The following is a 57,254-nucleotide window of genomic DNA, read 5'->3' as shown; positions in this document are numbered from 1 at the left end:
CCCGGGCGCGCGGGCGCTGGACCTGCCCGTGTTCGGCGACGAGGTCCGTGCCGCCTTCGACCTGGTCTCCTTCGATCCGCGCGGGGTCGGCGGCAGCGGGGGCTTCGCCTGCGGAGACCGGTACGCCCTGGACGACGCACGCCAGCGTGTGGCGGGCACCGACCCAGGCGATCTGGACGCCGTCGAGCTGCAACCCCTGGAGGACGCCGCCCGTAGGTACGCCCAGGCCTGTCGGAAGACGGCGGGGGAGGAGTTCCTGGCCAACATCGGCACCGTCAACGTCGCCCGCGACCTCGACATCGTCCGCAACGCCCTGGGTGACGAACGGCTGAACTTCGTCGGTTACTCCTACGGCACCCATATCGGTGCCCTGTACGCCCACATGTACCCCGGCAACACCCGGGCGCTGGTCCTGGACGGCGCCGTGGCGATCGGGAAGTCCAACGCGGAGACCGCCGTGGACCAGGTCGCGGCGTTCCAGAACACCTGGGACCTGTTCGTGGCCGACTGCGCCGCCGAGGACGACGCGTGCCCGTTCGCCGGCCGCGCCGACGGTTCCGGGGGAGCGGGGAGCACCAGCGAGGCCGACGCGCGTATGGCGGACATCCTCAGGGAACTGGACCGGGACCCGGCGGAGGTCGAGGGGATCCCCGTGGACGGTCGGACGCTGCTCACCATGATCAGCATGGAGCTGTACCACGAGGCCAGCTGGGACTACCTCGCCGATCTGCTCACCGCCCTGGCCGCCGGCGACGCCGGTGCGGCCGAGCCCCATCTGGAGCAGCTGTACGACAACACGTTCGGCGGATACGGGAGGGCGGACTCCGGGGACGTCGTTCCCGGAACGGACCACCAGGACGCCAGCGCCGTGTTCACCGCGGTGAACTGCGCCGACCGGGACGATCCGGAGCACGTGGAGGCCTATCGGGACGCCGCCGACGAGGCGGCCGACATCTCGCTGCTCTTCGGCCCCGACCCGGTGTGGGACCACCTGCCGTGCGCCTACTGGCCCGAGACAGAGGAGGCTCCCGCCGACCTCGCGGTCTCGGACGCGCCTCCGGTCGTGGTCATCGGCACGCTGGCCGACCCCGCCACCCCCTACTTCTGGGCGAAGGACCTGGCCGACCGCCTGGAGGGCGCCGTCCTGGTCACCTACGAAGGCGCTGGGCACACCGTCTACGGCGACGGCCGCAGCGACTGCGTGGACCGGCCCGTGGACGACTACCTGCTCACCGGGAGGCCTCCCGAGCAGGGCCTGGTCTGCCCGCCCGCCGACACATGAGGCCGCCCCCTTCCCGTCTCCGCGTGTTCGGAGCGGTACATCGGTCGCGACCGCTCTCACCCGGAAGAGCGACACGGCTCCCTCCCACAGGGGAGGCACGCGCGCTCCGCTCCCGGAAGGCTGGTGGTACGCACCAGGAACGGCAGGGGGAGGATCATGGCCACGAGAAGGACGGACACCATCGCACACGGGTCGGAGCCCACCGCGCGGCCCCGGCGGCTCGGATACGCGGCCGCGGCGGCGTCACTCGTGCTGGCCACCGCGCACGTCGTCGTCACCACGGGGATGGTGGTTCTCGGGCGCGCGGACCCCACCCCGCCGTTCCTGGTGTGGATCACCGCCCCGGCCCTGGCGTGCGTGGGATCCGCGGCAGTGGCCGTGGGGCTCGCGCGCCGCCCGTCGCCGTCGCGCACGCTCCTCGTGCTCAGCGGGCTCACGGCTGTGCTGGCCTGGTTCCTCGCCGTGGTGGGGCTGCTGCCGGCCGCCCTGGCCGAGCCCGCTCCCGAGCGCCTCCTGTCCCTCTTCGCCGGCCCCGGCCCCTACGCCCTGCCCGCGGCACTGCTGTACACCGCACTCACCCGACGGGCCGTGCGCTCACACCGGGGGCGTTCGCCTTCCGGTACCGCACGGGGGAGACCCCGAACCCGCGCCTGAACGCCTTGGCGAAGGCGGACCGTGACGAGTACCTCCCGGGTCGCGGCCGCCTTGACCGGGGCGTCGCGCTCCCGAAGGAGGGGACCGGACCGCTCACCCGGCTCCGCGGCCGTGGGCCTCCCCGGATCGCGACCGGGTGCGTACACTCGGGTCATGGCCGATACGCGCGCGGTGGAGCAGAGTCCGTTCCGGACCGCTCTCGTCCTGTGCCCGGCCACCGCGGGATCCTCGACCGTCAGCCGATCGACCTCCGTTCTTCCGGAGGCTCCCCGCACCGGCCTCACGGCCCTGCACGGCCACGGTTAGCGACCTTTCCGCGTATTTTCCGGCCGCGCCCCGCGCCGAGCCCACACCGGGTTTCCCATCCAGTCCCGCACCACTCTCCCCGCCAGCCGGCTTCGTCGGCTGCGCCCACCGGTGCGGCCGTGCCTACGGCGTCGGCCGCGCCACTCTCGAAGGGACCCCTCGTGAAGTTGAGCGAGCTGTTGTACGGCCACGACCACCAGGTACTGCACGGAGACCAGGACGTCCCGATCACCTCGGGGCCGTGTCTGGACGTCGACCGCGTGACCCCCGGTTCGCTCTACATCGCTCTGCCAGGGCACCGCGAGGGCGGCCCCGAGGCCACCGGTGAGGCGGTCGGCCGCGGGGCCGTCGCCGTTCTCGTCGAAGGACCGGCTCCGGCCGAGGCCGGGCCGCCGGGCACCGGCGCGTGCGTGGTCCGGGTACCGAACGCGCGGATCGCGGCGGCGCTCGTCTCGGTGCGCTACCACGGAGAGCCGGGGCGCGCCATGGAAGTGGTCGCCGTCACCGGCACCAACGGCAAGACGTCGGTGTCGTCCATGTACGAGTCGTTGCTGAGGATCGCCGAGGGCGCCCGGGTGGGGGTCATCGGTACCTCCGGCGCCCGGGCCGACGGCGATCCGATCCCCATGCCGAGGTCGGTGCTGAGCACGCCGGAGTCACCGGACCTCCAGTACCTGCTGGCGTGCATGCGCAGCCGGGACAGCGACAGTGTCGTGCTGGAAGCGACGTCGATGGGGCTGCTGAACCACAGGGTGGACGGCTCCTTCGTCGACGTCGGGATCTTCACCAACCTGACCCAGGACCACCTGGACGACCACGGCACGATGGAGAACTACAGGGAGGCGAAGATGCTCCTGTTCGGGGGCATGTGCCAACGCGCCGTGGTCAACGCCGACGACCCCGTGGGCGCCACGGTCCCGGCCATGATGCCTGGTGCCGTGACCACCTACGCCATCGAGGCGGAGGCGGACTACCGGGCGACCGACCTGGTCGTCGACGCCTCGGGCACACGGTTCGTCCTGCACCACGACGGTCGCAAGTACCCGGCCGCGATCCCCGTCCCGGGACGCTTCTCGGTATCCAACGCGCTGGCCGCGTTGGCGGCCTGCCACCTCCTGGGGCACGGGCTGGAAGGTCTGGTGGACGCCCTTGACCGGATGCCGCAGATCCCGGGCCGGTTCGAGCACTTCGGCACACGCGACGGGGTCTCCGTCATCGTGGACTACGCCCACTCGCCCGACTCGCTGGACAAGGTCCTGTGCACGATCCGCGGTTTCGCCCCGCACCGGGTACTCACCGTCTTCGGCTGCGGCGGCGATCGGGACACCACCAAGCGCGCCCGGATGGGCGAGATCGCGGGTACCTACTCCGACCTGTGCGTGCTCACTTCGGACAACCCCCGGTACGAGGACCCGGAGGCGATCATGGACCAGGTCGCGCCGGGGATCGAGGCGGCCGGCACGCCCTTCGAACGGGTCGGGGACCGACGCGGCGCCATCGCCCTCGCGCTGTCCTCGGCACGCCCGGGGGACGTCGTCCTGGTCGCGGGCAAGGGCAGCGAGTCGTACCAGAGCGTCGGAGACGACCTCATCCCCTTCGACGACATGACGACCGTGCGCGAGCTCGTCCACCCCTGAGGCCGCTCCTCTCCCATGTAAGGGACCGCGGCTCGGCGGGGAACGGCCACCGCGCACACGACCGCCCCGGCCGGGTCCGGCCGAGGCGGTCGGTCACCCTAGAGCTTGGCGGCGGCCGCCTCGTCCAGCCAGAACACGGTCCGCTCCGCGCCGCGCGCACCGGCCACGGGAGCCTCGTCCACGCTGCCTCCCGCGAGCCCCAGACGCACGGCATCGGCCTTGCCCTCGCCCGAGGCCAGCACCCACACCTCGCGGGCGGCCCGGATCGAGGACAGGGTCAGGGAGATCCGCTGCGGCGGCGGTTTGGGCGCGTCGTGCACCGCGGCCACCGATGCCTCCTCCTCACGTACCTCGGACAGGCCCGGGAACAGCGAGGCCACGTGCGCGTCCGGCCCCACCCCCAGCAAGCACACGTCGAAGGCGGGCACGGGCCCCCGGCCACGCGCCGCCACCGCCATCTCCCGGCCGTACCGGGTGGCCGCGTGCTTGACGTGGTCGCCGTCCATCCCGTCGGACGCGGGCATCGGGTGCACGTTGTGCGCCGGGATCGGGACCGCGTTGATCAGCGCGTCGCACGCCTGGGTCTCGTTGCGCTCGGGGTCCTTGTCCGGCAGGAACCGCTCGTCGCCCCACCACAGGTGCACGTGCGACCAACTGATCCCGGCCTCGTTGGCGTGGTCGCGCACCGCTTCCAGCGCACGGATGCCGATCCCGCCTCCGGTCAGCACCAGGTTGAAGTCGCGCTTGTCCGACTCGGCCTGGACGATCATGTTCACCAGCTTCAACGCGACGCTGTCGGCCAGCGCCCCAGCGTCGGAGTGGCGGACGATCTCCGGTTCGCTCATCCTCATGCTCCGCTCTCAGTGAGCAGCAGCCCCAGGTTGCGGGCCGCGCCCTCGTAGGTCTCGTCGGGGTCCAGGCGGCGCAGTTCCTCGGTCAGGGCCCCGGCGGCGCCGCGCCGCGCCAACGCCACCGTCTGGTCAGGCTGTCCGAACCGCGACAGCGTGGCCACCCGGCCGTCCACCCGGGAGATCACGATGTCCCCCTGATCGGTGGTCAGCCGGACCTCGGTCAGACCGGGGCCGTCCGAGGTGCCGCGCTCCACCGGCACCTCCAACCGGTCCGACAGCCACGCCGCCATCAGCTCCGCGCTCGGGTAATGCGGCTCGGCGGTCACCCCGGCCGAGGTCACCCACCCGCACGGCTGGTCCATGGCGCTGGCCAGCAGCGAGCGCCACGGCGTCAGCCGGGTCCAGGTCAGGTCCGTGTCACCCGGACGGTAGTTGGCCACCCGCTCCACCAGGTCACTCAAAGGGTCCGGGGCGCGCAGGGCGTCGGTGATCCGACGCTGGGCCAGGCGTCCCACCGGGTCCGCGGCCGGGTTGGCCGGGCCCACACCAGGCCACCACGTCACCACCGGCGCGTCGGGCACCAGCAGCGGGGTGACCACCGAGTCGGCGTGCTCGCCCAGCGGACCGTACAGCCGCAGCAGCACCGCCTCGCCGGGGCCCGCGGTGCCCGGGCGACGGATCTCGGCGTCGATGGCCGGTTCGGCCCCCTGGTCGCGTCGGATCAGTGCCACCACGCGCGAGGGGTGCTCGCGGCCCGCCTCGGTGGCGGCGCGCACGGCGTCGTAGTGATCGGCCTCGTCGGTGACGATGACCAGGGTCAGCACCATGTTCATGGCGCCGCTACCCACGCTGAGCCGCTCGGCCATGAGCGCCTCGGTGATCTGTGCGGTCGTGGTACGCGGCAGGTAGAGCGTCATCGGTTCCTCCCGGCGGTCTCGTGACTGGTCACGGGCGCCGCCACTGGCGGCCGTCCCTGGCGAGCAGGTTCTCGGCCGACTCCGGGCCCCAGGTGCCCGAACCGTACTGTTCGGGGCGGCCCGACTTGGCCCAGTACTCCTCGACCGGGTCCAGGATCTGCCAGGACAGCTCAACCTCCTCCTGGCGCGGGAACAGCGGCGGGTCGCCGATGAGCACGTCCAGGATGAGCCGCTCGTAGGCCTCGGGACTGGCCTCGGTGAAGGACTGCCCGTAGGCGAAGTCCATACTCACCTCGCGGACCTCCATACTGGCCCCCGGCACCTTGGAGCCCAAACGCAGCGTCACGCCCTCGTCCGGCTGGATGCGCAGGACCAGGGCGTTCTGCCCCAGTTCGCTGAGGTCGGAGCGGGAGAACAGCTGCTGGGGCGCGGCCTGGAACACCAGCGCGACCTCCGTCACCCGGCGGCCCAGCCGCTTGCCGGTGCGCAGGTAGAACGGAACGCCCGACCAGCGCCGGGTGTCCACCGACAGCTTCAGCGCCGCGTAGGTCTCGGTCACCGAGTCGGAGGGGATGCCCTCCTCCTCCAAGTAGCCGCGCACCGACGCGCCGCCCTGCCAGCCCGCCGCGTACTGGCCGCGTGCGGTACCCGTCTCCAGGTCCTCGGGCAGTGACACCGACGCCAGCACCTTCTCCTTCTCCGCGCGGATCGCGTCCGCGTTGTAGGAGATGGGCTCCTCCATGGCCACGAGCGCCAGCAGTTGCAGCAGGTGGTTCTGGATGACGTCGCGGGCCGCGCCGATGCCGTCGTAGTAGCCCGCGCGGCCGCCCACGCCGATGTCCTCGGCCATGGTGATCTGCACGTGGTCCACGAGACTGCGGTTCCACAGGGGTTCGAACAGGGTGTTGGCGAAGCGCAGCGCCAGGATGTTCTGGACCGTCTCCTTGCCCAGGTAGTGGTCGATGCGAAACACCGACGACGGCGGGAACACCTCGTCCACCACCGAGTTGAGCTCCTGCGCGCTCGCCAGGTCGTGCCCGAACGGCTTCTCGATCACGACCCGTCGCCACGGCCGCACCCCGTGCGTGGCCTCGTCCTCCCCGGCCTCGGCCAGACCGCACCGGTTGAGCTGCCTGACCACGGTCGGGAACAGCTTGGGAGGCAGGGACAGGTAGAACGCGTAGTTGCCGCCGGTGCCACGGGCGGAGTCCAGCTCGTGCACGCAGTGGGCCAGGCGGTCGAAGGCGTCGTCGTCGTTCAGCTCGCCCTGTACGAACCGGACCCCCTCACTCAGCTGGCGCCACACGTCCTCGCGGAAGGGGGTGCGAGCGTGTTCACGCACCGCCTGGTAGGCCTGATCGGCGAAGTCCTGGTCCTCCCAGTCGCGGCGGGCGAACCCCACCAGGCCGAAGCCGGGCGGCAGCATCCCCCGGTTGGCGAGGTCGTAGATGGCGGGCAGGAGCTTCTTGCGGGCCAGGTCGCCCGTGATGCCGAACAGCACCAGCACGCTGGGTCCGGCGATGCGGGGCAGTCTGCGGTCCAGGGCGTTGCGGAGCGGGTTGGGCACCGCTCCGGGCATCACCGGTTCTTTCACGTGGTCTCGTCTTCCTGTCGAGAGTGGCCGGTGGGATGGCTGGGCCGTGCCCGCCCTCCGAGGAGGATGACGGGCACGGACCCGTTCACAGGGAGCGGAGGACCGTCCCGGGACGTCGGCTCAGGCGAGCTTTTCGAGCTTGGCCGCCAGTGCGCTCAGCAGGCTCTCCCAGGACTTGACGAACTTGTCCACGCCCTCGTCCTCCAGCACGGCGAACACGTCGGTCAGGTTCACCCCGGCGTTCTCCAGGGCCGCGAAGTCGGCCTGGGCCTGCTCGTAGGTGCCGAGCACGGTGTTGCCGGTGATCTCGCCGTGGTCGGCGGTGGCGTCCAGGGTGGCCTGCGGCATCGTGTTCACGGTGTCCCGGGCCACTAGCTGGCTGACGTAGAGGGTGTCGTCCAAGGAGGGGTCCTTCACTCCGGTGGACGCCCACAGCGGCCGCTGCGGCTTGGCTCCGTGCTCCTCCAGGGCCTTCCACTCGGAGGAGGCGAACACCTCCTCGTGGGCCTGGTAGGCCAGACGGGCGTTGGCCAGGGCGGCACGGCCCCGCAGGGACAGTGCCTCCTCGGTGCCGATCTCATTCAGGCGCTTGTCCACCTCGGTGTCCACGCGGCTGACGAAGAACGAGGCCACCGAGTGGATGCGGGACAGGTCGTGGCCGTTGGTACGGGCCAGCTCCATCCCCTCCATGAACGCGTCCATCACCTGGCGGTAGCGCTCCAGGGAGAAGATCAGCGTGACGTTGACGCTGATGCCCTGCCCCAGCGCCTGGGTGATCGCGGGCAGGCCGGCGGCCGTCGCCGGGATCTTGACCATCATGTTGGGCCGGTCCACCAGCCACCACAGGGCCTTGGCCTCGGCGACCGTGCGCTCGGTCTCGTTGGCCAGGCGCGGGTCCACCTCCAGGGAGACCCGTCCGTCCACGCGGTCGGTGGACTCGTAGACCGGGCGCAGGGTGTCCGCGGCCCAGCGGATGTCGTAGGCGGTGATCATGCGGACCGCCTCCTCCACCGACACGCCCCGCACGGCCAGCTCGTGGACCTGCTGGTCGTAGGCGTCGCCCTCGGCGAGGGCCTTGTCGAAGATGGTGGGATTGGAGGTGACACCGACCAGATGGTGGGTCGACATCAGCTCGGCCAGGTTGCCGGAGCGCAGCCGCTCCCGGCTGAGGTCGTCCAGCCAGATGGACACACCCGCCTCGGAGAGGTCTCGTAGTGCGTTGCTCATGGGTTCTCTCGCCTTCCTAGGGGCGAAAGGTGCCGCCCCTGGTCGCACACGTCAAAAGGAGGGCGGGCCCGCCGGAAGTGTGCCCGGCGGGCCCGCCGGGGTCAGCTTCCGGCCTTGGCGAGGCTCTTGTGGGCGGCCTCGACGACGGCCTCGGAGGTGAACCCGAACTTCTCGTACAGAACCTGGTACGAGGCGGAGGCGCCGTAGTGCTCCAGGCTGACCGACTCGCCGGCGTCGCCGACGTACTCGCGCCAGCCCATGGCGATCCCGGCCTCCACCGACACGCGGGCGCGCACCGAGGACGGCAGCACCTGCTCGCGGTACTCCTCGCTCTGGCGCTGGAACCACTCCACGCACGTCATGGACACCACGCGGGTGGGCGTACCGGCCTCCTGTAGGGCCTTACGGGCCTCCAGGGCGATCTGCACCTCGCTACCGGTGGCCATGATGATCACCTTGGGAGCGTCCCCGTCGGCCTCGGCCAGCACGTAGCCGCCCTTGACCGCGTTCTCGGCCGGGGCGTACTCCTCGCGGTCCAGGACGGGCACGTTCTGCCGGGTCAGTGCCAGCGCGGACGGGCGGTCACCCTTCTCGATGACGGACCGCCACACCACGGCGGTCTCGTTGGCGTCGGCCGGACGGATCACGTCCAGACCGTAGATGGCGCGCAGCGCCCACAGGTGCTCGACCGGCTGGTGGGTGGGGCCGTCCTCGCCCAGGCCGATGGAGTCGTGCGTCCACACGTAGGTGACCGGCAGCTGCATGATCGCGGCCAGCCGGACGGCGGGGCGCATGTAGTCGCTGAAGACCAGGAACGTGCCGCCGTAGGGGCGGGTGGGGCCGTGCAGGGCGATGCCGTTGAGGATCGTGCCCATGCCGTGCTCGCGCACACCGAAGTGCAGCACGCGCCCGTAGGGGCTGCCCGGGAACATCTCGCTGGCGCGGTCGAAGGGCAGGAAGGAGGGCTCGCCCTTGGGCGTGGTGTTGTTGGACCCGGCCAGGTCGGCCGAACCGCCCCACAGCTCGGGCAGCAGCGGCGCGACGGCCGAGAGCACCTCGCCGCTGGCCTTGCGGGTGGCCATGCCCTTCTCGTTGGCGTCGAAGGAGGGCACCTCCTTCTCCCAGCCCTCGGGCAGCCTGCCCTCGACCAGGCGGTCGAACAGCTCGGCGCTCTCCCCGGCGCTCTCGTGCCAGGCCTTGAACTCGACCTCCCAGGCGGAGTGCGCCTCACGGCCCCGGTCCACGGCACGGCGGGTGTGTTCGAGGACCGAGTCCTCGACGGCGAAGGGCTCGTCGGGCAGGCCCAGGATCTGCTTGGTGGCGGAGACCTCCGCCTCGCCGATGGCCGCACCGTGGATGGCGCCGCTGTTCTGCTTGTTGGGCGCGGGCCAGCCGATGACGGTGCGCAGGCGGATGAAGGTCGGGCGCTCGGTCTCGGCCTGGCCGCGCAGGATCGCCTGGTGCAGGGCGTCGATGTCCTCGACGTACTCGCCGGTGGCGGTCCAGTCGACCTCCTCGACGTGCCAGCCGTAGGCGCGGTAGCGCTCGGCGACGTCCTCGGAGTGGGCGACGCGGGTGTCGTCCTCGATGGAGATCCGGTTGTCATCCCAGATCATGATGAGGTTGCCCAGTTTCTGGGTCCCCGCCAGGGCGCTGGCCTCGTGGCTCACGCCCTCCTGGACGTCGCCGTCGGAGCAGAACGCGTAGATGTGGTGGTCGAAGGGGCTGGCGCCGGGACCGGCCTCGGGATTGAACAGGCCGCGCTCACGGCGGGCGGCCATGGCCATGCCGACCGCGTTGCCGACGCCCTGGCCGAGCGGACCGGTGGTGGTCTCCACCCCGGGGGTGTGGCTGAACTCCGGGTGGCCGGGTGTGCGGCTGTCCCACTGGCGCAGGTTCTTGAGGTCCTCCAGCTCCAGCCCGTATCCGGCGAGGTAGAGCTGGATGTACAGGGTGAGGCTGGAGTGGCCGATCGACAGCACGAAGCGGTCCCGGCCCGTCCACTCTGGGTCCGACGGGTCGTGTCGCATGATCTTCTGGAAGAGCAGGTACGCGGCGGGCGCCAGGCTCATAGCGGTGCCAGGGTGCCCGCTACCCGTCTTCTCGACCGCGTCCATCGCCAGCGCCCGAACCGTGTCGACGGCGCGGAGGTCGAGGTCCGACCACTCCAGGGTTTGCGGGGTGTGGGCGTTCACGGACTTTCGTTCTCCTTCTCGGGCCACCCTCGCGTCCGGCGGCCGGTGCGCGTGGGTGTGTCGGTTGCGTTGGTCTTCGAACCGCCGCCGGGCACCCCGATGCGGCCCGCCGCGGGGGCGGGGCCGTGGGGAGCGTGGGAGGGGCGAGCCCGCGCATGGCTGTGCAGGGCGCGGACGTGTCACCCCCGTCGTCCCCCGAACGACGGCCGTCGCGGCCTGAAAACCACGACAGGTTCGGCCAATATCGAGCCTATCGTCCGGACCCGGGGATGTCGCTGCCCGACACCTCATCATTGGCGGCGGTCGACGAGGGAGCGCCCACGCCTTCCGATGCTATGCGTGTCGAATGGGTTGCCCGGAGTGAAAAACGGGGGTCCGTGGCTACCCTGAGGCGGCGCGTGGCAGGCTGGAAGCGCGTCGGGACGTGCGCGGCCCTGCTGGACGTTCGGGGCCCAGCGCGGCCTCCAATCCTGAGGGGTGGGGATTTTCCCAGTGAGGGGGCTGGTCCCCGGTCCCCGCGAGGAAGTACTACAGTATGTCGTTGACGGGGTTTCGGCCGATCCTGACACGTTGTCGGTCCGCTCGACCCCGCGTGGCGAGCAGTGTCGAAATCCCTAGAGTTGTCGAGGTATCCGCGTGTCTGAAACCGAGCCGGTGCCCCCCGTTGGGACGCGAGCGAGCCGTCCGGCCGTAAGGACGCGGTACTGATGGCCCTGACCAATCGCGCCTCGCGAACGAATCCGGACGGTGCCGAGCCCCAGGCCTCCCGCAGGGCCTCCCCGGGCGAGTACGTCCGCGCCTACGTCGCGCTTTCCAAGCCCCGTGTCATCGAGCTGTTGCTCATCACCACCATCCCCGTGATGTTCGTCGCCGCGGGGGGAGTGCCGCCGCTGGGGACCGCGGTGGCCACCCTGCTCTTCGGCACCATGTCGGCGGCCAGCGCGAACGCGATGAACTGCTACATCGACCGTGACATCGACCGTGAGATGCGTCGCACCCGTCAGCGCCCCGGCGCGATGGACCTGGTGACTCCACGAGGGGCGCTCGTCTACGGGCTGGTGCTGGCCGTGGGCTCCACCGCCGGGTTCGCCCTGCTGGTGAACACGCTTTCGGCCGTGCTGTCGGCCTTCGCGATCCTGTTCTACATCTTCGTCTACACGATGCTGCTCAAGCGGCGCACCGCACAGAACGTGGTGTGGGGCGGGATCGCCGGGTGCATGCCGGTGCTCATCGGCTGGGCGGCCGTGACCGAGAGCCTGGACTGGGCGCCGTTCGTGCTGTTCCTGGTGGTCTTCTTCTGGACGCCGCCGCACACGTGGACGCTGGCCATGCGCTACAGGGAGGACTACGCGCAGGCCAAGGTGCCGATGCTGCCCGTGGTCGCCAGCGACCGGCGGGTGCTGCTGGAGTGCGTGCTCTACAGCTGGGCCACCGCGGCCGTGTCGATCGTCTTCTGGCCGGTGGCGGGCACCACCTGGTTCTACGGCGCGGTCGCCGTCGTCCTGGGCGCGCTGCTGGTGTTCCAGGCGCACCGCCTGCTCAACCGCTCCCGTGCCGGTGTGACCGGGGCCCGCCTCAAGACCATGGGCTTCTTCCACCTGTCCAACGCCTACCTGGCGCTGTTGTTCGTGGCGGTCACCGTCGACCCGCTGATCGCGAACATGCTGGCCTGACAGGCCCCCGAACCCTCTTGTGGCGGCGTCCCTCCCGGGGCGCCGCCACCGTTCTTAGGCGATGTGGCGGGACGTGTCGTAGGACACCGGTACACACGCACCATGTCGACTTCCGCTCCACATACGGAGTCAGCTTGGATTGACGGCCCCGACGGGTACTCCCTCGCTCTCGACGGCACGGCGCTGGTGTGCCGCAACGCCAAGGGCCGCACGCTCAAGTCGGTGCCGAAGAAGGTGCGCGGGTCGGCCGAGGCCGAACGCCTCTCCCACGTGTCCCAGTGGCTGGAGCGCCACGAACGCGAGTGCGCGGAGCGCGTCGAGTCGTGGCTGCTGGGCTCCATGCCCGTCCCCGCGTCCCTGATCGCCCAGGTGTGGCCCGACCCCGCGTGGCGGGGCGTCCCGGCCGACGGCGGTGGAGGCGGGTTCCTGCGGGGTGTGGACGAGCCGGTGTCCTCGGCCTCGACGCCGAGAGCGTCTGGCTCGACGCCGACCGCGTCGTCCTGGCGCACCCGGTCCTCATCGAGGACCTCGACGCCGGACTCACCCCCGTGGACGCTCCGGAGGACGGGCACACCGACACCGACGCGATGCGCGCTCGGAGTTACACCCGCACCGCGCTCGGCGGGCGCCCCGTGGTGCGGCTGGTCCCCGACCTCCTCGGCCTCGAAGCGGGCGGGGTCTCCGAACCGGTGACGCGCGCCCGTCCGCGCGGGCTCGGCTACCCGGAGCGGGCCCTGGTCCACGACCCCGGCCACAGGGCCGAGGCGCTCGCCCTCGTCCGCCCCTGGAGAGGGCCGCCCGCTGGGCGAGCTCCCGGCCGAGTAAGGCCGAGGAGGAGTACAAGCGCCTCGCCGCCGACGTGCCCGTCTCCCACCTGCCCTCCTACTGGGAGCAGGCTCCGTCCGGCTGGCGGCTCACCCCGCGCGCGGTCGTCACGTTCATCCTCGGCGGCGACGGCACCGAACCGCGCCCGCCCGGGCAGCGCTGACCGCTCTGCGCACCGCGCTCACGCACCTGCGGGCCCGTGCGTGGCCGGGAGGGACGTGTCGCCTCCCTGACCGGCGGGCCAGGATGCGCTCAGGAGCGTGGTGGGGCCGTCTGCGCCGTCCGCGCGCGGGACCAGGCCAGGACGGCCGACCACGCCACGATCCCCGTCAGGAGTAGAGCCAGGGGGACGTGCGCCTGGAGAGGCCCGTAGGTGCCCAGCGCCGCCTGGAGGAAGCCCAGCGCGAACGCCAGCAGGCTGACCGCCAGGATCAGTCCGGGCACCCCTCCGACGCGACCCGACCGCTGCCAGTACGGGATCGCGGCCAGTAGCTGTAGACCGGCCAGTGTGTGCACCCCGAAAGCGCCGTAGTAGTGCAGCGGCAGGGCGTCCGTGTTGAACGTCACCAGCTGCCCCGCGGTCGCGCCCTCCCACAGGATCGCGGCCAGGTGCAGGAGTACGGCCACACGCAGGAACCACAGCGGTCCCGTGGTGGATGAGGTCGTGGTCGCCCGGTCCATGTCGGGGCCCTTTCCGTTCGGGTGTCAGCGGTATCCTCGGGTTTTGATCCTGCCCCACCCCGGGGCTCCCCGAGCCACCGGAGCCGGAGCGGGGCGCCTCGCCGCGGTCGAACGGGGGCGAGGTCCGTGATCGGCCGGCCTCCCGCTACGATCGGTGCCCATGCCCCGTCTCGACAGCAAGGCCATCCTCCAGGGCCGGCGCTCCCGCTACTCGCTGACCCTCATCCTGGGCACCACGGTCAGCGTGCTCTGCATGGTCGGGATGCTGGTCTACCTGTGGCTGCTCGCCCTGGCCGGAGGAGCGGCCGCCGGAATCGACGGCGGGCTCGGCTTCGCCGTCAGCCTGGTCGCCGCGATCATCCCGGTGTGCATCCTCGTGCCGCTCATACTCATGCTCGACCGGATCGAGCCCGAACCAGGCTGGGTGCTGTTCTTCGCCTTCGCCTGGGGAGCCGGCGTGGCGGTGGTGGCCTCCCTGCTGCTCAACAGCTGGGGCCTGGCCCACGTCACGGTTCCGTTGTTCGGCCAGGACCTGGGCGACTTCCTGGGCACGTCGGCGGTGGCCCCCCTGATAGAGGAGAGCGCCAAGGGCATGGTGCTGCTCATCCTGCTCTGGCGCCGCCGCAACGAGATCGACACCTTCACCGACGGCGTGGTCTACGCCGGGATGGTCGCCACCGGCTTCGCCTTCACCGAGAACATCCTGTACTTCCTCAGCGCGTTCTTCGACGGCACCCTGGTGGCCACCTTCGCCATCCGCGGGCTGGTCGCCCCGTTCGGGCACCCCGTCTACACCGCGATGGTCGGTATCGGCGTGGCCTACGCCGCCATGCGCACCGGTCCCCTGCGCCTCGCGGCCCCCGTGGCGGGGTGGGCTGTGGCGGTGCTCCTGCACGGTATGTGGAACGGGTCCACCTACTTCGGCTGGTACGGCTTGGCCCTCGCCTACATGGTGCTGTTCGCCGTGCTCATGGGCATCCTGGCGCTGGCCGCACGCGACCGCCACCGACAGATCGGCGCGATCGCCCGCTACCTCCCGCCCTACGTCTCCACCGGGCTGGTCACCCCGGCCGACATCACCATGCTCAGTTCCCTGCAAGGACGCCGCCAGGCCCGCGAGTGGGCGGCACGCAACGCCGGGCGCAGGGGCCGCGAGGCGATGAAGGAGTACCAGCTCGCCGCGACCGAGCTGGCGCTACTGCACCAGAAACTGGACGCAGGGCTGCCCCGCAAGGACTGGAAGATGCATCGGGACTCCTTCCTGGCACTGATGCACGTGGCCCGGGACGCCTTCCTGGGACGACTGCCCCAGCCGGTCGCGCCAGGGTGGGCGGAGAGCCCCACCGACTCCGGGTTCCTGCGCCGGGCCGACTTCGCGCACGTCATCACCCAGGCGCGGGCTCAGCAGGACTACGTTCCGCGCCACGGTCAGCAGGGTCCTCACTGATCTCCTGGTCCGGCGGTACCAGGCGTGTGGTGGAGAAGTACAGGCGGCAGACCGCGACCCAGGTCAGGGCCGATCCGAGGACGTGCAGGACCACCAGGGCCTCGGGCAGGCCCAGCGCGTACTGGGTGTAGCCGAGTACGCCTTGGAGAACCACCACGACCAGCAGGAACATACTGCTCATCCGGGCCGGCCGGCGTGCGCCGCCGCGGAAGGCGACCGTGGCGGCCAGCAGGGCGCCCGTCAGGGTGAGCCAGGCCAGCGCGGAGTGCAGCCGGGTGACCGCCGGTAGGTCGAAGGCCCAGCGGGGGGCGTCCGCGTCGCCGCCGTGCGGGCCGGTGCCGGTCACGACGGTCCCGGCGATCAGCAGCATGAAGCCGACCACGACCAGGCCGACGCTGAGCGCGTGCAGCATGGGACCCACGGACACACGCGGTTTGCCCTCGGGTTCCTGGCAGCGCACGTACAGGGCCACCGTGATGAAGACCACCACCATGGACAGCAGGAAGTGCGCGGCCACCGACGCGGGGTGCAGGTCGCTCCACACGGTGATACCGCCGACGACGCCCTGCCCCAGAACGCCGAAAGGCACGATGGCGGCCATCCGGACCAGGTCGCGGCGGTGCGGGCTCATCCGCATGACGGCGATGAAGGTGATGACGGCGACCGCCAGCACGACGAAGGTGAGTGTCCGGTTGCCGAACTCGATGGCGGCGTTGAACGCGGCGTGCCCGGTGTCGACCGGTACGAAGCTCTCAGGGGTGCACCTGGGCCACTCCGAGCACCCCAACCCGGAGGAGGTGACACGCACGGTGGCACCGGTGACGGCGATGCCGGCGTTGACGACGATGTTGCCGAGAGCCCAGGCGCGCAGCGACCTCCGGGTCGGGTTCCAGATGGTGCGCGCCAGGAGCGCCAGCACGAGTACTCCGGCGGCGACGACGGCGATCTGCCAGCCCCACAGGGGGACTCCGAGAAGGACGATGTCCTCCGCCGCGAGTGGGGGAACCGTGTTCGCGGCCAGCACCGCGGAGGCCGGGGAAACAGACATACGACAGACTGTAGTACATCGTTCCGGGCGCTGTTGTCCAGCCCTGCCGTAGCCGCCACCTGCGCCGACATCGCCGTGTGGCAAGCGGAAAACGTGTGGCGAGCAGAGGGGGCGCCCGTGAGGGGCGCCCCCCGGAACCAGCTAGCCGTTGTGGTTCGAGATGCACTGGTTGAGCACTTCCAGGTTCACGTTGATCAGCCCGAGAATGCCCTGCTCCTTCACGCACGCCTCGTACACGTCGGCGTCGGTGGCGGAGGCGCTCCCGGCCCCCATCCCGAGCAGGCCGACGGTGAACAGAGCGGTCATCATCAGTTTGGCGGTGGTGCGCATGGCTCCCCCTTCAGATGCGATCGGTCGAACCAATTGGCCGACCCACCAGGACAGATAACCATTTGTGTGCGTTCGGAAACACAGAGTGGCAAACTTGGTTCTCTCCGGTGTTTCCGGGCAGAGCGCCTAAGGCGGCAATGGCGGGTGCTATCGCGGTCCACCACGCATATCGGGTGTACTGCTCCTCATTCGATATGTCGTCGGATATGCCGATACCGGAGAGTCGCGGAGGCTGTTTCCGCCTCAGCGGTCGCGGTGGCCCTCGTGCGAGGAGCCCGCGGAGGCCCCGTCGGCCTCCGCTCCACCGTCGCCATGCCTGGCTGAGGTGCGTGTGGAGCCCGCGCTGGCCATGATCACGCACGCCACGGCGAACCACTGCCACACGGTCAGCAACTCTCCCAGCAGCACCAGGCCCACGAGCGCCGCGACGGCCGGCTGCAAGCTCATCAGCACACCGAACACCCGCGGAGGCATGCGGCGCAGGGCGCTCAGCTCCAGCGTGTACGGAACGACCGAGGACAGCACGCCGACCACCAGGCCGAACAGCAGCAGGCGCCAGTCCAGCAGGGCCGTACCGCCCTCGACGACTCCCATCGGAGCGATGACCACCACGCCGACCACGCTGGCGATCGCCAGCCCGGACGCGCCGCTGAAGCGCTGGCCCGTCGCCGCGCTGAGCATGATGTACCCCGCCCACGCGACCGCCGCCAACACCGCGAACACGATGCCCAGCGGATCCATCGACCCCGACTCCAGTCCCAGCGCGACCACACCCAGTCCGGCCATGCCCGCCCACAGCAGGTCGATCCGTCGCCGCGAGCCCAGGACCGCGATGGCCAGCGGCCCCAGGTACTCGATGGTGACCGCGATCCCCAGCGGGATCCGTGCGAACGCCTGGTAGATGAGGAAGTTCATCATCGCCAGCGCGATGCCGTAGCCGGCCACCACCAGCCAGTCGGTGCGCGAGCGCGCGCGGAGTACCGGTCGCGCCACCAGGACCAGGAGCACCGCCGAGGTCAGCAGCCGCAGCCACACGACCGCTGCCGGGGGAAGCGCCTCGAACAGGTTCTTGGCCACCCCCGCGCCGGTTTGCACCGAGACGATGCCCACCAGCACCAGCCAGGCCGAAGGCACCGCTTCCGCCGCGCGTTGCAGGGAGAAGGGTGCCTGGGCGCGCTCCGGGGTGTCCATGGGAAATCATCCTATGTTTTCGGACGTCCTCTCCGCACGCCCGCTCCCGTCGGCCGGTACGGCCCGTTCACCCCGACCGCCCTCACCGGGTTTCCTGGCGAGGACCGCGGCCAGCAGCAGAACCCAGGCCACCGTAGTCACTCCGGGCTGCACCAGCGTCATGATCAGCCCGTACACCGTTCGTTCCGCCTGGTCGGTGAGGATCTGCAACCCGAGCCACAGATACGGCAGCGCCGCGGCGACCAGGTTCGTCACCAGCCCGGCCCACACCAGCCCCGACCGCGCGGGCCGCCGCCACACCAGCAGAGCGCCGCCCAGGGCGAGCAGGAACAGGGGCGGCCCGAGGTGCCGGACCGCCATGAACCAGGGAACTCCGATCGCTTCCATGGCCGGGACCCTATCGAGTTCGCCGCGGACAGCGGAGGGTGAACATGCGTGAAACAGGCCAAGTGGTGTGAAATGGTCCGGGGACATGGACGTCCCCGGCCCCGCCCCGCAGCCCGCTGGAGTCCCTCACATGTCCCGACGCCGTGCCCGCGCCCACGAATGGTACGTACCACACTGGCCCCTCGTCGCCGGAGCCCTGGCGTTGCTTCTGGTCGTATCCATCGGCGGCTACACCGTGGGCCTGCTCACGGCTGACGGTGCCGCCCCCGAGGAGGCGGACATGAACACGGTCTCGGGTATCCTCGCCCAGCCTCCGGGTGCCCCGGAGGAGGACGAGCAGGCCGAGGAGACCGAGGAGGAAGAGGAAGAGGAGGAGGTCGTCCATCCGGCGGGGCTGGACCCCGAGCTCGTCTACGCCCTACAGAACGTGCACGGCGACCGTGTCATCGACGTCGTCGACAAATCCACCGCCAACGGCGCCCCCGTCCACCTCTGGGACCGCCACGACGAGCCGAACCAGCAGTGGCGGTTCGTCCCCGTGGAGGAGGGCTTCTACGAGATCGAGGGCATCGGTAGCAGCAAGGTCCTGGAGATCCCGGCCGATTCCGCCGCCCAGCCGGGCGCGGCGCTGCTCACCCGCACCGGATCGCCCAACCAGCACTGGACGGTGATCGAGGTCGGCCCGGGCGTGGTACGCCTGGTCAACCGCGCCACCGGCCAGGCCCTGGAGGGACAGGGCGGCGCACCGGACAACGGCACCCTGGTCGCCCAGGCACCCGACGGAGGGCACGCCCACCAACAGTGGCGCCTGCTGCCCGTGGGCTGAACCGGCTGTGGGCCGCTCCGCCGCGGGCGCCTTCGGGGTCAGCCGACCAGCAAAGAGCGCACGGTCTTCCAGCACGCCTCGTCGGCGGCGTTGAGCAGCCCGACGGCGTCGTCTCCGGGGCGGTACACGCTTCCGTCCGGACGCAGGGACACCCCGCCCGCCTCGGCCAGCATCAGGGAACCGGGGGCGTGGTCCCAGGGCAGGGTTCGGTGGAACAGCACGAAGTCCAGCTCGCCCTCGAAGAGGCGGGGGTAGTCCACCCCGGCACAGTGCGCTCCCGGCCCGACCGCGGCGAACCGGGGCGCTGTCTCCTCCGCGCGCCGGCGCGCGGAGGGACCGAGGAAACGGGTCAGCACGGCGCCGCGCATGTCGGCCGGGGATACGGGGGCCGGGGGCCGGCGCACACGCGTCCCGTCCCGCCAGGTGCCCGAGCCCCGTTCCGCGACGTAGACGCGCTTCGCGCAGGGTTGCACGATCCACGCGGCGACGGTCTCGCCCCCGCGTACCAGGGCCGCCATCACCGCGTACTCGGGGCGGCCGTTCACGAAGTTCCTCGTGCCGTCCAGCGGGTCGACCAGCCAGGCCGTGGGCTCCTTGTTCAGTGCGCGCAGTAGCGCGGGATCGGCCGAGGCGGCCTCCTCGCCCACCACCGGCGCGTCGACGATCGCGCGGAGCCGGTCGGTGATGAGTTCCTCGGCCTCGCGGTCGGCCACGGTGACGATCTCCCCGGGCGACTTCTCCACGACCTGGCCCTCGGACAGGGCCCGGAAGCGGGGGAGGACCACCTCTTCCACCGCCTCGTGGAGGATGGCGGTCACCGCGTCGACGTCGAACATGGTCTGATGCTAGAACCTGATCCGCGGGGCGGAGCCGGGCGGGGGCCTACTCCCAGCGGAAGAGGCGGCTGGCCAGGAACCCGCTGACGGCGGCCCACACGGCCAGCACCGCGAACGTGCCCGGTCCCGGAAGGGAGCCCCCGATCAGGACCGTCCGCAGTCCCGAGCTGAGCGCGGTGATCGGCAGCGCCGTCACCGCTTGCTCCAAGGGCCCGGGGAAGCTGCTGGTCGGGAACAGTACCCCGCCCAGGCCCAGCATCAGCACGTACACCAGGTTGGCTCCGGCCAGGGTCGCCTCGGCGCGTAGCGTGCCGGCCATCAGCAGGGCCAGCGAACTGAACGCGGCGGTCGCCAACAGCACCAGCGCGGCCACCGCCAGCACGCCCGTCGGCGCCAGCGAGGGCGACCAGCCCAGCGCCAGCGCCACCGTGCACAGCACCACCGCCTGGATCACCTGCACGCCGAGCACGGCCAGGGTCTTGGCGGCCAACAGCCCGAAGCGGGACAACGGGGTCGCCCCCAGCCGCTTGAGCACCCCGTAGCGGCGCTCGAAGCCGGTGCCGATGGCCAGGCCCGTGAACGACGTGGACATCACCGCCAGCGCCAGCACTCCGGGGGTGAGCGCGTCCACCCTCGCGCCCTCGCCCACGTCCAGCACCGGGGTGAGGCTGAACCCCACCAACAGCAGCACCGGGATCACCATGGTCAGCAGGAACTGCTCGCCGTGGCGCAGCATCACCCGCAGCTCCATGCCGGTCTGCGAGGCGACCATCCGCCACATCGGGGCGGCCCCGGGCGCGGGGGCGAACAGCGCTGCGTCGTCGTCTCCGGGCACGGCGGCGGCCCGGACGGATGCGGTGGAGGGGTGCTCGGTCATTGGTTGCGCAGTTCCCGGCCGGTGAGTTCAAGGAAGACGTCCTCGAGGGTACGCCTTCGTACGCGCAGGTCCTCGGCCAGTACCCCGGCCGAGGCGCACCAGGCGGTGACCGTGGCCAGGAACTCCGGGCCGAGCGCGTCAGGGTCGTCGGTGGTGACCGTGTACTCGCGGCGGCCGTCGGCGGTGTCCTGCGAGGCGATCCGGCTGCCTCCGGGCAGGGCGGCCTCCAGTTGCCCGGTGTCCACGGGCGCGTTCGTGGAGAAGTACACCTCACGGCGGTCCCCGGTCAGCTCGGCCGGGGTTCCCTCGGCGGCCACGGCGCCGCGATCGATGACGACGACATGGTCGGCCAGCCGCTCGGCCTCCTCCATGTAGTGCGTGGTCAGGATCACCGCCACGCCCGCCCTGCGCAGGGCCGCCACCAGGTCCCAGGTGGCCATGCGCGCCTGTGGGTCCAACCCCGCGGTCGGCTCGTCCAGGAAGACCAGTTCGGGGCGCCCGACCACGGCGCAGGCCAGCGACAGGCGCTGCTGCTGGCCGCCGGACAGGCGGCGGAACGGTGTGGCGGCCACGGAGGTCAGGCCGAGCCGTTCCAGCAGCAGGCCGGGCTCGATCGGCTGTGCGTGGAAGGAGGCCATCAGCCGCAGCCACTCGGCGGCGCGGGCACCGGTGGGCACCCCGCCGGACTGGGGCATCACTCCCACGCGGGGCTTGAGGGCGGCGGCGTCGGCGACGGGGTCCAGGCCCAGCACCCGTACCCGCCCGCCGTCGGCGCGGCGGAAACCCTCGCAGATCTCGATGGTGCTGGTCTTGCCCGCGCCGTTGGGCCCGAGCAGCGCCGTCACCGCGCCCCGGCGCGCGCTGAAGGTGAGGCCGGTGACTGCGGTGGTGGCGCCGTAGCGCTTGACCAGGTCGACGACCTCGACCGCGGCTGTGTCCATGAGCCCTGAGTCTACGTGCGGCCCGGCGGGGCGGCTCACCGCCCCGGGGACGGTGTGGTCGGACCGGGGGCACGAGGAGCGCTGTCTGTCTGTATCGCGGGATCGCTGTTTCAGCATGTGGTTATCCGGAATGCTCCGGCCCCCGTCCGGGGTTGTGTCCGGTGTACTCCACATGCGTGAAACCACTGTTAGGCAAGGCTGCCCTTCGTGAGAAAAGGCATGAGACAGGGTTTGCCTAGGTGGACTTATTTACGCCACACTGATGTTGTCAAAAGAAAGAGCCGCGTTCGAGAGGGGAGGGGAAGTCTGTGTCTGAAGCATCCAGTGTGTCCCGTCCTCTGATCGGGTCGGACCGCGGGGCCGAGACCGGCACCCGCGCCCGGGTCGCGCGGCTCATCCTGGAGAAGGGCCCGATCACCGCGTCCTCCCTGGGGGAGCGCCTCGGGCTCACTCCGGCGGCCATCCGCCGCCACCTCGACAACCTGACCAGCGAGGGCATGGTCGAGGCCCGTGACGCACGGCCCCACGGCGGGCGCCGCCGCAGGGGCCGTCCTGCGCGAGTCTTCGCCATCACCGAGGCCGGACGCGACGCCTTCGTCCACGCCTATGACGACCTCGCCACCAGCGCGCTCCGTTTCCTGGCCGAGACGGCGGGGCCCGGGGCCGTTGGCGAGTTCGCCCGCAGTCAGGTCGGCGACCTGGAGCGGCGCTACAAGCCCATGCTGGACGCGGTTCCCGCAGAACAACGCGTCCGGTTGCTGGCCGAAGCGCTCTCCAACGACGGCTACGCCGCTACCGCGGGCCAGGCGCCCGCACCCGGGGGCGGCGACCAGCTGTGCCAGCACCACTGCCCCGTCGCGCACGTGGCCGCCGAGTTCCCGCAGCTCTGTGAGGCCGAGATCGAGGCCTTCGCGCGGCTTCTGGGCACCCCTGTGCGCAGATTGGCCACCATCGCTCACGGCGACGGTGTGTGCACCACGCACGTAACCCCGCGGGGAGACGTGGCGAGCGGGGAGAACGGCACCCCCGCGTCCAAGGCCATCCGCCAGGTGGCGGACGGCTCAGTTCAACACCAGGACGTGTGAGTCCAGGAGGAGTCCGCGCATGACGTCTATCGCGCATCCCGAGCTCGAAGGGCTCGGAAATTACGAGTACGGCTGGGCCGACTCGGACGTGGCCGGAGCCTCGGCCCGACGCGGTCTGAACGAAGAGGTCGTTCGCGACATCTCTTCCAAGAAGGACGAGCCGGAGTGGATGACCAAACTCCGCCTCAAGTCCCTGAGGCTCTTTGACAAGAAGCCCATGCCCGACTGGGGCGCGGACCTGTCCAGGATCGACTTCGACAACATCAAGTACTTCGTGCGGTCCACGGAGAAGCAGGCCACCTCCTGGGAGGAACTGCCCGAGGACATCAAGAAGACCTATGACAAGCTGGGCATCCCCGAGGCGGAGAAGCAGCGTCTGGTCGCCGGTGTCGCCGCGCAGTACGAGTCCGAGGTCGTTTACCACCAGATCCGAGAGGACCTGGAGGAGCAGGGCGTCCTCTTCCTGGACACCGACACGGCGCTCAAGGAGTACCCGGAGGTCTTCGAGGAGTACTTCGGATCGGTGATCCCGCCCGGCGACAACAAGTTCGCCGCGCTCAACACCTCCGTGTGGAGCGGCGGGTCGTTCATCTACGTGCCCAAGAACGTGCACGTGGAGATCCCGTTGCAGGCCTACTTCCGGATCAACACCGAGAACATGGGCCAGTTCGAGCGGACCCTGATCATCGTCGACGAGGGCGCCTACGTCCACTACGTCGAGGGTTGCACCGCGCCGATCTACAAGTCGGACTCGCTGCACTCGGCGGTCGTCGAGATCATCGTCAAGAAGAACGCCCGCTGCCGTTACACGACCATCCAGAACTGGTCGAACAACGTCTTCAACCTGGTCACCAAGCGCGCCGTCGCCGAAGAGGGCGCCACCATGGAGTGGATCGACGGCAACATCGGTTCCCAGGTCACCATGAAGTACCCGGCCGTGTACCTGATGGGCGAGCACGCCAAGGGCGAGACCCTGTCCATCGCCTTCTCGGGCGAGGGCCAGCACCAGGACACCGGGTCCAAGATGGTGCACTGCGCGCCCAACACCTCCTCCAACATCGTCTCCAAGTCGGTGGCACGCGGTGGGGGCCGAGCCTCCTACCGGGGGCTGGTGCAGGTGCAGGAGGGCGCTGACCACGCCAAGTCCTCCGTCAAGTGCGACGCGCTGCTGATCGACACCATCAGTCGCTCGGACACCTACCCCTACAACGACCTGCGCGAGGACGACGCCGAGCTCGCGCACGAGGCGACCGTCTCCAAGGTCAGCGAGGACCAGCTCTTCTACCTGATGAGCCGGGGCATGGACGAGGACGAGGCCATGGCCATGATCGTGCGCGGGTTCGTCGAGCCCATCGCGCGCGAGCTGCCCATGGAGTACGCGCTTGAGCTGAACCGGCTGATCGAACTTCAGATGGAAGGAGCGGTTGGTTAAGTTGACCAGCCCGAGCATCGAACCCAAGGCCCACAGCCACGGCCTCGGGGAAATCCCGTTCTCCAAGTTGGCCACCCACGGGTCCTTCGACGTGAACGACTTCCCGATCCCGAACGGCCGTGAGGAGGAGTGGCGCTTCACGCCGCTGCGCCGCCTCAAGGGTCTGCATGACGGTAGCGCCGTCGCCGACGGCACGGACAAGATCGACGTTGACGCCCCTGAGGGCGTCACCGTCGAGACGGTCGGCCGCGACGACGCCCGTATCGGCACCGCCGGCTTCCCCGCCGACCGCGTGACCGCCCAGGCCCACAGCTCCTTCGAGCAGGCCACGGTCATCACGGTCGCGCAGGACGCGGTCCCGGAGCGCCCGGTCGTCGTCGACCGGAAGGCCCAGGGCGGTACCCGCTACGCCCAGTTCGTCATCGACGTCAAGCCGCTGGCCGAGGTGGTCGTCGTCCTCAACCAGACCGGTACGGGTGTGCGCGCCGGCAGCGTGGACGTCCACGTCGGCGAGGGCGCGCGCGTGACCCTGGTCAGCCTTCAGGACTGGGACAACGACGCCGTCGACGTCTCCCAGCACAACGCCCAGGTCGCCAAGGACGCCACGTTCAAGTCGATCGTGATCACACTGGGCGGCGACCTGGTCCGGCTCTCCCCGAAGGTGGCCTACAAGGGGCGCGGCGCCAACGCCGAGCTGCACGGCCTGTACTTCACCGGGGACGGCCAGCACCACGAGCACCGCTCGCTCATCGACCACAACATCTCCAACACCCGTTCGCGGGTGGAGTACAAGGGTGCGCTGAGCGGCAAGGGCGCCCACGGTGTGTGGATCGGTGACGTGATCATCGGCGAGGGCACCACCGGTACCGACTCCTACGAGCACAACCGCAACCTCCAGCTCACCGACGACACCCGCGTGGACTCGGTGCCCAACCTGGAGATCTTCACCGGTGAGGTGGAGGGCGCCGGGCACGCCGCCGCCAGCGGCCGCCTCGACGACATCCACCTGTTCTACCTGCGCTCCCGGGGCATCCCGGAGGACGAGGCCCGTCGCCTGGTCATCCGCGGCTACTTCCTGGAGCTCATCGCCCGGATCCCGGTCGAGGAGCTGCGTGAGGAGATCATGGCCAAGGTCGAGCGCAAGCTGGCCGAGCATGAGTGAGTCCGGTCGCTGGGTGAAGGTCGCCGCACTCGACGAGATCCCCGAGGAGGGGGTCCTCGGAATCGAGACCGACGACGAGACACCCATCGCCCTTGTCCGCAGCGAGGGCGAGGTCTACGCAGTGCGGGACGTGTGCTCGCACGCAGAGGTCCGCCTGTCGGAGGGCGAGGTCGAGGACGGCACCATCGAGTGCTGGCTGCACGGCTCGTGCTTCGACCTGGGCTCGGGGGCGCCGATCAACCCGCCCGCGACCCAGCCGGTCCCCACCTACGACGTGAAGATCGACGGCGACGACGTGCTCGTCTCGTTGGATGAGAAGAATTCCTGAGGCTGAAATGACGAAGTTTGAAATCCGCGGTCTGCGCGCCGACGTCCTCATCGGTGAGGACGAGCGGCAGGAGATCCTCAAGGGCGTTGACCTGACCATCAACTCCGGTGAGACCCACGCCATCATGGGCCCCAACGGCTCGGGCAAGTCCACCCTCGCCTACGCGATCGCGGGCCACCCGCGCTACGAGATCACCGAGGGCGAGGTCCTGGTCGACGGCGAGAACATCCTGGAGATGAGCGTCGACGAGCGTGCCCGCGCCGGAGTGTTCCTGGCGATGCAGTACCCGGTCGAGGTTCCGGGCGTGTCCATGTCCAACTTCCTGCGCAGCTCGGTCACCGCGGTGCGCGGCGAGGCCCCCAAGCTCCGCCAGTTCTCCAAGGAGCTGCAGGGCACGATGAAGGACCTGGCCATCGACTCGGCCTTCGCCGCCCGTGGCGTCAACGAGGGTTTCTCCGGCGGTGAGAAGAAGCGCCACGAGATCCTCCAGCTGGAGCTGCTCAAGCCCAGGGTCGCCATCCTGGACGAGACCGACTCCGGTCTGGACGTCGACGCGCTCAAGATCGTCTCCCAGGGCGTCAACCGGGCCAAGGAGAGCGGCGAGATGGGCGTCATGCTCATTACCCACTACACCCGAATCCTCAACTACGTGAAGCCCGACTTCGTGCACGTCTTCGCGCAGGGCCGTATCGCCGAGTCCGGCGGTGCTGAGCTGGCCGACGTGCTGGAGGCCGACGGCTACGAGCGTTTCGCGAAGGCGGGCGCGTAACCCATGACCACAGTCCGCGAGTTCGGCCGGGCCGGGACGGGCCCGCTTGACGTCGGGGCGATCCGGGAGGACTTTCCGATCCTCTCCCGGACCGTTCGCGACGGACGGCCTTTGGTGTACCTGGATTCCGGGGCCACCTCACAGAAACCCCGTCAGGTGCTCGACGCCGAGCGTGAGTTCTACGAACGCCACAACGCGGCGGTGCACCGCGGCGCGCACCAGCTCGCGGAGGAGGCGACCGACGCCTACGAGGAGGCTCGGGAGACCATCGCCCGGTTCATCGGGGCCGACGCCGGAGAGGTGGTGTTCACCAAGAACGCCACCGAGGGCGTCAACCTGGTGACCTACGCGCTGAGCAACTCCGCGACGGCCGACAAGGAGCTGCGTCGCTTCCAGGTCGGACCCGGCGACGAGGTCGTGGTGACCGAGATGGAGCACCACGCCAACCTGGTGCCCTGGCAGCAGCTGTGCCAGCGCACCGGTGCGACGCTGCGCTGGTTCCCGGTGACCGAGGAGGGCCGTCTGGACCTCTCCGACATCGGGGACCTGGTCAACGAGCGCACCAAGGTGGTGGCGTTCACCCACCAGTCCAACGTGCTGGGCACCGTGAACCCGGTCAGGCCCCTGGTCGACCGGGCCCGCGAGGTCGGCGCGCTGACGGTGCTGGACGCCTGCCAGTCGGTTCCGCACATGCCGGTCGATGTGGCCGAGCTGGGGGTGGACTTCCTGGTCTTCTCCGGGCACAAGATGCTCGGTCCCAACGGGATCGGCGTGCTGTGGGGGCGCCGGGAATTGTTGGAGGCCATCCCGCCGTTCATCACTGGCGGCTCCATGATCGGCGTGGTCCACATGGAGTACTCCACGTGGGCCGAGCCGCCCCAGCGCTTCGAGGCCGGTGTGCCGATGGCCCCCCAGGCCGTCGGCCTGGCCGCGGCCTGCGACTACCTGTCCAAGGTGGGCATGGGCCGGGTGGCCGAGCACGAGCACGCGCTCACCGAGTACGCGCTCGAGCGGGTCAGCGCCGTCGAGGGTGTGCGGATCGTCGGTCCGACCGAGGCGGTGGACCGCGGAGGCGCGGTGTCCTTCGTCGTGGACGACATCCATCCGCACGACCTGGGACAGGTGCTTGACGACTGCGGCGTGGAGGTCCGCGTGGGCCACCACTGCGCCTGGCCGCTGCACCGCAAGCTGGGTATCGTCGCGACCACGCGCGCGTCCTTCTACCTCTACAACACGATGGAGGACGTGGACGCGCTCGTGGAGGCCATCAGGGCCGCGCAGAAGTTCTTCGGAACGGCCCCAGAGCGAGGAACAGCCTGACCATGCAGTTGGACGCTATGTACCAGGAGATCATCCTGGACCACTACCGGAATCCGCACCACAAGGGCCTGCGGGATCCGCACAACGCGGAGGCGCACCACATCAATCCCACCTGCGGGGACGAGGTGACGCTCCGGGTGGCCCTGACCCCTGCCGAGGGTGCCGACGCGCTCGACGACAAGGCCGTGATCAGCGACGTCTCCTACGACGGGATGGGCTGTTCGATCAGTCAGGCCAGCACTTCGGTGCTGACCGACCTGCTCATCGGCCGGACCGTCGCCGAGGGCATGACGACCCTGGACGCCTTCACCGAGTTGATGCATTCCAAGGGCAAGGGCGAGCCTGACGAGGACGTACTGGAGGACGCGGTGGCGTTCGTCGGAGTGTCCAAGTACCCCGCGCGGATCAAGTGCGCCCTACTGGGGTGGATGGCCTGGAAGGACGCGGTGTCGCAGACCCTGGAGAAGGAAACCGTCTGATGAGCGAGAACGAGACGACAACGACCGAGGTCGCCGAGAGCGCGCCCCTCTCCCCGGAGGCGGAGGCGCTGGCCGAGGAGATCGGCGAGGCGCTCAAGGACGTGATCGACCCCGAGCTGGGCGTGAACGTCGTTGACCTGGGCCTGCTGTACGGGGTGAACGCCGACGACAAGACCATCACGCTGGACATGACCCTGACCAGCGCGGCGTGCCCCCTGACCGACGTCATCGAGGACCAGGCCACCAGCGCCCTGGACGAGTTCGAGCGCGACGTCAAGATCAACTGGGTCTGGATGCCGCCGTGGGGTCCGGACAAGATCACCGAGGACGGGCGCGACCAGCTGCGCATGCTGGGCTTCAACGTCTGACGTGGTACGCACACGTGAGCGGGCCGGGACCTTTGGGGGTCCCGGCCCGCCCGTGTGAGTGGGTGCGTTCACACGGGCGGGCCACCGCTCTCCCCGCGTGCCGTTGGAGCGGCGCAGTGTGAGGCGGGCGGACTCGTTGCCCAGCCGGGGCCCCTGCACGCTTTACCCAAACCTCCTTCGGCGGGTCGCCGCTTCAGGCTTCCCCGACCCCCTGAGGAGGGCCGCCGCTGCACGCTCTACGGGGGCACGGGCACACGTGCGGGTGAGTGGCCGGCGTCACCGGGCCCGTTGCGTGACCACCACGCACGTGAGGACCACGACCGCGGTGAGCGGGGCCGAGGCGGACAGGAGTTCGCCGAGCAGGAGTACCGCCCACACCAGGGTCAGCAGGGGCTGGGCCAATTGCAGCTGGCTGGCGCGCACCACGCCGATCAGCCCCATGCCGCGATACCAGGCCACGAACCCGCCGAACTGGCTCACCATGGCCAGGTAGGCCAGCCCCGTCAGCGCCGTCGGTGTCACGTGGACGGGCTCCAGGGTGAGCGCGATGGCCGACAGGGGGACTGTCAGCGGCAGCGACAGCACCAACGCCCAGGAGATCACCTGCCAGCCTGGCATGCCTCCCGCGAGCCGCCCGCCCTCGGCGTAACCCGCGGCCGCTCCGACCAGCGCCGCGAACAGGTATAGATCGCCCATACCGGGCACGCCGTCGGCCCGCACGAGGGTGAACGTGAGGACGGTGACGGCGCCGGTGACCGCCGCCGCCCAGAACAGGGGGGAATGGCGCGTGTCCGTGCGTATGGAGGAGTAGGCGGCCGTGGCCAGCGGCAGGGCGCCGACCACCACGGCAGCGTTCCCGGCGGACGTCGTCCGCAGGGCCAGCGCGGTGAACAGCGGGAAGGCGATGACGCACCCGGACGCCACCACGAGCAGCGCGAGGATCCGGTGGCGGCCGGGGAGGGGTGTCCGAGCCGCGCGCAGGCACCCTGCGGCGACCAGTCCGGCCAGGGAGCAGCGCAGGGCCGTTGACGCCCAGGGGCCGAAGCCGTCGAGGGACCACAGGGTCGCGGGGAAGGTGAAGGAGAAGGCCAGGACGCCCAGCGCGGCCCACAGGGCTCCGCTGCGTACCGCTACCCGATTCATGTCAGTAGCGCTATTCTGTACTCTCATGAAAAATAGTAGCAGTACCACTGATCTACGCGATCGGCTGCGTCTGGCGTTCGACCGTTACCCGCCTGGTGAGAAGCTTCCCTCCAGTCGAGCTTTGGTGGAGCAGTACGGGGTGAGCCCGGTGACGGTCTCCAGTGCTATCGCCCAGCTCGCCGCCGAGGGCTTCCTCGTCACCCGGCCCGGCTCCGGATCCTTTCGGGCCCAGCACCGACGGCCGGCGCGCGGACCCGAGGACACCTCCTGGCAGGAGGTCGCCCTGAGCGCCGAACCGGCCGCCTCGCCGGGGGAGGGCCTGCCCCGCTCAGTCGACGACACCGGAGTCCTGGCCACACTCTCCGAGACCCCGCCGGGTGTGATCAGCTTCCATGGCGGCTACCTGCACGCCTCACTCCGTCCCGAACGCGCGCTCACCAAAGCCCTGGCGGGTGCGGCCCGCCGCCCGGGCGTATGGGCGCAGCCGCCGATCGAAGGCCTGGAGGAGCTGCGCGGCTGGTTCGCCCGTGAGATCGCCGGCCCCTCCGGCCCCCTGGACGCCGCCGACGTCCTGGTCACCGGCGGGGGACAGAGCTCTTTGACCACCGCTCTGCGCGCCCTGGCGCCGCCCGGATCCTCCGTCCTGGTGGAGTCGCCCACCTACCCTGGCCTGCTTGCCGTGGCCCGTGCATGCGGGATGCGTCCGGTCCCTGTCCCCGTCGACGCGGACGGACTGCGCACCGACCTGCTGGAGGACGCCTTCACCGCCACCGGCGCCCGACTGCTCCTGTGTCAGCCGCTTTTCCACAACCCCACCGGGGCCGTGCTCGCTCCGCACCGGCGCGCTGAGGTCCTGCGTATCGCCCGCGCCGCGAGCGCGTTCGTCGTGGAGGACGACTTCGCCCGACGCCTCGCCCACACGGACTCCGCGCCGCTGCCGCCCACCCTGGCTTCGGAGGATGAGCACGGCACCGTCGTGCACGTGTGCTCGCTGACCAAGGCCACCTCGCCCAGCCTGCGGGTGGGGGCGCTCGCCGCCCGGGGGCCGGTTCTGCGCCGCCTGCGCGCCATCCAGGTGGTGGACAGCTTCTTCGTCCCGCGCCCGCTTCAGGAGGCCACACTGGAGCTCGTGGCCTCCCCGGCCTGGCCCCGGCACCTGCGTGCCGTGGTCGCGGGCCTGACCGAGCGGCGCGTCGCCATGACCGACGCCCTGGTACGCGAACTTCCCCGTCTGGAGCAGCCCGTCTCCCGACGCGGCGGCTACCACCTGTGGTTGCGCCTACCCGAGGGGACCGACGAGTCGGAGACCGTGGCGGCGGCCCTGCGCGAAGGCGTGGCCGTGGCCCCGGGACGGGCCTACTTCCCCGCCGAGCCGCCCGCGCGGTACCTGCGGCTCGGCTTCGCCGGAACCTCCGGCACCCAGGAGGTGGTCCAGGGGGTGCGGCGCCTGGCCCGCGCCCTGGGGCGCGGTGGCGGGTCTCAGACGGGGTCGGCCATGAGATGAACGGGGGAGGCGGTTCCTCTGTGGCGGACGTCGTCAGTGGGTGGCGAACAGCCCCGCGCGCAGCTCCGCGGCGATGTCGTTGTCCCCGCGAAGGGCCAGCAGGTCGACCAGCGCCTGCGGGTCCGCGAAAGCCTCGTCGTCGTTGTCGGTGATGCGTCGGGAGAGGACCTTCAGGGCCTCGTCCGTGGAGGTGGGAGCGGTGTACCCGCTCAAGTGCAGGGCCCGGGCGGCGGGAGGGTGGCTGCTCAGGTCGGTGGCGGGCAGTTTGCGCGCGTCCAGGCGGTCACCGGCCACCGTGATGAACATGCGGTCGCCGGGCTGGGCGGCCTGGCGGCGCAGCAGGGGGCGCAGGGAGTCGAACGCGGGCTGGTCGCGCCAGACCAGCACCAGCAGGTCGGCCCCCGGCGCGGTCAGGCACAGCAGGCGCCCGGGTTGCAGGCCCAGGTGAGTGGCGTAGCCGGTGGGGACGGCCACGGGGGCGCCGTTGAGGTGGTCGGCGGTGATGTCGACGCGGTGCCACCATCGCCCGTCCGGGGCGCGGAAGCAGCGGGCCGCCATGGCGGGGCCACTCGCGCCGGGCTGGGAGGGGGGAGCGGCGGGCGGGGCCGGAGTCACCGGAGGGGCACCGTGGGCCTGTCCGGGCGTCGGACCGAGCGGCACGACGCGGTGCGGGTCCAGGACGGCGGTGCCCTGGTCGTGCACGGGTCTTTGCTGGTGGTCGGGCGCTGACTCGTTCGAGGACGGCTGCCCGTCCAGGCGGCGCCGTATCGGCAGCCCGTTTTCGGTGGTGGCCCCGGACTCCTCCGTGGCGGTGTGGCCGGCGTGGCCCGTGGGCACCTCCATGGGCACCGACGGGTCCACGAACACGTGCCCGTCCTTCAGGCTCACCCCGGGGGTACTCAGCAGCCAGGCGCGCAGTTCCTGCTGGCGGATGCCGATGCGGCCCAGCCGGATGGCGGCCTCGGTCATGCTGGGCGTGTCACCCAGCATCTCGCGGGTCTGCCAGCGCAACCGGTTGGGATCGTCGGCGATCAGCCAGCCGTTGTGCATACGCCGGTCGGTGAACAGGGTGATGATCACCCGCCACAGGGGCGTGTGCAGAGTGGGCACGTCCACCGGGTGGTCGGGGTGGGCGCTGATCAGCCGGTCGATGGTGGTCGCCGAGCCCAGCTGCTCGGACAGCTCGCGCATGTGCTTGGTGACCGCCGCGCCCTCGGGCGCGTTGAGCCAGCGCAGCAGGCGCTCCTCGACCTTGCGCTGGGCGGCGCGGATCTCGGTGACGTCCACCGAGATCTGCTCCGAGAGCACGCGGATACTGATGGGGTCGGTGGCGAACAGGCGTTCGGCGGCGACCGTGCGTTCCAGCTCGGGCCAGGAGCGGAACATTTCCTCCAGCAGGTCCACCAGCGGGTGCTGGCCCAGCGCCGGAGCGGGTGGCCGCTCCTCCACGTGGTCAGCGCGCATCGCCTTGGGCGGGCCGAAGCTGGGGCGTCGCAGAGTACGCCCGGGGCCCAGAAGGGAACTGCGGAACTGTGAGCGTAGATCGCCCACACCACCGCCCTGAGCGCCGTCGCCGCCCACCGCCTCGGAGCTCAGGGCGGAGCTGGGGATCATCGCGGCGGAGCTGACCATGGCGGTGGACGCCACCGCCTGATCGTCGGCCGAGGTGCCGGGATCCTGCTCCTCGGCGCGCCGGGCGCGCAAGGCCCTCAAGGTGCGGATCGCGCGGGTCGCCGGTGTCTGCGGCGGCGTCGGGCCGGTCCCGGCGTCTTCGGGGGCCTCCGTCTCACGGACGGCGCCCGTGGCGGCGTTGAGGTAGTCCAACGCGTTGCGCACGTGTTCGGGAGCCGATTCGGGCAGCCAGTGGGCGATGGTGCGTACGGCTTCCATCATCAGGGCGGGGGAGGGGGTGGGTCCCGCGGGTAGCTCGCAGCAGGGCTGTAGCGCGCGCCAGGCCACCGTGCTCACCACGTCCATGGCGCAGCAGCCGGAGAGCTGCCACTCGCCGATCTCCTCGGGGCTGGCGTGGATGAGGCGCTCCCAGTCACCGGCGGTGGCGGTGACCGCACCGCGGACGGGCTCGGAGAGGTCGGAGCAGTCCGTCGGCTGGGTGCGCAGACTCGGCAGGAACTCGGCCAGGGGGATGTGCGCCCAATGCTCCAGTGCCAGGCGGGCGATGCCGTGGGCGAGCCAGGGCGGGCCCGCGATGTCCAGGACCCGCGCGACCGGCAGCGAGTGCCACCATCCGTCGATCAGGCGGTCGTGGTGGAGCAGGGGTGCCACATCCGGCGACCGCGACCACCGCAGAGCGGGCGCGAGGTCGACGAGGCAGATCGGAGAGACGGCGTTCATCCGCTGGGGACCTCGACCTCCTGGTGTCTGCACGTGAATTGGGGAGGAACCGCACGGGCCTTCGGTTCGATGCTCCACAGTACGCGCCCCTCACCCGAGTGGGATCCGGACGGGAAACCGGTCCGGTGTTGCCGTGGGTGGGCACGGCGAGCCAGGGGACAGGGGTGCCGTGAGCACTTCTTCGAGATCGTACGTGCCTGTGGGCCACATGGGTACCCCCAGGCAGGCCCGGTCTGCGGTGCCCGCCGCGCGACCACGGTGCGCGGCAACCGCGACGAGGGAGTCCCACGTCCTTGACCCGCGCGATTGTGTGACCTAGATCACATCTGGCTTCGGGCTCATTTCGGACCTACCGGTCGTTGGTATTCACGTTCCCCTTACATCCGTGCCCTCTCCGAGCAATACGCGCGTGTCGCGTGCCGCGCAGGATGGGGCTGACGCCGGAGTGCGCTGGCACACCGGCGCAGGCGGGCTGTCACCGGCGGTGGGTATGCTGGACGGGCACTGTCCTCGCCCGAGCGACCTTCGGCCGGGCGGCCGCCCGGCGGCCGACAGGGGTTGACGGTGTTCGGACACGGGTTGGTGGCCGGACCGCAGCCCGATACCAGGAGCCGTACCCGCGCGCCCCCGGCGCTGCTCAGGTGTGGGACGGTCGAGCCGGATGATTGGTTGATGTGACAGACCTCGAGACGAATCCCCCAGCGGCCGCTCACCTGGACAGACCGGACGCCATCCGGTCCTATGTGGCGATCGGCGACAGCATCACCGAGGGGATGGAAGACGACAGCGGTCCCAACGGTGAGTACCGGGGCTTCGCCGACCGCCTCGCGGAGCACTTGGGTACGGTCACCCCCGACTTCCGCTACGCCAACCTGGGCGTGCGCGGGCGGCGGATGCGGCACATCTTCGGCGAGCAGCTCGACCAGGCGCTCGGGTGGAAGCCCGACCTGGTCACCGTCCTGGCGGGAGGCAACGACGTCCTGCGTCCGGGCAACGACCTCGACCGGCTGGCCGACCAGTTCGAGCGGGGCATTCGTCAACTGCGCGACGCGGGTATCCGCGTGGTGATCCTGTCCGGACACGACACCGGTTGGATCCCGGTACTGCGCTACTACCGCGGCCGCATCGCCGTGTTCAGCATGCACATGAGGGCCGTCGCCGAGCGCACCGGCACCGAGATCGTCGACATGTGGGCGCTCAACGCCCTCACCGATCCCCGTGCTTGGAGCGACGACCGCCTACACCTCAACGGCGCAGGCCACCAGATCGTCGCCGCACGCATCGCCGACCTCCTCGGCTTCCCGATGGGCCCGCCCGAGTCCTGGACCGATCCGTGGACCACCCCGCCCCAGCAGCTGCCGCGCATCCTGCGCCGTCGGGAGAACCGACGCTGGGCCCGCCAGTACCTGGTGCCGTGGCTGCGCCGCCGCGCCATGGGCCGTTCATCCGGTGACGGCCGTATGCCCAAGCGCCCACGGCTGGACTACCTGCACGACGAGACCGCCCGCACCGATATCGCCAGGACCATCGAAGAGGGCAAGGCCCAGGAGTCGACCTACAACGGCTTCGACCCCGCCGAGGGCGCGCCGACCAGCAGCCCCTCGGGCACCAAGGGTCCCGAACCCGTGGACTGATCCGCCCGCGGAGTCCTCCGGCGCGGAGCGCCGACGCGTTCGGACTCAGTCGCGCGACAGCGACTGGATGAGGTCGCTGATGTGCACCACACCCAGGCACTGGCCGTAGGTGTTGGTCGCGATCAGGTCCTCGTAGACCCTCTCGGTGTCCTGACCAGCCACCCGCAGCGCCGCCAGCGCCGACATCCACGCCGGGACCGTGCGCGGGGACTCCGCCAGCCGCAGCGCAGGGCGCTTGGCGTACAGGGCGTGCCCGTAGCGACCCGTCACCGACAGCAGGAACCTGGTCCGGTCGACCACTCCCACCGGACGCTCCCGGTGGTCGATGAGGATGACGCTGTTCAGGGCCGGGTCCCCGGTGAACGACTCCAGCACCTGCTCAGCGGTGGTGTCGGAGTCCAGCCCCACCGGCGGCACCATGAACTCCGTGACCCGCGGCCCGGAGTCCTCCTTGCTCTGCCCCGCGGTCGGCTCGGGCACCGGGGTCACCCGTTCACCGGGCCGCCAGGTCTGGTCGGCGAAGAACGGACCCGTCCCCACACGTATCCCGCAGCGGCGCAGCCGCACCACGTCCTCGGCCGAGTCCACGCCCGAGGCCAGCGAGTACACCCCGCTGCCCCGTCCGATCCGGGCCAGGCCCTCCACCACCGTGGCGTGGCGCTGGTCCTCGGCCACCCCGGACACGATCGCGGGGTCGATCCGTATCAGGAACGGCGCGGCCTCCACCACCAGGTCCGGGCGCACCATCGCCGTACCGAACCCGCACCGGAACCCGGCCGAGCGCAGCCGTGAGGTCCCCGACACCACCGTCGGCCTCGCCATGTCGGCCAGTTCGGCGCTGAGCATGAAGGTGATGTCGCGCGGTCGTCGGCCCGCACGGCGCAGCAGGCTCTCCACCAGGGGTACGAAGCCCTCACCGGCCAGCATCCGCGCGGGCAGCGGCAGCACCAGCGGAAGCAGGCTCTCGGTCACGGCCGCCTCCCGCATCAGGGCCAGGAGCCACTCGGCCACCGCCGTCTCCTCCTGAACGGTCACCTCCGCGTAGGAGCCCCGAACGGTCGGCGGCGGGTCGGCGGCGACCTCGACGGCCACCACGGTTCCCGAGTCCAGGTCCACGATGGGCCGGAATCCGGGAGCGCCCGATGCGCGGCGGGCCGTACCAGGCTTGTTCCGCTGCGACGTGGGAGTGTGTTGGGGATGCAGGGCAGACACAACCCTCATGGTGGACGGGAACCGGTCCTATCTGAAGACCTGTTCTCGGCTGTTCAACTCACCTTCATGGCTTGTTCCGCGGCCTCGTCCACGGCCGTACGCACGACACCGCCCACCGGGTGCTCCGGCGGGCGGTGCGGGATCCTTCAGCCGCACGTGGCGGCGCGGTGACTACAGCGGGATGTTGCCATGGGAGCCGCGCGCCGCCGGGGCCGTCACGATCGCCTCGGCCAGGGAGGTACGGGTGTTCTTGGCCTCGATGACCTCGTCCACCACGCCCAGCTCCATGGCCCTGTCCAAGCCCCCGGCCTCCTTCTCCTGCTCGGCGGCCAGCCTGGTCTCCAGCGCGGGGCGCTCCTCCTCCGGTACCGCGGCCAGCTCGCGGCGCTTGAGGATGCGCACGGCTGCCACCGGGCCCATGACCGCGATCTCCGCGGTCGACCAGGCCAGCACCCTCGTGGCGCCCAGGGCACGCGAGTTCATGGCGATGTAGGCGCCGCCGTAGGACTTGCGGGTCACCAGGGTCACCCGGGGCACGGTCGCCTCGGCGAAGGCGTGCAGCAGCTTGGCGCCGCGCCGGACCACGCCGTCCCATTCCTGGCTCACGCCCGGCAGGTAACCGGGTACGTCCACCAGGACCACCAGCGGCACGCCGAACGCGTCGCACATGCGCACGAACCGGGCCGCCTTCTCCGCGGACCTGGAGTCCAGGCAGCCGCCCAGCCGCAGCGGGTTGTTGGCGAGCACGCCCACCGTGCGGCCGCCCAGACGGCCCAGCGCGGTGACCATGTTCGGCGCCCACTTCGCCTGGAGCTCGATCGACTCCTCGCCCAGCGGGCTGTCCAGGACGCCGTTCACCAGCGGCTTGACGTCGTAGGCGCGGCGTGAGGACTCCGGCAGCACGTGGCTGAGGTCCATGTCCGTGACCTCGTCCGTGCGCAGCTGTCCCTGGCTGCTCAGCAGCAGCGCCAACTGGCGGCCCCGCAGCATCGCCGCGGTGTCGTCGACGGCGGTCACGTGCACCACGCCGCTGCGGCGGCCGTGCGCGTCCGCGCCGCCCAGCTCCTCAGCGGTGATCTTCTCGCCCGTAACGCTCTCCACCACGCCCGGGCCGGTCACGAAGACCTTGCCCCGGGCCGACATCACCACGATGTCGGTCAGGGCCGGACCGTAGGCGGCACCGCCCGCGGCCGGACCGAGCACCACCGAGATCTGCGGGACCACGCCCGAGGCGCGGGTCATCGCGGCGAACACACGGCCCACCGCGTGCAGGCTCTCCACCCCGGCGGCCAGCTGGGCCCCGGAGGAGTGCCACAGGCCCACCACCGGAGCCCGCTCGCGTACGGCGTGCTCGTAGGCGACCTCGATGGCTCCGCAGCCTCTGACGCCCATCGCGCCGCCCTGGACACGGGCGTCGTTGGCGAAGGCGATGGCGGGCATGCCGTTGATCCGGCCCGAGGCGGCCACGGCGTCGGCACCAGCGCCCTCCTCGGTGAGCAGCTGCACGGAGCCCTCGTCGAAGAACCGGGTGAGCCGGACACTCGGCTGCCGGGGATCAGGCTCGGGAGCGGCCTGCGGGGCCGCCGTCACACGGTTGTCGATCACAGTCACAGGGGCTGCGCTCCTTAGCCGAAGCGGTCGATGGTCGTGCCGGTGCGGCGGCATGAAGGTCGTGGGCGGCCGCCGCGGGGTGTCGCGGCGGCCGCCGCCGGCGTCGGGTCAGGCGCGGCGGAAGGTCACCGCGACGTTGTGACCGCCGAATCCGAAGGACTCGTTGATGGCGGCCACGTCACCGGTGGGCATGTCCCGGGGCTTGTCGCGGACGATGTCCACGGCCACGTCCGGGTCGAGCTCATCGATGTTGATGGTCGGCGGGATGAGCCCGTCGTGCAGGGCCAGGATGGTCGCGATCGACTCCACGGCGCCCGCGCCGCCCAGCAGGTGGCCGGTCATGGACTTGGTGGAGGTCACCGCGACCCTGTCGGCGGCGGAGTCGCCCAGGGCCGAGCGGATCGCTCGGGTCTCACCGACGTCCCCGGCCGGGGTGGAGGTGGCGTGCGCGTTGACGTGCACGATGTCGGCGGGCTTGAGGTCGGCGTCCTCCAGGGCCACGGTGATGGCGCGGGCCTGACCGATGCCCTCCGGATCGGGCTGGACGATGTCGTAGGCGTCGTTGGTGTACCCCACACCCGCGGCGTGGGCGTACACGTGGGCGCCCCGCTTGGCGGCGTGCTCGGCCGACTCCAGGATGAGGATGCCGGCACCCTCGCCCATGACGAAGCCGTCGCGGTCCTTGTCCCAGGGACGGGAGGCCGTCTGCGGGTCTTCATTGCGCGTGGACAGGGCGCGCATGGAGGCGAACGAGGCGATGTTGAGCGGGTGGATCGCGGCCTCGGTGCCACCGGCGATCACCACGTCGGCACGGCCGGAGCGGATCATGTCCACACCGTCGGCGATGGCCTCGGCGCTGGAGGCGCAGGCGCTCACCGGCACGTGCGAGCCGGCTCGGGCGGTGTACTCCAGGCTGATCGCGGCGGCGGGGCTGTTGGGCATGAGCATGGGCACGGTGAACGGGGAGACCCGCTTCCAGCCCTTCTCACGGAAGGTGTCGTACTGCTCCAGGATGGTGAGGATGCCACCGATACCGCTGGAGACCACCACGCCCAGGCGAACCGGATCGACCTCGGGGGACCCGGCGTGCTGCCAGGCCTCCTTCGCGGCGATCAGCGCGAACTGCTGGGTGCGGTCCAGACGGCGCAGGCGCGGCCGGGGCAGCTTCTCGGAGGGCTCCTGCGCGATCTGGCCGGCGAAGTGCACCGGCAGCTTCTCGTGCCACTCCTCCGGCAGGGTCGTGATGCCGGAGCGGCCGTCGAGGAGCGCGGACCATGTGGTCGCGACGTCACTCCCGAGGGGGGTGGTGGCGCCGAGGCCGGTGACGACGACATCGGTCTTGGACATGATCCGATCGCCCTTCTCGTGGGTCGTTCCCGGCTACGGGCCGGGAGGCGTTGGCGGGTGTGGGTGAAAAGGCCGCGTGTGGCGGTGGGCCGGGGCACCGGGGCGGGATGTGCCCCGGTGCCCCGGACGCGCTACTTCTGGATGAAGTTGATGACGTCCTGGACCGTCTTGAGGTCCTTGAGCTGGTCATCCGGGATCTCCACGCCGAACTTGTCCTGGGCGGCGATGGCGATCTCCACCATGGACAGCGAGTCGATGTCGAGGTCGTCCACGAAGCTCTTTCCGGGGGTGACCTCGGAGGCCTCGGTGCCAACGATCTCCTCGATGATCTCGCCGAGGCCGGCCAGGATCTCCTGCTCGCTGTGAGCCATGTCGTGTTTCTCCTTGCTTGGTGGTTCGGTGTCGCTTCAGGGACGCCGTGTGAGGCAATGGATGCGTTGATCCGGCCCGCACGGTGTTACCCCACGGGTTCGGGCGGTGCTCAGGGGATGCGGACCACCTGAGCGGCGTAGACCAGGCCCGCGCCGAAGCCCAGGGTGAGTACGGTGCTCCCCGACGGCAGCTCCCCGCGACCGATCATGCGCGAGAGCGCGAGCGGAATGGACGCGGAGGAGGTGTTGCCAGCGGTGACGATATCGCGGGCCACGAGTGCCTGGGGCGCGCCCAGCTTCTTGGCGATGGACTCCACGATCCGCAGATTGGCCTGGTGGGGGACGAACGCGGTCAGCTCGGAGGGCTCCACGCCCGCCCGCTCCAGGGCTTCCAGGGCGACCTTGTACAGCTCGGTGGTGGTCCAGCGGAAGACCGCCTGGCCCTCCTGGTACAGGTACTTGTGGTCGCGCAGGTAGATCTTGTCGGCGCGCTCTCCGGAGGAACCCCACACCACCGGACCCACGCCCTGTTCCTCGGAGGCCGAGACGATCGTGGCCCCGGCACCGTCGGCGAAGATCACACAGGTGCCGCGGTCCTCCCAGTCCACCCAGTCGCTGAGCTTCTCCGACCCGATCACCAGTACGTTGCGCGCGCTGCCGCCTCGAACCATGTCCGAGGCCACGCCCAGCGCGTAACAGAAGCCCGCGCAGGCGGCGTTGAGGTCGAAGGCGCCGGGGGCGGTGATGCCCAGCCGGGTGGCGACGGTGGCGGCCGCGTTGGGGATCTGGTCCTGAACGGTGCAGGTCGCCACGATCACCAGGTCGACGTCCTCGGGGGACAGCCCGCTGGCCGCCAGGGCCTTGCCGCCGGCCGCGACGGCCATGCTCTCCACGGTGTCCTCGGGACCCGCGATGCGCCGCTCCTTGATGCCGACACGGCTCTGGATCCACTCGTCGTTGGTGTCGACGCGGGCTTCCATGTCGGCGTTGGTGACGACCTGGGAGGGCTGGTACTCGCCGAAGGCGACGAGTGCCGCGCCCCCGGGAGAGCTCGGGGAGCTGAACATGGTTAGCCTTCCTGGTCGGTGGCCGCGGGGGAGCCGGCGTGCTCCTTGACGAGGGCACCGGCGCGGTCGAGGTCGTCGGGGGTCTTCACCGCGAGGAGTTCGACACCCCGCAGCGCGCGCTTGGCCAGGCCGGTGAGCGTGCCCGCCGGAGCGAGCTCGATCAGCGCGGTGATCCCCAGGTCGGCCAGGGTATGCGTGCACGCGTCCCAGCGAACCGGGGAGGAGATCTGGGAGATGAGCCGTTCCAGGTACTCGCTGCCGCTGTCGACCACCGCGCCGTCGGTGTTGGAGAGCAGGCGCACCGTGGGATCGGACGGGGACAGGACGGCGGAGGCCTCTCGCACCCGCTCCACGGCCGGAGCCATGTGCTCGGTGTGGAAGGCACCCGCGACCGGCAGGGGGCGCAGCCGGGCCCGCGCGGGCGGGTTCTCGGCGAACGCGGCGAGCTGCTCGGTGGTCCCGGCGGCCACGATCTGCCCCGAGCCGTTGTCGTTGGCCGGGGTCAGGCCGGCGTCCGCGAGAGCCTGCAACACCTGCTCGCGGTCACCGCCGAGCACCGCGGTCATCCCGGTCTCCGTCCGCGCCGCGGCGTCGGCCATGCCCCGGCCGCGTTCGGCGACCAGCGTCAGCGCGTCCTTGGGGGACAGCACGCCGGCGATCGCGGCGGCGGTGAATTCGCCGACGCTGTGACCGGCGACCGCGTCCAGCAGGGAGCGCTCGGCGGGCAGCGCCGGTGAGGGGGCGGCCAGGGGGCCGAGGACCGCGGAGGCCGCGACCAGGCCGGCGCTGACCAGCAGGGGCTGGGCGACGGCGGTGTCGCGGATCTCGTCCGCGTCCGCGGTGGTGCCGTAGCGCACCAGGTCGAGCCCGGCCACCTCGGACCACGCCTCGACCTGCGCGGAGACACCGGGCAGTTCGAGCCACGGGGAGAGGAAGCCGGGAGCCTGGGCGCCTTGGCCGGGAGCAACGATAACAAGCACGACATCAACCTTGCCCTGTAGAAGATCACCAGTCAGAGGGGGAGGGGCACGAAGTTCACTCACCACCGTTTGTGGAGACTCCACAAAATGGTGGTGAATGCGCGCCCACAAGCCGTGAAACTGGTGGGAGAGATCACCTTTTGACGGTACGCGGTGCGCATGGCCGGGGAAGTGAGCGCCTCTGGCCACCGTGGACGCGGGGCAGGCCACTGACCGGGTGCGAGGGGGATGCGAACCTGGTGGTGTGAACACCGAACCCCACCAGTCTCAGGACGACCAGGCCGCCTCGGCAACCCCGGGAGGGGAGAAGGCCGCGGACACACCGGCTCAGACGGAACAGGAACGCGTCCGCGCCGAGACCGTACGCCGCCTGGAGCGCTCGATGGGCACGCTCGGTACGGCCGCCGTGGCGCGTATGGAGCAGCGTCTGGGCTGGTTCCGCCGTATGTCGGCTGAGGACCGCTCGTGGATCGGCCTGGTCGCCCAGTCCGGTGTGGCGGCCTTCGTCGACTGGTTCCGCAACCCGGCGCGCGGGCGCCCCGCCATCACCGTCGAAGTCTTCGGCACCGCCCCGCGCGAGCTCACCCGCTCGGTCTCCCTCCAACAGACCGTCGACATGATCCGCGTGGTCATCGACGTGGTCGAGGGCCAGGTGGAGGAGCTGGCCGCGCCCGGCGGCGCCCAGCAGTTGCGCGAGGCCGTGCTGCGCTACACGCGCGAGGTCGCCTTCAGCTCCGCGAAGGTGTACGCGCGCGCCGCCGAGGCCCGCGGTGCCTGGGACGCCCGGCTGGAGGCGCTGATCGTCGACGCCCTGCTGCACGGCGACCACGAGGACGGGCTTCAGACCTGGGGCTCGGCGCTGGGATGGTCGCACACCCCGGTCATCGCGGTGGCCGGTGAGACCGGTGACGACGACGGCAAGGTCCTCGACGACCTGCGCTCGGCCGCGCGCCGCCTCGGGCACGACGTGCTGGCCGGGATGCAGGGTAAGCGCGTGGTCGTGGTCGTCGGTGTGGGGGGCCGCTACCGGGAACGTGACCTGCCGGGTGCGGCCGCCGAACCGCTGGCCGGGCTCTTCGGCCCCGGCCCGGTGGTGGTGGGCCCCGCCGTCCCCGACCTGCGTGCCGCGGGGGCCTCGGCGCGGGCCGCGGTCAACGGTCTGCGCGCCGCTGTGGCCTGGCCGGACGCGCCGCGCCCGGTGCTCGCCGACGACCTGCTGCCCGAGCGCGCGTTGCAGGGCGAGGCCGAGGCCCGGCGACAGCTGGTGGAGGAGGTGTACGTCCCCCTCCAGCGTGCGGGCTCGCCGCTGTTGGACACGCTGTCGGTGTACCTGGAGCACGCCTCGTCCCTGGAGGCCACCGCGAGAATGCTGTTCGTGCACCCCAACACGGTCCGTTACCGGCTCAGCCGGATCGCCGAGCTGACCGGGCGCACCCCCTCCGACGGGCGCGGATCTTTCGTCCTGCGGGTGGCCGTCGCCCTCGGCCGCCTCGCCGAGGCGGGCGAGGACTGACCCGGAGCGCGGGATTCCCGGGACCAGCCACCACGGGGACACATGGGTAATGTGCGACGTAACCTGATCGTTGCCTGTCATGTCTGTCTACTTATGGAAGTTTCACCAGCACCGGGTATGTCAGTAACTGACCGTATGCGCCCGGGGACTACATGAAAAGGGATAGCTTTGTGGTGGGCGGGTTGCCGATGGGACCGGTGAGGCTGACACAAACCTCGGGCGAAGGTCTCCGCACCGTCCAGTCACGACGTTCTTGGGGGGTCAACGCTGTGGCCGAGCGACCGAGGATAGAGTCCCGGTTCTTCCGTCCGATAATCGATTTCATTCTCCAGCCCACGCAGGAGGGTGAGCTGCGCAGGCGGGCGCTGTTCTGGCTGCCCGCGCCACTTCCCGTACTGGGACTGGTCCACCTCCTGGTCGGCGGAACTCTCTCCGCCTCGGGATGGACCATACTGCTGGCGGCGAGCGTGGGTGTGGGGACGCTGCTGCTGGCGCTGGTCGTGCAGCCCACGCCCCTTCCAGAGGGGTTGACACCGCCGGTGTCCGCGCGCCGCTCGCTGCACCGCTTCCGCCAGTTCACCGGTCTGCGGATCGCCCTGGCACTGGTTCCCGTGGTGATCGGCGCGGCCGCGTCGGTGGCGGGCGGCGGCATGTATCCGCTGTTCGTCTCGCTGGCGCTGGCCTGGCCGCAGCTGCTGCTGGCCGTCCCCACCTTCTTCACCATCACCAAGGCGCGCAGGGCCATGGAGGCGTGGGGCACCACCGCCTACCTGTGGCACGCTCTCTCGCGCCCGGCGAGGGTGACCTGGCCGGTCATCACACCGCTGGTGAGGTCCTGGCGTTCCTGGCGTGCCGATAACGCCAGGCGGGCACTGCGCCAGCGGGAGGAGGAGAGGTCCTGGAAGCAGGTCGTGCGCGAGGAGAGCGGGCAGGCGGAAGGTGACGCCGCCTTCGCCGAACCGGCCGCCGCGGAGGGTACCCGCCCGTCGGCGGACGACGGCCGCACGGACCAGGGGGCGACCGAGGTGCTCCCGCACCTGGAGCCGGGGAGCGGTGACGACGGGGAGGAGCCGACCGACGTCCTGCCCCACCTGAGGTCCGGCCGCGGGGTCGGGCCGACACGGGTGCTTCCGCACCTGGGCGGGGCCGAGACGGAGAGCGGTACCGCGCGGGACCCCGGCGACGAGGACGCCGCGGCCCGGGGCACCGGGACCGGCCAGGCATCCGAAACCGGCGGCGAGAAGGACGGCTTCGGCGCCGGCACCTCCTCCCCGGCTCCTCGTGGCACCGTGAACCGGGCGCGTTCCCTGCTGGCACAGGGCAGCGGTGCCCTCGGTCTGGCGGCGCGCAGGACCCGGCGCGGTGCTCAGTCCAACCGCCGACCGGCCGCCAAGAAGCCCTGAACCGCCTGGGCGCCGTCGGCACGTGCCGACGGCGCCCAGAGGTCGTCCGCTCCATCGGGCGGGGCCTCAGAACCTCGCGTGCAGGCGTATCACGGGCAGCACGTCCGGACCACCGCCCTCGGGGCAGTGGTACCAGACGGCCTGCGCCGCCCGGCCGTCGAAGGAGACCTCTCCGACGGTGTTGTCGAAGTACGGCGTGCTCCCCATGTCCCAACGCAGGTCGGGCTCCGGAACCCGGGCCAGCCACGTCAGCGCCCGTGCGACCAGGCGCAGCGGCCAGCCGGCGGACAGGCGGAGCATGTGGCGCATACGCCCCGGCGCCTGGTTGCACAGGGGAGAGGACACCAACTGGGCCACCTGGCTCCCGCCGCCGTCGGAATTCCGGTGCTCGGCGCGTGCCAGGTAGGAGAAGTGCACGTCTCCACTGAGGAACAGCACAGTGGCCGGAGCCGGACCGCGCTCGCTCCGGGAGGTCTCCCCGACCGCTTCGGTCAGGCGGCGGAAGGAGTACTGGAACGCGGCCCAGTGCTCCAGGTCGATGTCCTGGCGCAGCTTCTCGGCCCGCCCGCGCGGCCACTTCCCCCAGGCGCCCGCGCACACCGCCTCGTTCCAGGCCTCCAGGTGGTGTACCGCGTAGGGCAGCAGGACCGGGACCGTCGAGGCGACCACCACGTGGTCGGGGCCGCCGGTGAGGTGCTCGTCCAACCAGTCGTGGCCCTGGGGGCCCAGGAGCGACCGGGACCCGTTGGGGAGGTCGTCCTCCCCCAGGGCGCGGGAGCACCGTGTGTCGACCACCAGCACCCGGACGGAGCCGATGTCGTGGCGGTGGCTCCACTGGTACCCCGACGGTTCGGTGTGCGCCCGCCAGGCGAAGGCGTCGACCTCGTACGCGGAGTCGCCCTCGACCCCGCGTACGGCGGCCCACAGGGGGTCCTTCTCCCTGTCCTCCGGGGAGAGGTTGCCCAGGTGCTGGTACACCCAGTAGGCGCCCAGGCCGCTGGTGACACGGGTGCGCCACCAGGGCTGCCCGTCCATGGCGTGGCGCCAGGCGGCGGAGGTGTTCCAGTCGTCGCGGATGTCGTGGTCGTCGAAGACCATCAGGGTCGGCACGGTGGACAGCAGCCACCGCACCTGGGGATCGCTCCAGGCCTGCCGGTACAGCTCGGCGTACTCGCCGTAGTGGACGACCTCGTCCACGGGGTTGTCGGGGCTGTCCTGCTCACGGGCCTGACGCAGGAAGGCGAGCATCGACTCCTGGGGCTCGTCCGCGTAGACCTGGTCGCCGATGAGCAGCAGCGCCAGGTTGCCCTCGACCGGCTCGTGGGCCAGCCGCCGAGCGGTGGCGCGCAGCATGTCGGGGCCGTAGCGGACCACACTCTCGGGAGTGTCGCCCGTGGGCGTGTGGCAGGAGCCGTACAGCAGCCGGGTGGGCGCGTCCGGGTCCACGGTGCGCACGGTGCTGGGCGGGAAGGGGCTGTCGGGCTCGGGCCAGACCCGGTCCTCGTCCAGGAACACCTCGTAGGGCAGTTTCGCCCCGGGGGGCAGCCCCTCGACCGTGCACACGGCGTAGTGGTGGCCGTGCACGGTGAAGGTCCGTGTGGTGGCCGCCGCCACGTCACCGTCGACCACGACGTGTACCAGGCAGGGGGCGTCAGTCTCCACCCACACTGTGGCCGTGGTCGGCCCCGGGTGCCTGAGCAGGGGCCCCAGCCGTAAAGAAGCAGTCACCGTTTCCCCTCTCTTTGACCAGGTTCGCACATATGGTGGACGAGTATGACCTCTCATGGGGACCATGCGCCATCCACAGACGCACCCGGGATGGTTGCACGAGCGCCGTGCCTGCGCGAAGGTGGCGCTATGCGGACACAGATCCTTGAGCTGCACACGGGTGGTTCGGAGAACGTCGCCGATATCACACGCCAGTGCGGCGACTTCGTGGCCGAGGCCGGGGGCGACGGACTGCTCAACGTCTTCGTCCCGCACGCGACGGCGGGCGTGGCGATCATCGAACTCGGGGCGGGGTCCGACGACGACCTCCTGGCCTCCCTGTCCGATCTGCTGCCGGCCGACGACAGATGGCGGCACAGGCACGGCTCACGCGGCCACGGGCGGTCACACGTGATGCCCGCCTTCGTCGCTCCCCAGACCACCGTCCCGGTGGTCTCGGGAAGGCTCGAACTGGGCACGTGGCAGTCCATCGCCGTCGTCGACCTGAACGTGGACAACCCGGACCGGCGTGTACGGCTGTCCTTCCTGTCCTCCTCCTGAGCGGAGGAAAGCGGGCAGGTTTGGGAGCGCGTTGACGGAACATGCCACTAACGTGTGAACTAGGCCATCAGCGATGGTCGCGAACCCACGTGACGGGCGGCGAAATGGCCCGGCATCGTTGTGACAACTGCTTCGTGCAGGCAAGATTGAGAAAAACCATCTGTGGAGGAGAACTTTCGTGAGCGCGACCGCGGGCCAGGCACAGAGCGAACGTGGCTTGGCTGACCGACTCGGATTCAAGCCGGGTCAGGTGGTGCAGGAATTCGGCTTCGACGACGACGTCGACGAAGGCCTGCGCGCATCCATCACCGAACACACCGGTGAGGAGCTGGTCGACGAGGACTTCGACGGTGACGTCAACGCGGCACTGCTGTGGTGGCGGTCCGACGAGGAGGAGGACCTCACCGACGCGCTGATGGACACTGTGACCACCATCGCTGACGGAGGGACCATTCTGGTGCTGACCCCGAAGGCGGGACGTGATCTGCACGTGTCCCCCAACGACGTGGCCGAGGCTGCGACGACATCGGGCCTTTCCCAGACCAGTGCGGTCAGCGTTGGCTCCGACTGGTCGGGTACGCGCCTGGTCGTTCCCAAGCGGTGACGAACACCACCCGCGACGAGTGAGTCATCCGGTGCCGCGCGTCCCACAGGCGGACGCGCGGCGCTGAGGGGCGCCTGTCGACCGGCGGGCCGCCAGCAGACGAAAGCATTCCATGACCGTGCCCGTGGGCGCCGCCGCGCCCGGTTTCACCCTCCAGGACCAGTACGGCCAGGACACCTCTCTGACCGCCCTGCGCGGTCGCCCCGTCCTGCTGGTCTTCTACCCGCTGGCCTTCTCCGGTGTGTGCTCCGGTGAACTCGCCGACCTGAGCGAGCGCCACGCCGAGTTCACCGGGCTCGGCGCCACCGTCCTGGCGGTGTCGGTGGACTCGGTCTTCGCCCTGCGCACCTGGTCCGACCGCGAGGGCTTTCCGTTCGCCCTGTTGTCGGACTTCTGGCCGCACGGCGGTGTGGCCGACGCCTACGGGGTGTTCGACCCGGCACGGGGCACGGCCCGGCGGGGCACCTTCCTGATCGACGGTGGGGGCCTCGTTCGCTGGTCAGTCCTCACCGCGGTCTCCGAGGCGCGTGATGTGGACGAGTACCTGAAGCGGCTGAGCGGGATCGCCTGAAAACAAGGCGCGAGGATCCTCGCAAAGCGGTATGATCTCGTCCGAAGCACGGGCGCGTAGCTCAGTTGGTTAGAGCAATTGCCTTACAAGCAATAGGTCAGGGGTTCGAGTCCCTTCGCGCCCACTCGACTCCGGGACGACCCTGCTCGCGCGTGACCGCGCTCGCCGGGTCGTCTCGTCGTTTCCTCTGGGGGACGACCCCCAGACCCCCGGTGCGGGGCTTCGCCCCGCGGGTTGTAGTTGGCTTGCCCAGGGCCCACTCGCCTTCAATCGCGATGATCTTGCCCGTATCGGCAACCTCGGCCGCCGACAGTGCCAGTACGGGCAAGGTCATCCGGTGAGGGGCCCGGCCGACTGAGGTGCCTCACCAACCCTCGGCCCGTGCCCACCGCCGTTCCAGCTCCGGTGCCAGGGTGCGCATGAACGTCGCGCCGATGTGGCCGCCGTCCCAGTACACGAGGACGTTGCCGATCACGGGGCGGCACACGCCGGGCTCGCAGAACCGGTCGGTCAGGTCCAGCGCCGTCACGTTCGCGGGCAGGTCGACCGCCTCCAGCGGTGAGGCCGGCGCCATCGACTCCTCCGGTGCCGAGGTGCACTCGTCCGGCCCCGACTCGGCCAGGCAGTCGGGCACGTCGAAACCGAACCTCGGGGTGTCGCGCACGGCGACCACGTCGATTCCCATGTCCCCCAGTTCGCGCCACCGGTCCACGTAGCCGTCCACGAGCTCCTCCTCGCCGAACCCGGCCGAGGCGTCCAGGCTGGTCGTGGTGCCCGTGGTGAACACCGTGTCGGGCCGCAGCCGTTCGAGTTCGGCCCTCACCCCGCGGTTCCACTCCGCGCACGAGGTGTACGGCTCGCCCTTGTAGGTCTGCGGGACGTCGGTGAAAAGGCAGGCGCCCTTGACGATGTTGACCAGCCGCCAACCGCGTGCCAGGGCGATGCTCTCCAGAGCGGGGAACCAGTGCGCCGCGTGTGAGCCGCCCACCAGCGCCACCGTACGCACCGGGTCGTCAGCGCCGTAGGCGCACGTGATCACCTCAGCGTCGGTGGTCGTCTGGTTGCAGCCGTCGTCGTAGGTAACGGGGGTCTCCTCGACCGCCAGGGCCAGTGGCGGGTAGACCGGCAGATCCGGCACCTCGGCCCCCACGGCCGCGGCCGCTCCCGGGTAGCTGTGGCCGTCGGAGAGCAGCCTCTCCCACCGGGCGCTCTCGGCGGACTGGTGTCCGGCCCAGGCCCCGGCCGTGAGCAGCACCGGAAGCAGGCAGGCCAGGGCCACCGCCGTCCCGCGCAGCACCGCCCGGCCCCCGCCTCCGCGTCCCAGCGCGGCCAGCCGGTCGGCCACCGGGGTGGTCGCCGCCGCCAGCAGCACCGACACCGCCAGGACGGCCGCCCCGCCCAACGGCGTCGCCAGGCCGCGCCCGGTGACGGACAGGTAGGACACCAGCAGCGGCCAGTGCCACAGGTACAGCGCGTAGGAGATCGAGCCCAGGTAGCGCAGCGGCCGCAGGGTGAGCAGCCGGTCGGCTCCGAAGGCCGAACCGGAGTTGCCGGCCACGACGACGGCCGCGGCGGCGAGGGTGGGCCACAGCGCCGCGTACCCGGGGAAGACGGACGACACCCGCAACAGCACCCCGCACAGCACCAGCGAAGCAAGACCGATCCAGCCCAGCGCCACACGCGGTGCCCGCGGCAGGTCCATTCTGGGCAGCAGCAGGGCCAGGAGCCCGCCGAGCGCGAACTCCCAGAGCCGGGCGCCGGTGTCGAAGTAGGCCCACGGCTGGTCGGCCCGGGTCGTCAGCACCGAGTAGGCCAACGAGAGCACGAAGACCACGGACAGGGACACGAGCAGCAGGGTGCGCGGGTCACGTCCAGCGCGCCGGGCCGTCCACACGGCGGCCGCGATCAGCACGGGCCACACCAGGTAGAACTGCCCCTGGACCGACAGTGACCAGAAGTGCTGGAAGGGGTTGAGGACACCCTCCCGCGCCAGGTAGTCCACCGACCCCAGCGCCAGGTCCCAGTTCGTGTGGTAGAGCAGGGCCGCGGTCGCGTCCTCCGGGGCGTCGCGCCACCGCGTCTCGGGCAGGAACAGCCACGTCGCGGCCAACGTCACCAGGATGACGACGGCGGCGGTCGGCACCAGCCGTGCGGCCAGCCGTGCCAGGAAGGCGCCGTAGCGAATCGCTTCGCCTGTGGCCGCGCGTACCAGGGAAGCGGTGATCAGGAAGCCCGTCAGCATCAGGAAGACGTCGACGCCGCCGGAGACCCTTCCCAACCAGACGTGGTAGGCGGCCACCAGGAGCACGGCCACGGCCCTCAGGCCGTCGATCTCGGGCCGGTGCCCGCCGGTACCGACGACGGTGCGCTGTGCACGCCCGGTCCCGGTGGGGGATGTGAGGAGGGACACGGACGTGCACTCGCTTTCACGTGGTCGAGCTCGTGTGGGGAAGGCGGTCATTGTGCCCCTCCCAGATGACCGCCGGGAGGATGGCAGCTGAACTGTGGTGCCGCTCCGCGACATCGGGGGACCAGCCGGGGACGGCGCCCCAGAACGGGAGGAACGGTGTGCTCGGGGCGCTGACGGCACCGGCGAGGGCAGCGCCGCCCCGGCCTCGGGCGGACGAACCACCCCCCGGAAACGCCGCCGCCCCCGTCCGGCGTCCGTACGGGGGCGGCGGCGTGAGGAACCCGTGTCAGCGGTGCGTACCGGCCCCCACGGTCTCCGGGGCCTCCTCGGCGCGGGCGAGCTTCTCACCCTCGATGTCGACCGAGGGCAGCCACCGGCCCAGCCACCGGGGCAGCCACCAGGCCGCGCGTCCGAACAGCGACATCAGCGCCGGGACCAGCGTCATCCGCACCAGGAAGGCGTCCACCAGGACACCCACGGCCAGGGCGAACGCGATCGGCTTGATCATCTCGTCGTGGCCGAACACGAACGACCCGAACACCGAGACCATGATCACCGCGGCCACCGTGACCACCCGGGCCCCCTGCCGGAAGCCCGTGACCACCGCTTCGCGGGCCTCGGCCCCGTGGGTGAACTCCTCGCGCATCCGCGAGACCAGGAAGACCTCGTAGTCGATGGCCAGACCGAAGAGCACTCCCAGCAGCAGGATGGGCAGGAAGGCCAACAGCGTCGGAGAGCTCTCCACACCGAGAAGGCTCGCGCCGTGCCCCTGCTGGAAGACGGCCACGGTCAGCCCCAGCGCGGCGCCCGCGCTCAGGACGAACCCCAGGGCGGCCTTGACGGGAACCAGCACCGAGCGGAACACCAGCATCATCAGGACCAGCGCCAGTCCCACGACGATGCCCAGGAACAGCGGCAGGGCCTCGTTCAGGCGCTCGGAGACGTCGATCCCGACCGCTGTGGCGCCGGTGACCGCGATGCCCGCGCCGGTGTCGGACTCCACCGTGGCGCGCTCGTCCCGGATCTCGTGCAGCAGGTCCTCGGTGACCTTGCTCGAGGGTCCCTCCTCCGGCAGGACCGTGACCATCGCCGTGTCTCCGGTGTCGTTGTAGGAGGGGTCGTGGACCTCCTCCACACCGTCGAGGCCGCGGACCCGGTCGGCGATGTCCTCGGCCGCGGCCTCGCGGTCCCCGGCGTCGCGCAGGTCGGCCACCACCAGCAGCGGTGAGGCGTACCCGGCCCCGAACTCCTCGCTGATGATGTCGTAGGCCTGGCGCTGGGTGGTCTCCTCCGCCGCGGTGGAGTCGTTGGGCAGTCCCAGGCGCAGGTCCGTGGCGGGAAGCGTGGCCGCTCCCAGAGCCAGCACCACCGCGATCACGGGCAGTACCGGGTGGCGCACCAGCCACCGGGCCCATCGGCTGCTGAGGGTCTCTCCGGCGGTCAGGGAGGCCTCCGAGCGGCGCCCCAGGACCGGGACCCGCAGCGCGCCGATCCTGGAGCCCAGGAAGCCGAGCAGCGCGGGCAGCAGGGTGACGGCGCCCAGCACGGCGGTGAACACCGTCACCGAGGCGACCGCGCCCATGACGCCCAGGAAGGGAACGCCCACCACGTTCAGACCCAGCAGGGCGATGATCACGGTGACCCCGGCGAACACCACGGCGCTGCCGGCGGTACCGATGGACCGCGCGACCGACTGGTGCGGATCCATGCCCTGGGCGAGCTGCTGGCGGTGCCGTGACAGCACGAACAGCGAGTAGTCGATGCCCACGGCGATGCCGATCATCACCGCCAGGATGGGCGCCGTGCTGGTCAGCTCCAGCACGGAGGCCAGGGAGAAGACGGAGGCCATACCCAGCCCCACGCCGGCCAGGGCGATGAGGATCGGCATGCCGGCCAGGACCAGGGCACCGAAGTTCAGGATCAGCACGAGCAGGGCCACGACCACGCCCAGGATCTCGCCGACGCCCATGACGGGAGCGCCCATGGACAGCGACTGGCCGCTGTACTCCACGGTCAGTCCGGCGTCGCGGGCCTCGTCCCCGGTGTCCAGGATCTCCTCGACCGTCTCCTGGGAGACCTCGTTGTCGGACTCCGACAGCTGGACCTGGAGCATCAGGGACCGGCCGCTGTCGGAGAACAGCGGGATCTCCCCGGTGACCTCGTCCTCGTCGAAGGCGGGGCTCTGCTCGGCGACCGCGTTCGCGGCCTCCTCCTCGGCCTGGGCGATGACGGCCTCCCGGTCGGGGGTGCCCTCGGGCACCTGCGACTCGGCCTCCTGGCGGGCGAGGTCGCGCGCCTCCTGCTCCGCCTCGGCCAAGCCGTCGTCATACGCCCCACGGGCGTCCGAGAGCAGGTCGAAGGGGTCGGTGACCTCCTCCACGCCCTCCACGTCCCGGAGTCGTCCCGCGGTGGCGTCGACGGCCTCACGGTAGTCCTCGGAAGCCGTCACCTCCTCGCCCTCCGGAGCCTGGACGACGACGGTGACCGATCCGCCGCTGCGCTCGGGGAAGCGTTCGGCCAGCATGTCCGCGGCTTCCTGAGCCTCCGTGCCGGGGATCTCGAAGGTGTCGTTCATCGGTGTGCGGAAGGTCAGCGCGGCCGTGGCCGCGACCGCGATCAGGGCCAGCCAGACCCCGACCACCCACCACCGTCTGCGGTAGGAGAAGGATCCGATCCGGTGCAACAGCGTCGCCATGCTCCGCCTCTTTCGTGTCGTGCTCCGGGCTCCGGGCCGAAGGGCCGCGGGCCACGGTTCCAGGCCACCGCGCTCGGATGAGGAAGACCTGCGAGGAGGATGAGAATCAGATGGGAAACCGTCTGACGTGGTGAGGTGTGTGTCACCTTCCCGGGCCGTGTCGCGCGGGGGGAAGGTGAGGGTCACGGTCGTACCCTCCTCGACCGTCGAGCGCAGGCGGGCGCTGCCCCCGTGGGCGGCCATGACCGCGCTGACGATGGACAGGCCCAGACCGCTGCCCTCGCGCTCGTGCGCGGCGGGATCGCGGTAGAAGCGCTCGAACACGAAGGCCGCGGACTCTGGTCCGACACCGGGGCCGGAGTCGGAGACCTCCAGTACGGCCTGCCCGTCGACCCGTTCGAGGCGCACGGCCGCGTCACTGTCGGACGGTGTGTGGGTGAGCACGTTGGCCAGGATGTTGGCCAGGGCCTGGTGCAGGGAGTCCCGGTCGCCGGTGACCAGGCACTCGTCCCGTACCTCGGTGCGGACGAGGCGTTCGGGCGCGGCGGCGCGTGCGTCGGACACGCAGTCCCGGACCACCTCGGCCAGGGAGACGACCGACGGTCGCGCGGAGGGTACGGTCTCGGCCCGCTCGTCGAGCCGCGACAGGTACAGGAGGTTCTCCACCAGGCGCGACATGCGTTCGGCCTCCGACTGGGCCCGGGGCACGACGTCCGGGCGCTCACGCATGGTGACCATGCCCTCGGCGAGCATCTGGAGGTAGCCGCGCACCACGGTCAGGGGTGTGCGCAGCTCGTGGGAGGCGTCCGCGGCGAAGCGGCGCATCCGCTCCTCCGAGGCCGTGCGCGACCGGATCGCCGACTGCAAGTGTGCCAGCATGCGGTTGATCGACACGGTCAGGCGGCCGGTCTCGGTGTGCTCCTGTCGCGGATCCACCGGGACCCGGCGGTCGATGTCCCCGTCGGCGATCGCCTCGGCCGTGTCCACGACGTCGTCCAGCGGACGCAGCCCCCAGCGCAGCACTGAGGAGGCGATGGAGCCGAACAGGGCCAGGAGTAGCGCGGAGGTCACCGTTCCGGTCAGGATCAGGCGCCCGACGGCCGCTTCCACAGGTTCCAGCGGCAGGGCCACCACCATCCGGGCCCCGTGGCGGGGCAGCTCCAGGTACGTGATCCGGTACGTGGCCCCCTCGTGTTCCACGGTCGTCGGCGTGCCGCTGCCCACCCGTCCGTCGACGGCCTCCAACAGGGAGGAGGACAGGGCCGAGTCCCGGTAGGAGGCCTCGTCGGAGTCGATCTCGACAAGGATCTCCCGGGGTGCGCTCACCTCGCCGATCAGTGCTTCGAGGTCGTCGGTGAGGATCTCGTCCTGCCGGGCGCGGGCGAACTCGGCGATGATCTCCAGCTGACCGTCCAACTGGTCCGTCAGGTAGGAGCGCACGGTGACCGCGCCCACCGAGACCACGATGGTCAGTGCCAGGGTGGTGACCACCATCAGCAGGGCGATCAGCCTGGCGCGCAGGGTCACGGGGTCTCCCCGGGACCGGACGGGGGCCGCGCGCTCACGCCTGCTCCCCGCCGTCGCGCATCGTGTAGCCAAAGCCCCTGTGCGTGTGGATGACGTTGGGGCCCAGCGCGTTGAGCTTGCGCCGCAGGTAGCCGATGTAGGTGTCGACGATGTTGGAGCTGCCGCTGTAGCCCACGTTCCACACCTGGTCGATGATCTGCTCCCTGGAGAGCACCCGGCCCGCGTTGTCCATGAGGTAGAGCAGGAGTTCGTACTCGGTGCGCGAGAGGTGGACCGGCTTTCCGGCGCGGCGGACCTCGAACAGGTCCTGGTCCAGTTCGACGTCGCCCACGCGCAGGACGCGGTGCGCCGTGTGCTCCTGTCCGTCGCCGCTGGGTCGCAGGCGGCGCAGGACGGCGCGGACCCGGGCGACCAGCTCGTCCATCTCGAACGGTTTGGTGATGTAGTCGTCGCCCCCGTAGGTGAGCCCGGCGATGCGGTCCCCGGGTGCGTCACGCGCGGTCAGGAAGACGATGCCGGTGTCGGGACTGCCCTCGCGGACCTCCTGGCACAGCGTGTAGCCGTCCCCGTCGGGCAGCATGACGTCGATCACCAGCAGGTCGGGGTCGTGGTCGGCCAGTGCGCGGCGCGCCTGTCCCAGCGACGTGGCCGTCACGACGCGGAAACCGTGGAAGCCCAGAACCGTGGCGACGAGGTCGACGATGTTGGGTGCGTCATCCACCACGAGAATGGTGTGGTTGCTCATCGATCCCTATCGAACCAGGGCAACATGAGAGATCTCTGAGAGACACACCTCCCGGGCCGTGAGTCCCGCCGGGCCGTCCGGATGCCTCGTGTATCCGTGTGCTGTGGGCATCCAGCCCTAGGATGGGCGGACGCCGAAGCGAAGGAGGACGATGGCCCGGCTCACGAGGGCGCAGCAGCAGGCCCGCAACCGGGCGCGCGTACTGGCCGCGGCCGAGGACGAGTTCGCCGAACACGGCTTTCGCGACGCCAAGATCGACCGCATCGCCGAGCGCGTCGAACTCACCCGGGGCGCGGTCTACTCCAACTTCCCCGGCAAGCGCGCCCTGTACTTATCGGTACTGGCCGAGACTGCCGAACGCGCCGCCGAGACCGCACGCCCCGAACCCGGCCACACCGCCCGTACCGCGCTGAGCGCCCTCGCCCGCGCCTGGGTCTCCCGGCTCCCCGTGACCGACGCACCCCTGCGGATCGGCGCCGGACTCACCCCCGAGATCCTGGCCGACGAGTCCACCCGGCAGGCGTTCTCCCAGATCATGCGGTTGGACTCGGTCCTGCTCGCGCTCTCCCTGGAGACGCTGGAAACCCCGCCCGAACCCGGAGGGCGCCGGGTCCGGGCGGCTGAGGCCGTGCTCACCACCCTGTACGGGGCCAGCCAGATGGTCGGCGTCGCGCCCGGGTTCGTCGATCCCTTCACCGTGGTCCGCACCTGCGAGCGGTTGGCCGGTCTGCACCTGGACGACGCCTGGCCGCCGCCGCACGTCGAGCACACGGCTCCAGCCCGGCCCGCCGACGAGGACTGGTCGCCGCCGGAGGTATTCGACGCGATCCGACGCCGGCCCGTGTCCCTCGCCGGGGACGGGATCGTCGCGGTCCTGGGCACACACCGCCTTGAGGCCGTGGAGGAGGCCCTGCGCGCCGCTCCCCCCGGGGCCGCGGTGACCGCCGTGGTGGTCACCGAGGACCCTGCTGTGCGGATCCCGCTGGCCCGGACGGCGGTGGCCGACCTGTGCGGCTGTCTGCGCCAGGCCTTCCCGGAGAGGGCCTGGCCGCGCCTGAGCCTGGTCTTCGACGAGACCGGTGAGATCGCCGCAGCGGTGGGTGTGCCGAGGGCCGGTGACACCACCGAGGCCGCGGTCCGTGTCGCCGCCGAGCGGATCGTGGCGCGATCCGAGGCACGTGGTGCCGGCCACGCCGTCGCCTCCTCGATCCCGGCCTCCGTCCGCTGGTAGACGGCTCGACGGGCCACCTCATCTGCTTTGCCACCTATCCTGGCAGGGGATAACGTGAGATTTCGGATGTTGAGACCATCTGGCTTTGGGGGCGACCCCGCCGATCCACCCGGGCGCTGCCCGCGTGAGGAGAACGTTTCTAGTGACAAGCACCGGTGCCAGCGGGCCCCTGCTCAAGTGCTCGTTCTGCGGCAAGGACCAGAGCGAGGTCCGCAGACTCATCGCCGGTCCGGGACACATCTGTATCTGCGATGAGTGCGTCGGCCTGTGCAACGAGATCATGGAGGAGGACGACGGCCACGTCCTCCCGGCCGGAGACGGCTGGGACTCGCTTCCCAAGCCGCGGGAGCTCTATGAGTTCCTGGACTCCTACGTGATCGGTCAGGAGCAGGCCAAGA

Annotated in this window: 51 protein-coding genes and 1 tRNA gene (1 of these 52 running past the window's edge); 27 read left to right on the top strand and 25 right to left on the bottom strand. The window is 70.8% G+C overall.

Annotated features, from left to right (window positions below; translation table 11 throughout):
* The 4 genes from AC0T5L_RS20740 to AC0T5L_RS20725 form a co-directional block, all read left to right on the top strand.
* Positions 1–1,282, top strand: partial view of an alpha/beta hydrolase gene (locus AC0T5L_RS20740; RefSeq protein WP_476167120.1) — the 3' portion only. Its footprint begins 335 nt before the window's first position; only the last 1,282 of its 1,617 coding nucleotides appear in the window; the start codon falls outside the window, past its left edge; the stop codon is at positions 1,280–1,282.
* Between the two features lie 156 nt (positions 1,283–1,438).
* Entirely contained in the window at positions 1,439–1,936 is a 498-nt protein-coding gene (locus AC0T5L_RS20735; protein WP_476167119.1) for a hypothetical protein, read from the top strand.
* A 153-nt stretch (positions 1,937–2,089) separates the two neighbouring features.
* Positions 2,090–2,242: a hypothetical protein gene (locus AC0T5L_RS20730; RefSeq protein ID WP_476167118.1), complete on the top strand. Its 153-nt coding sequence runs from the start codon at positions 2,090–2,092 to the stop codon at positions 2,240–2,242.
* Positions 2,243–2,403: 161 nt separating this feature from the next.
* Entirely contained in the window at positions 2,404–3,879 is a 1,476-nt protein-coding gene (locus AC0T5L_RS20725) for a UDP-N-acetylmuramoyl-L-alanyl-D-glutamate--2,6-diaminopimelate ligase (RefSeq protein WP_476167117.1), read from the top strand.
* A 98-nt stretch (positions 3,880–3,977) separates the two neighbouring features.
* On the opposite strand, the gene pgl is transcribed toward AC0T5L_RS20725, so the two are convergent.
* The 5 genes from pgl to tkt all read right to left on the bottom strand — a co-directional run bounded on the left by pgl (position 3,978) and on the right by tkt (position 10,663).
* Complete coding sequence (gene pgl / locus AC0T5L_RS20720; RefSeq protein WP_476167116.1) at positions 3,978–4,724, bottom strand: 6-phosphogluconolactonase; 747 nt, start codon at positions 4,722–4,724, stop codon at positions 3,978–3,980.
* A gap of 2 nt (positions 4,725–4,726) precedes the next feature.
* Positions 4,727–5,647 carry a glucose-6-phosphate dehydrogenase assembly protein OpcA gene (locus AC0T5L_RS20715; protein WP_476167115.1) on the bottom strand — a complete coding sequence of 307 codons (921 nt, stop codon included), beginning with the start codon at positions 5,645–5,647 and terminating at the stop codon, positions 4,727–4,729.
* A gap of 28 nt (positions 5,648–5,675) precedes the next feature.
* Positions 5,676–7,226, bottom strand: coding sequence for a glucose-6-phosphate dehydrogenase (zwf, locus tag AC0T5L_RS20710; RefSeq protein ID WP_476167173.1), 1,551 nt, complete (start codon positions 7,224–7,226; stop codon positions 5,676–5,678).
* Between the two features lie 135 nt (positions 7,227–7,361).
* Positions 7,362–8,468 (bottom strand): transaldolase, encoded by a 1,107-nt coding sequence (gene tal, locus AC0T5L_RS20705; RefSeq protein WP_476167114.1) that lies wholly within the window; start codon positions 8,466–8,468, stop codon positions 7,362–7,364.
* A 101-nt stretch (positions 8,469–8,569) separates the two neighbouring features.
* The gene (gene tkt / locus AC0T5L_RS20700) at positions 8,570–10,663 is read right to left on the bottom strand and encodes a transketolase (RefSeq protein ID WP_476167113.1); all 2,094 of its coding nucleotides are present in this window, start codon (positions 10,661–10,663) and stop codon (positions 8,570–8,572) included.
* Between the two features lie 707 nt (positions 10,664–11,370).
* Between tkt and AC0T5L_RS20695 the strand changes: the two genes are divergently transcribed.
* The 3 genes from AC0T5L_RS20695 to AC0T5L_RS20685 all read left to right on the top strand — a co-directional run bounded on the left by AC0T5L_RS20695 (position 11,371) and on the right by AC0T5L_RS20685 (position 13,324).
* Entirely contained in the window at positions 11,371–12,336 is a 966-nt protein-coding gene (locus tag AC0T5L_RS20695) for a heme o synthase (protein ID WP_476167112.1), read from the top strand.
* Positions 12,337–12,438: 102 nt separating this feature from the next.
* Entirely contained in the window at positions 12,439–13,029 is a 591-nt protein-coding gene (locus AC0T5L_RS20690) for a DUF4132 domain-containing protein (protein WP_476167111.1), read from the top strand.
* 166 nt (positions 13,030–13,195) lie between these two features.
* Positions 13,196–13,324, top strand: coding sequence for a hypothetical protein (locus AC0T5L_RS20685; protein ID WP_476167110.1), 129 nt, complete (start codon positions 13,196–13,198; stop codon positions 13,322–13,324).
* A gap of 89 nt (positions 13,325–13,413) precedes the next feature.
* Here the strand turns inward: AC0T5L_RS20685 and AC0T5L_RS20680 are convergent, their stop codons facing one another.
* On the bottom strand, positions 13,414–13,842 hold the full coding sequence (locus tag AC0T5L_RS20680; protein WP_476167109.1) for a hypothetical protein: 429 nt from the start codon (positions 13,840–13,842) through the stop codon (positions 13,414–13,416).
* 160 nt (positions 13,843–14,002) lie between these two features.
* Between AC0T5L_RS20680 and AC0T5L_RS20675 the strand changes: the two genes are divergently transcribed.
* Complete coding sequence (locus AC0T5L_RS20675) at positions 14,003–15,289, top strand: PrsW family intramembrane metalloprotease (protein ID WP_476167108.1); 1,287 nt, start codon at positions 14,003–14,005, stop codon at positions 15,287–15,289.
* On the opposite strand, the gene AC0T5L_RS20670 is transcribed toward AC0T5L_RS20675, so the two are convergent.
* From AC0T5L_RS20670 to AC0T5L_RS20655, 4 genes are all read right to left on the bottom strand, one after another.
* Positions 15,228–16,337, bottom strand: coding sequence for a COX15/CtaA family protein (locus tag AC0T5L_RS20670; RefSeq protein WP_476167107.1), 1,110 nt, complete (start codon positions 16,335–16,337; stop codon positions 15,228–15,230). The genes AC0T5L_RS20675 and AC0T5L_RS20670 overlap by 62 nt on opposite strands.
* A 141-nt stretch (positions 16,338–16,478) precedes the next feature.
* Entirely contained in the window at positions 16,479–16,667 is a 189-nt protein-coding gene (locus tag AC0T5L_RS20665; protein ID WP_476167106.1) for a hypothetical protein, read from the bottom strand.
* Between the two features lie 243 nt (positions 16,668–16,910).
* Positions 16,911–17,858 carry an EamA family transporter gene (locus AC0T5L_RS20660; protein ID WP_476167105.1) on the bottom strand — a complete coding sequence of 316 codons (948 nt, stop codon included), beginning with the start codon at positions 17,856–17,858 and terminating at the stop codon, positions 16,911–16,913.
* A gap of 6 nt (positions 17,859–17,864) precedes the next feature.
* Positions 17,865–18,245, bottom strand: a complete 381-nt coding sequence (locus tag AC0T5L_RS20655) for a hypothetical protein (protein ID WP_476167104.1) — start codon at positions 18,243–18,245, stop codon at positions 17,865–17,867.
* A gap of 130 nt (positions 18,246–18,375) precedes the next feature.
* On the opposite strand from AC0T5L_RS20655, the gene AC0T5L_RS20650 reads away from it, so the two are divergent.
* Positions 18,376–19,071 (top strand): RICIN domain-containing protein, encoded by a 696-nt coding sequence (locus AC0T5L_RS20650; protein ID WP_476167103.1) that lies wholly within the window; start codon positions 18,376–18,378, stop codon positions 19,069–19,071.
* Positions 19,072–19,109: 38 nt separating this feature from the next.
* Here the strand turns inward: AC0T5L_RS20650 and AC0T5L_RS20645 are convergent, their stop codons facing one another.
* From AC0T5L_RS20645 to AC0T5L_RS20635, 3 genes are read right to left on the bottom strand one after another with little or no spacing between them, the layout of a single operon-like run.
* Positions 19,110–19,907, bottom strand: a complete 798-nt coding sequence (locus AC0T5L_RS20645) for an inositol monophosphatase family protein (RefSeq protein ID WP_476167102.1) — start codon at positions 19,905–19,907, stop codon at positions 19,110–19,112.
* Positions 19,908–19,953: 46 nt separating this feature from the next.
* Positions 19,954–20,784, bottom strand: coding sequence for an ABC transporter permease (locus tag AC0T5L_RS20640; protein WP_476167101.1), 831 nt, complete (start codon positions 20,782–20,784; stop codon positions 19,954–19,956).
* A complete protein-coding gene (locus tag AC0T5L_RS20635; RefSeq protein ID WP_476167100.1) occupies positions 20,781–21,725 on the bottom strand; it encodes an ABC transporter ATP-binding protein in 945 nt (314 codons plus the stop codon). Before AC0T5L_RS20635 ends, AC0T5L_RS20640 begins: the two co-directional genes overlap by 4 nt.
* 308 nt (positions 21,726–22,033) lie before the next feature.
* Between AC0T5L_RS20635 and AC0T5L_RS20630 the strand changes: the two genes are divergently transcribed.
* Genes AC0T5L_RS20630 through AC0T5L_RS20595 form a run of 8 tightly spaced genes read left to right on the top strand, consistent with a single transcriptional unit; the run spans position 22,034 to position 28,668 of the window.
* Positions 22,034–22,810 (top strand): helix-turn-helix transcriptional regulator, encoded by a 777-nt coding sequence (locus AC0T5L_RS20630; protein ID WP_476167099.1) that lies wholly within the window; start codon positions 22,034–22,036, stop codon positions 22,808–22,810.
* Positions 22,811–22,829: 19 nt separating this feature from the next.
* Entirely contained in the window at positions 22,830–24,242 is a 1,413-nt protein-coding gene (gene sufB / locus AC0T5L_RS20625) for a Fe-S cluster assembly protein SufB (protein ID WP_476167098.1), read from the top strand.
* 1 nt (position 24,243) lies between these two features.
* On the top strand, positions 24,244–25,404 hold the full coding sequence (sufD, locus tag AC0T5L_RS20620; protein WP_476167097.1) for a Fe-S cluster assembly protein SufD: 1,161 nt from the start codon (positions 24,244–24,246) through the stop codon (positions 25,402–25,404).
* Positions 25,397–25,732 (top strand): non-heme iron oxygenase ferredoxin subunit, encoded by a 336-nt coding sequence (locus tag AC0T5L_RS20615; RefSeq protein ID WP_476167096.1) that lies wholly within the window; start codon positions 25,397–25,399, stop codon positions 25,730–25,732. The genes sufD and AC0T5L_RS20615 overlap by 8 nt, the downstream gene beginning before the upstream one ends.
* 7 nt (positions 25,733–25,739) lie before the next feature.
* A complete protein-coding gene (sufC, locus tag AC0T5L_RS20610) occupies positions 25,740–26,501 on the top strand; it encodes a Fe-S cluster assembly ATPase SufC (protein WP_476167095.1) in 762 nt (253 codons plus the stop codon).
* A gap of 3 nt (positions 26,502–26,504) precedes the next feature.
* A complete protein-coding gene (locus AC0T5L_RS20605; protein ID WP_476167094.1) occupies positions 26,505–27,821 on the top strand; it encodes a cysteine desulfurase in 1,317 nt (438 codons plus the stop codon).
* 2 nt (positions 27,822–27,823) lie between these two features.
* A complete protein-coding gene (gene sufU, locus AC0T5L_RS20600; protein WP_476167093.1) occupies positions 27,824–28,300 on the top strand; it encodes a Fe-S cluster assembly sulfur transfer protein SufU in 477 nt (158 codons plus the stop codon).
* Positions 28,300–28,668: a metal-sulfur cluster assembly factor gene (locus AC0T5L_RS20595; protein WP_476167092.1), complete on the top strand. Its 369-nt coding sequence runs from the start codon at positions 28,300–28,302 to the stop codon at positions 28,666–28,668. Before sufU ends, AC0T5L_RS20595 begins: the two co-directional genes overlap by 1 nt.
* 276 nt (positions 28,669–28,944) lie before the next feature.
* Here the strand turns inward: AC0T5L_RS20595 and AC0T5L_RS20590 are convergent, their stop codons facing one another.
* A complete protein-coding gene (locus AC0T5L_RS20590; RefSeq protein WP_476167091.1) occupies positions 28,945–29,811 on the bottom strand; it encodes a DMT family transporter in 867 nt (288 codons plus the stop codon).
* A gap of 25 nt (positions 29,812–29,836) precedes the next feature.
* Here AC0T5L_RS20590 and AC0T5L_RS20585 point away from each other — a divergent pair, with 25 nt between their 5' ends.
* Complete coding sequence (locus AC0T5L_RS20585; protein ID WP_476167090.1) at positions 29,837–31,315, top strand: aminotransferase-like domain-containing protein; 1,479 nt, start codon at positions 29,837–29,839, stop codon at positions 31,313–31,315.
* A gap of 33 nt (positions 31,316–31,348) precedes the next feature.
* On the opposite strand, the gene AC0T5L_RS20580 is transcribed toward AC0T5L_RS20585, so the two are convergent.
* Positions 31,349–33,667, bottom strand: coding sequence for a hypothetical protein (locus AC0T5L_RS20580; protein WP_476167089.1), 2,319 nt, complete (start codon positions 33,665–33,667; stop codon positions 31,349–31,351).
* Positions 33,668–34,410: 743 nt separating this feature from the next.
* Here AC0T5L_RS20580 and AC0T5L_RS20575 point away from each other — a divergent pair.
* Positions 34,411–35,301 carry an SGNH/GDSL hydrolase family protein gene (locus tag AC0T5L_RS20575; RefSeq protein WP_476167172.1) on the top strand — a complete coding sequence of 297 codons (891 nt, stop codon included), beginning with the start codon at positions 34,411–34,413 and terminating at the stop codon, positions 35,299–35,301.
* Between the two features lie 45 nt (positions 35,302–35,346).
* Here the strand turns inward: AC0T5L_RS20575 and AC0T5L_RS20570 are convergent, their stop codons facing one another.
* The 6 genes from AC0T5L_RS20570 to AC0T5L_RS20545 form a co-directional block, all read right to left on the bottom strand.
* Positions 35,347–36,513, bottom strand: a complete 1,167-nt coding sequence (locus AC0T5L_RS20570; protein ID WP_476167088.1) for an EAL domain-containing protein — start codon at positions 36,511–36,513, stop codon at positions 35,347–35,349.
* A 171-nt stretch (positions 36,514–36,684) separates the two neighbouring features.
* Complete coding sequence (locus tag AC0T5L_RS20565) at positions 36,685–38,124, bottom strand: acyl-CoA carboxylase subunit beta (RefSeq protein WP_476167087.1); 1,440 nt, start codon at positions 38,122–38,124, stop codon at positions 36,685–36,687.
* A 108-nt stretch (positions 38,125–38,232) separates the two neighbouring features.
* Complete coding sequence (gene fabF / locus AC0T5L_RS20560) at positions 38,233–39,471, bottom strand: beta-ketoacyl-ACP synthase II (protein ID WP_476167086.1); 1,239 nt, start codon at positions 39,469–39,471, stop codon at positions 38,233–38,235.
* Between the two features lie 131 nt (positions 39,472–39,602).
* Positions 39,603–39,842 carry an acyl carrier protein gene (locus AC0T5L_RS20555; protein WP_150243565.1) on the bottom strand — a complete coding sequence of 80 codons (240 nt, stop codon included), beginning with the start codon at positions 39,840–39,842 and terminating at the stop codon, positions 39,603–39,605.
* 110 nt (positions 39,843–39,952) lie between these two features.
* On the bottom strand, positions 39,953–40,909 hold the full coding sequence (locus tag AC0T5L_RS20550; protein WP_476167085.1) for a beta-ketoacyl-ACP synthase III: 957 nt from the start codon (positions 40,907–40,909) through the stop codon (positions 39,953–39,955).
* A 2-nt stretch (positions 40,910–40,911) separates the two neighbouring features.
* The gene (locus AC0T5L_RS20545) at positions 40,912–41,889 is read right to left on the bottom strand and encodes an ACP S-malonyltransferase (protein WP_476167084.1); all 978 of its coding nucleotides are present in this window, start codon (positions 41,887–41,889) and stop codon (positions 40,912–40,914) included.
* 244 nt (positions 41,890–42,133) lie between these two features.
* On the opposite strand from AC0T5L_RS20545, the gene AC0T5L_RS20540 reads away from it, so the two are divergent.
* A complete protein-coding gene (locus AC0T5L_RS20540) occupies positions 42,134–43,402 on the top strand; it encodes a PucR family transcriptional regulator (RefSeq protein ID WP_476167083.1) in 1,269 nt (422 codons plus the stop codon).
* 311 nt (positions 43,403–43,713) lie between these two features.
* Positions 43,714–44,805, top strand: a complete 1,092-nt coding sequence (locus tag AC0T5L_RS20535; RefSeq protein ID WP_476167171.1) for a hypothetical protein — start codon at positions 43,714–43,716, stop codon at positions 44,803–44,805.
* A 66-nt stretch (positions 44,806–44,871) separates the two neighbouring features.
* Here AC0T5L_RS20535 and AC0T5L_RS20530 read toward each other — a convergent pair whose 3' ends face one another.
* Complete coding sequence (locus tag AC0T5L_RS20530) at positions 44,872–46,533, bottom strand: alkaline phosphatase D family protein (protein ID WP_476167082.1); 1,662 nt, start codon at positions 46,531–46,533, stop codon at positions 44,872–44,874.
* A 129-nt stretch (positions 46,534–46,662) separates the two neighbouring features.
* Between AC0T5L_RS20530 and AC0T5L_RS20525 the strand changes: the two genes are divergently transcribed.
* The 4 genes from AC0T5L_RS20525 to AC0T5L_RS20510 all read left to right on the top strand — a co-directional run bounded on the left by AC0T5L_RS20525 (position 46,663) and on the right by AC0T5L_RS20510 (position 48,372).
* On the top strand, positions 46,663–47,073 hold the full coding sequence (locus AC0T5L_RS20525) for a secondary thiamine-phosphate synthase enzyme YjbQ (RefSeq protein WP_476167081.1): 411 nt from the start codon (positions 46,663–46,665) through the stop codon (positions 47,071–47,073).
* A 178-nt stretch (positions 47,074–47,251) separates the two neighbouring features.
* A complete protein-coding gene (locus tag AC0T5L_RS20520; RefSeq protein ID WP_476167080.1) occupies positions 47,252–47,677 on the top strand; it encodes a DUF3052 domain-containing protein in 426 nt (141 codons plus the stop codon).
* 112 nt (positions 47,678–47,789) lie between these two features.
* Positions 47,790–48,248, top strand: coding sequence for a peroxiredoxin (locus AC0T5L_RS20515; RefSeq protein WP_476167079.1), 459 nt, complete (start codon positions 47,790–47,792; stop codon positions 48,246–48,248).
* A 50-nt stretch (positions 48,249–48,298) separates the two neighbouring features.
* A tRNA-Val gene (locus AC0T5L_RS20510) sits at positions 48,299–48,372 on the top strand.
* A gap of 240 nt (positions 48,373–48,612) precedes the next feature.
* Here AC0T5L_RS20510 and AC0T5L_RS20505 read toward each other — a convergent pair.
* From AC0T5L_RS20505 to AC0T5L_RS20495, 3 genes are all read right to left on the bottom strand, one after another.
* Entirely contained in the window at positions 48,613–50,658 is a 2,046-nt protein-coding gene (locus AC0T5L_RS20505; RefSeq protein WP_476167078.1) for an acyltransferase family protein, read from the bottom strand.
* Between the two features lie 286 nt (positions 50,659–50,944).
* On the bottom strand, positions 50,945–54,880 hold the full coding sequence (locus tag AC0T5L_RS20500; RefSeq protein ID WP_476167077.1) for an MMPL family transporter: 3,936 nt from the start codon (positions 54,878–54,880) through the stop codon (positions 50,945–50,947).
* Positions 54,881–54,914: 34 nt separating this feature from the next.
* Positions 54,915–55,625 (bottom strand): response regulator transcription factor, encoded by a 711-nt coding sequence (locus AC0T5L_RS20495; protein ID WP_476167076.1) that lies wholly within the window; start codon positions 55,623–55,625, stop codon positions 54,915–54,917.
* A gap of 151 nt (positions 55,626–55,776) precedes the next feature.
* Between AC0T5L_RS20495 and AC0T5L_RS20490 the strand changes: the two genes are divergently transcribed.
* Positions 55,777–56,856: a TetR/AcrR family transcriptional regulator gene (locus tag AC0T5L_RS20490; protein ID WP_476167075.1), complete on the top strand. Its 1,080-nt coding sequence runs from the start codon at positions 55,777–55,779 to the stop codon at positions 56,854–56,856.
* A gap of 142 nt (positions 56,857–56,998) precedes the next feature.
* Positions 56,999–57,254: ClpX C4-type zinc finger protein (locus AC0T5L_RS20485; protein WP_476167074.1), on the top strand; the 256-nt coding region annotated here is incomplete at its 3' end.

This window comes from Nocardiopsis sp. TRM 82005 (assembly GCF_056312425.1).
Note: the sequence above shows the minus strand (reverse complement) of the source record. Positions and strands in the feature narration are given on the sequence as shown.

What these genes read in the sequence shown, in the direction of transcription:
- AC0T5L_RS20735 (WP_476167119.1), top strand. Translation starts at nt 1,439, where the DNA reads ATGGCCACGAGAAGGACGGACACCATCGCACACGGGTCGGAGCCCACC.
- AC0T5L_RS20730 (WP_476167118.1), top strand. Translation starts at nt 2,090, where the DNA reads ATGGCCGATACGCGCGCGGTGGAGCAGAGTCCGTTCCGGACCGCTCTC.
- pgl (WP_476167116.1), bottom strand. Translation starts at nt 4,724, where the DNA reads ATGAGCGAACCGGAGATCGTCCGCCACTCCGACGCTGGGGCGCTGGCC.
- AC0T5L_RS20715 (WP_476167115.1), bottom strand. Translation starts at nt 5,647, where the DNA reads ATGACGCTCTACCTGCCGCGTACCACGACCGCACAGATCACCGAGGCG.
- zwf (WP_476167173.1), bottom strand. Translation starts at nt 7,226, where the DNA reads ATGCCCGGAGCGGTGCCCAACCCGCTCCGCAACGCCCTGGACCGCAGA.
- tal (WP_476167114.1), bottom strand. Translation starts at nt 8,468, where the DNA reads ATGAGCAACGCACTACGAGACCTCTCCGAGGCGGGTGTGTCCATCTGG.
- AC0T5L_RS20695 (WP_476167112.1), top strand. Translation starts at nt 11,371, where the DNA reads ATGGCCCTGACCAATCGCGCCTCGCGAACGAATCCGGACGGTGCCGAG.
- AC0T5L_RS20690 (WP_476167111.1), top strand. Translation starts at nt 12,439, where the DNA reads ATGTCGACTTCCGCTCCACATACGGAGTCAGCTTGGATTGACGGCCCC.
- AC0T5L_RS20680 (WP_476167109.1), bottom strand. Translation starts at nt 13,842, where the DNA reads ATGGACCGGGCGACCACGACCTCATCCACCACGGGACCGCTGTGGTTC.
- AC0T5L_RS20675 (WP_476167108.1), top strand. Translation starts at nt 14,003, where the DNA reads ATGCCCCGTCTCGACAGCAAGGCCATCCTCCAGGGCCGGCGCTCCCGC.
- AC0T5L_RS20670 (WP_476167107.1), bottom strand. Translation starts at nt 16,337, where the DNA reads ATGTCTGTTTCCCCGGCCTCCGCGGTGCTGGCCGCGAACACGGTTCCC.
- AC0T5L_RS20665 (WP_476167106.1), bottom strand. Translation starts at nt 16,667, where the DNA reads ATGCGCACCACCGCCAAACTGATGATGACCGCTCTGTTCACCGTCGGC.
- AC0T5L_RS20660 (WP_476167105.1), bottom strand. Translation starts at nt 17,858, where the DNA reads ATGGACACCCCGGAGCGCGCCCAGGCACCCTTCTCCCTGCAACGCGCG.
- AC0T5L_RS20655 (WP_476167104.1), bottom strand. Translation starts at nt 18,245, where the DNA reads ATGGAAGCGATCGGAGTTCCCTGGTTCATGGCGGTCCGGCACCTCGGG.
- AC0T5L_RS20650 (WP_476167103.1), top strand. Translation starts at nt 18,376, where the DNA reads ATGTCCCGACGCCGTGCCCGCGCCCACGAATGGTACGTACCACACTGG.
- AC0T5L_RS20645 (WP_476167102.1), bottom strand. Translation starts at nt 19,907, where the DNA reads ATGTTCGACGTCGACGCGGTGACCGCCATCCTCCACGAGGCGGTGGAA.
- AC0T5L_RS20640 (WP_476167101.1), bottom strand. Translation starts at nt 20,784, where the DNA reads ATGACCGAGCACCCCTCCACCGCATCCGTCCGGGCCGCCGCCGTGCCC.
- AC0T5L_RS20635 (WP_476167100.1), bottom strand. Translation starts at nt 21,725, where the DNA reads ATGGACACAGCCGCGGTCGAGGTCGTCGACCTGGTCAAGCGCTACGGC.
- sufB (WP_476167098.1), top strand. Translation starts at nt 22,830, where the DNA reads ATGACGTCTATCGCGCATCCCGAGCTCGAAGGGCTCGGAAATTACGAG.
- AC0T5L_RS20615 (WP_476167096.1), top strand. Translation starts at nt 25,397, where the DNA reads ATGAGTGAGTCCGGTCGCTGGGTGAAGGTCGCCGCACTCGACGAGATC.
- sufC (WP_476167095.1), top strand. Translation starts at nt 25,740, where the DNA reads ATGACGAAGTTTGAAATCCGCGGTCTGCGCGCCGACGTCCTCATCGGT.
- AC0T5L_RS20605 (WP_476167094.1), top strand. Translation starts at nt 26,505, where the DNA reads ATGACCACAGTCCGCGAGTTCGGCCGGGCCGGGACGGGCCCGCTTGAC.
- sufU (WP_476167093.1), top strand. Translation starts at nt 27,824, where the DNA reads ATGCAGTTGGACGCTATGTACCAGGAGATCATCCTGGACCACTACCGG.
- AC0T5L_RS20595 (WP_476167092.1), top strand. Translation starts at nt 28,300, where the DNA reads ATGAGCGAGAACGAGACGACAACGACCGAGGTCGCCGAGAGCGCGCCC.
- AC0T5L_RS20590 (WP_476167091.1), bottom strand. Translation starts at nt 29,811, where the DNA reads ATGAATCGGGTAGCGGTACGCAGCGGAGCCCTGTGGGCCGCGCTGGGC.
- AC0T5L_RS20585 (WP_476167090.1), top strand. Translation starts at nt 29,837, where the DNA reads ATGAAAAATAGTAGCAGTACCACTGATCTACGCGATCGGCTGCGTCTG.
- AC0T5L_RS20580 (WP_476167089.1), bottom strand. Translation starts at nt 33,667, where the DNA reads ATGAACGCCGTCTCTCCGATCTGCCTCGTCGACCTCGCGCCCGCTCTG.
- fabF (WP_476167086.1), bottom strand. Translation starts at nt 39,471, where the DNA reads ATGTCCAAGACCGATGTCGTCGTCACCGGCCTCGGCGCCACCACCCCC.
- AC0T5L_RS20555 (WP_150243565.1), bottom strand. Translation starts at nt 39,842, where the DNA reads ATGGCTCACAGCGAGCAGGAGATCCTGGCCGGCCTCGGCGAGATCATC.
- AC0T5L_RS20550 (WP_476167085.1), bottom strand. Translation starts at nt 40,909, where the DNA reads ATGTTCAGCTCCCCGAGCTCTCCCGGGGGCGCGGCACTCGTCGCCTTC.
- AC0T5L_RS20525 (WP_476167081.1), top strand. Translation starts at nt 46,663, where the DNA reads ATGCGGACACAGATCCTTGAGCTGCACACGGGTGGTTCGGAGAACGTC.
- AC0T5L_RS20515 (WP_476167079.1), top strand. Translation starts at nt 47,790, where the DNA reads ATGACCGTGCCCGTGGGCGCCGCCGCGCCCGGTTTCACCCTCCAGGAC.
- AC0T5L_RS20495 (WP_476167076.1), bottom strand. Translation starts at nt 55,625, where the DNA reads ATGAGCAACCACACCATTCTCGTGGTGGATGACGCACCCAACATCGTC.
- AC0T5L_RS20490 (WP_476167075.1), top strand. Translation starts at nt 55,777, where the DNA reads ATGGCCCGGCTCACGAGGGCGCAGCAGCAGGCCCGCAACCGGGCGCGC.